The following is a 56,321-nucleotide window of genomic DNA, read 5'->3' as shown; positions in this document are numbered from 1 at the left end:
CCCGCCCCCGCCCAGCCCGCGCAGCCGTACCACCCGCCGCAGGCATACGCCCCGCCGCCCGGCGGCGGGGCCGGGCAGGGCGGCTCCGCGGTGCCCGGGCAGAGCGGCCAGGCCGCCCAGTCGGGGCAGCAGCAGGCCGCCACGGCCGTCCGCCGCCCCCGTACGGCCGCGGGGGCCCGTCCGGCGCCGCGGACCCGTAAGGCGCGGCTGCGGGTCGCCAGGGTCGATCCGTGGTCGGTCATGAAGGTCAGCTTCCTGCTCGCGATCGCGCTGGGGATCTGCACCGTGATCGCGGTGGCGGTGCTGTGGATGGTCATGGACGCCATGGGCGTCTTCGGCGCGGTCGGCGGCACCATCAGCGATGCGACGGAGTCGCAGGAGGGCAGCGGGTTCGACCTGGAGTCCTTCCTGTCGCTTCCGCGTGTCCTCGGGTTCACCGGGATCATCGCAGTGATCAACGTGGTGTTGGCCACCGCGTTGGCCACGCTCGGGGCCTTCATCTACAACTTGTCGGCGGGCTTCGTGGGTGGCGTCGAGCTGACCTTGGCCGAGGACGAGTAGCGGCCCGCCGTTACCGATTTTGGGACGGGGCAGGTCGTGCGCTAATCTTTCGGTGCAGCGCGGGGCTATAGCTCAGACGGTTAGAGCGCTTCCCTGATAAGGAAGAGGCCACAGGTTCAAGTCCTGTTAGCCCCACCGTCGCGATCAGCCTGGATGGAGATCTTCTTCATCCAGGCTGATGTCGTATGGGGGGCCGGGAGTTGATCCCCGGTTCCTGCCCGGTTTCACACCGGCCAATGCCGGTCATAGGTCACCGATCGGTATCGGTCGGTGTGTATCATCGGGCGCCAGAGGTCCCCTACGTCAAGAAAGAGACGAGGTAGCGCGGTGAAGAAGCTGCTCCTGGTCGCACTGGCCGCCATCGGCGGGCTCCTCGTGTACCGCCAGATCCAGGCGGATCGCGCCGAGCAGGATCTGTGGACGGAGGCGACCGACTCCGTGCCCGCAGGTTCGGGTGTGTGAGCTCCCAGCTCCTAAGACAGTCCCAGTACGGGGCCCCGACCGCTGGAGCGGTCGGGGCCCCGTCGGCTTTACTGGCGCCGTGCGGAGAAGGGGCAGGGGCGCCGGGGGATGGGATGACGGGGGGGCCTTCGTGTTTCACTCTCGCAAACGAATGGCTTGCACAGGCAAAGTTGAACGGGCCGACCGGCCGGTACGACGAGGAGTGACGCGCGATGAAGGACCGCCGCAAGGTCAGGGCCGGTCTCGCCGCGGTGGCGGCACTGTGCGCGGTGGCCGCGGCGCCGGGGACGTCCCTCGCCGACGGGGCCGCCGGGGCCCGGGCGTACGACACCCGCGGCACCCGGATATCCGGCGCCGACACTGACTCGGGCGCCCCGTCCCTGGCGGCCGGCCGCACCTATGTCGACAGCCTCGGGCCGGGCGAGAGGCGGTACTACGGCGTGACGCTCGACACGAAGTCGGCCGCCTATGTCTCGGCCGTCGCGGCGCCCAGACCGGGGGCGGACGTGACCTCGTACCGCGATGGCGTGAAGGTGACGCTGGAGAGCCCTGACGGGGGCATCTGCGGCACCGCCGCCCCGAAGATCGAGACGACCGGCGTCGCCTATCCCCTCGCCGACTACGCCTCCCGCCAGATCGACTCCGGCCCGGCCTCCTGCCATCAGGCCGGGCGCTATGTGGTGACGGTGGAGCGCCAGGACGGGTCACCGGACCCGGAGCGCTGGCCTGTGGAGCTCCGGGCGATGGTGGAGCCACCGGTGAAGGGCGGGGCCACGGGAGCGGCTCCGGAGGGGAGTTGGAGCACCCCGTCACCCAAGCCGCCGGACGGCACTCCCTGGCCGAAGCACGGCGGACGCGGCTTCACCGACGCGCCCACCCTGGGGAGCGGGGTGTGGAAGGACGAGATCACGCCGGGGGAGACGCGCTTCTACCGGGTGCCCGTCGACTGGGGGCAGCGCCTCACCGCCGCCGCCGAACTGTCCGCCGACGGCAAGGACCAGAGCACCCGTCCGCTCGGCCGCGCCCTGGCGATGCACGCGTACAACCCGGCGCGCGGGCTCGCCAAGCGGGGCATCCCCGCCGCGCAGGACGGCGAATCGCCCCGCACCCAGGTGTCCACCGCGCCGGTGGCCTACGGAAACCGGTATGCCAACACCGGCTCCACGGTCCGCGCGATGAGCTTCAGCGGCGGGTACTTCCTGGCGGTCACCCTCAACCCGCCGCAGGTGGCGCCGCATCTGAACGGCCCGGTGCCGGTCGTGCTGCGGGTACGGGTCATGGGCGACGCGCGCGGCGGGCCCAGCTACGACAAGGACCCGGTCGAGGCGGGGTTCGGCCTCACGGCGGCCGACCGGAAGGTCGCCAAGCGCCATCCGGACGCCGCGGACGACGACCGGATGGCGAGTCCCGGCTCCGGCGCGGGCGACTCGAAGACGACCGCGCTGCGGGTGGTGGGGTACGCGGGGATCGGTGCGGGGACGGCCCTGGTGCTGGGGCTCGGCGTGTGGACGCTCACCGCCCGGCGCCGGGCGGCGGCGCAGCGGTACGGGGCGCCGCCTGGGTGGTAGTTGGGGGCGGCGTTGCTTTTGCCGGGGGCGCGTCAGGGGGGCGCGTCAGGGGGCGCCGTGAGGGTGTGTGACGTCGGCGGGGGCGCGGTCGTGGCGCATGGGCGACGTCGGCGGGGGCGCGGTCGTGGCGCATGGGCGACGTCGGCGGGGGCGCCGTCGTGGCGCATGGGCGACGTCGGCTTGCGGCTCTGCCCGTGCTCAACTCGCGGCCCGCTCGTGCTCGGCTCGCGGCTCTGTCCCCTGCTCAGTTCGCGGGCCCGGGCGTGCTCAGCCCGCGGCCACCAGCGCCCATGCGCCGACGGCGAAACACACCGCCGCGACGATCAGGATCGAGAGCGCCGCTTTCCGGGACGGTCCGGGGCGCCGCCGCGTCGTCGACGGAACCCGCGGCCGCTCGGCGGTGTATGGACGAGTAGAAGGGAAATCACGCGGGAGCGGCGTTGGTGTCGGGGTCGGAGTCGGCGTGGGTGTCGGCGTTGGCGTCGGTGTCGGCGAGGGAGCCGCGGTCGGAGCGGAAGCGGGGGTGGGCGTATGCGGGTGCGCGTGGTGCACCGGCTGTACGGGGTGTGGTGGCTGCTGTGCGTGGTGCGGATGGTGCACGGGCGGCTGTGCCGGTGGCAGCGGGGCCGCCGTCGAGGGGGTCGGCGGGGTCAGTGGGTGGGGCATCGACTGGGGCGTCGACGGCCGCTGGACCGGCGGGGGCGGAGTCGCGGGCCGGGCGGTCGGCGGCGGGGGCGTCGGTGTCGGAGGTCCCGCGGGCTGGGGCGGTGGGGTCTGGCTCAGGGGCGTCTGGGCGTGCGGGGGTTCGGCGTGCGGGACGCCGGAGGACGGAGACCCGGGAGCCCCGGGAGACCCGGGAGCCCCGGTGTGCGGGGCCTGGCCGGGCGGGGGCTCGGCGTGCGGCGTCCCTGGCCGGCCGGTCCGGGGGAGCGGCGGCGGGAGGGTGAAGCTGCCGGTGTCGGACATGGACGGCTGTGGGGTGGTCGGCTGCGGAGGGTACGTCTCGGCGGCGGGGCCCGCGGGGCCCGAGTCGGCGGCGGGGGCGGCGTCGGCGGTGGGCTGGGGCCGGGAGGGCGCCGCGCCGTTCGCGCCGTTCTCTCGGGTCGGGTCCGTCTTCGCGTGGCGGCGGCGCGGCCGGGTCGGTCCGTTGTGGTCGAACCCGGCGGGCAGCGGCCCGAGATGGTCGAAGACCTCGATGGCGTCGTCGTCCAGGTCGGCCTCGGGCAGCAGGTCGACGGCCGTCGCCAGTGCCTTCCGCGCTCCCGTGGCGGTGCGGAAGCGGTCCTCGGGGTCCGGCTGAAGCAGACCCGCGATCACCTGCCACAGCGGTTCCGGCACCCCCGTGGGCGCGTTCGGCACTCCCTGCTCGAAGAGCTTGACGAGCGCCTCCGCGTCGGGCTTGTGCCCGTTGAGCAGATAGAGCGTCACCAGCCCCACGGCGAAGAGGTCCGCCGGGAAGTCCGGGTCGTCGCCCATCATCTGCTCGGGCGCGAAGTAACCGGGCGTGCCCATCACGTAGTTGGCCTCGGTGAGGCGCGGTTCGCCCTTGGTCAGCGCGATGCCGAAGTCGGACAGCCGGACATGCGGCCGCCCGGTCCCGGTGGATTCCAGCAGGATGTTCGCGGGTTTGATGTCCCGGTGCACCACGCCCTCGGCGTGCACCGCGGCCAGGCCGGAGAGCAGTTGGTCGAGCAGGGTGCACACATAGCGGGGCGGCAGCGGGCCGTAGTCCCCGATGAGATGGGCGAACGAGCCGCCGCCCACCAGATCCATGGTGAACAGCACCTTGTCGTCGTCGGCCGCCCAGCTCGCCGGTGCCAGCACATGGGGGTGATCGATCCGCAGGGCCTGTTCCCGGACGAAGCGCAGCAGCGTATGGGCATCACGTTGCTGGAGCACCTTCGCTGCCACGTACCGTCTGCGGCGGTGGTCCCAGACGCGCCATACGGCGCCCACGCCCCCACGCCCGATCGGGTCCACCAGTTCGTACCGGCCCGCGAAGATCTCACCCATCGCGCCGTGCCCGCCCCGTCATCGACTCGTCAGCAGTTCAGCCCGTCAGCTCTGGTGCGCCTCGTAGTGGGCGACCGCATCGGCGGTCCGCCCGGCGCCGTACACACGGAGAAACTCTGCCAGCTCGGGGTGGGTCGGGGCGAGGGAGTCGGCGGCATCGATGATGTCCCCCGCGGCCGCCACGGACCGCAGCAGCGACTGGATCTCGCGCACCACTCGCCGAACGGTCGGCGCGCCCGAGCTCGTCGCCGTGGACTGGGTGGAGTTGAGGACCGAGCCGCCCGCGGACTTCTTGATCTCCTCCATGCGCTCGGCGGCCTCGGCGGCGCTGACCCTCCCGTCCGCCGCCTGGCTGGACAGCTCCTGAAGAGCCTGCACCCGCTGGACCACGGCAGGGTTGCCGATCTTGGCGCGCTGGCCGCTCATGAGCTGGGAGAGCATGGGCGCGGACAGCCCGAGGACGGCGGCGAGACGGGCTTGGTTCAGACCGAGATCATCGATGAGACGGCGAAAGAGCGCCCCCAGCGGTTCCCCGTACCAACTGCGCTGAAGCTCCCGTGCGCGCGCGGTGGCATCCTGCTGTGTTGCGTCCATCTCGCTCTCCCCTTCGCTTCGCTGCCGCGAATCTTGCGTGGCATCCTACGGAGAGCGCTACGCACGAGCGATACCCGGTCGGGAATGGTGGCCGGTAGCAGGTATCCTGATCGGCGACGGGGCCTTAGCTCAGTTGGTAGAGCGCCGTCTTTGCATGGCGGATGTCAGGAGTTCGACTCTCCTAGGCTCCACCTTCGTCACCAGCCAGGACATCGTGATCGGTGTCCTGGCTGGTTTGTTTCGCCCCCGATATCGGTGTTGCCACTCCTGTCATTGCCCGGCGCAACACCCGAGGGATGCTCCAGGGTGTTTTCCACAACTCGGGCAGATCGCCCGGGAGTCGTCTGATCGGCGCGGGCCGCCGTACAGGGGGACACGATGGGTGAGCTGCATCCGCTGGGCGAGAACCTGCCCGAGGAGTGCCGGGCATTCGCTGTGGAGCTGAGGAAGCTGTTCCTGGGGCTGGGGATCTCGGTGCGCAGATACGCCGTGCGCAGACACCGGGATCCGAGCACCATCTCGCGGTTTCTGAGCGGCACCCGCATCCCGCCGTGGGAGTTCGTCTTCGATCTGTTCACCGATCTCGCGGCGCGGCGGGGCGTCGCCCCCACCCCCGCCGCCATCGAGCTGGTGCGGGAGCTGCACCGGGCCGCGGTCCGCACCAGCCGCTCCCCCGGGCACGCCATGGAGATCCTTCAGATCCAGTTGGCCGACGCGGACCGGGACGCGCGGGTTTCCATGGCGCACCAGGACGTGCTGGGCGAGGCGCTGCTGGACCGCAAGCACCGCATCGCCGATCTCGAGGTGCGGCTTAACCAGGCCGAGGCTGCATGGGCCACCGAGCGCGCCCGGGCGGACGCGCTGGAGCGGGAGATCCCGGACCGGAAGGAGCTGATCAAGGAGCGGGATCTGCTCCGCCAGGAGGTGGGGCGGCTCACCGAGGAGCTGGAAGACGTACGGCTGCGGGGCCGGCTGGCGGAGGACCGCTGCCTGGTCCTGGAGCGGCAACTGGCCATGGTGGAGTCCCAGCCCCCGGCCGCGGTGCCGCAGCCGGAGGACGAGCCCGCGGCCCCGCAGGGACCGGCGGCGCCCAGGCGGGGCACCGGGCCGCGGCCGAAGATCCTCGTGGTGGACGACCAGCAGAACAATCTGCTGGCCATGGAGGCCGTGCTGGCCACGCTCGACCAGGAGCTGGTGACCGCGACCTCCGGGCAGGAGGCCCTCAAGGCGCTGCTCGACCATGACGACTTCGCGGTGATCCTGCTGGATGTGCAGATGCCCGAGATGGACGGCTATGAGACGGCGGCCCACATCAAGCGGCGTTCCCGTAACCGCGACATCCCGATCATCTTCCTCACCGCGATGGGCGCAGACCCCGAGAACGCCTCGCGGGGCTATGCGGCCGGTGCGGTGGACTACATGGCCAAGCCGTTCGACCCCTGGGCGCTGCGGGCCAAGGTCTCGGTCTTCACCGAGATCTTCCTGGAGCGCCGCCAGCGCCGTTCCCAGGGGGAGGAACCGACGGGCTGATGCCGGAGCCCGCTGATGCCGGAGCCGCACGGGCCGGACGGGGCCGGACGGGGCCGGACCGGCGGCCGGGCCGGGACGGGGCCGGAGACGGGGCGAGGGGCGGGAGATCGGGTGATCTCCCGCCCCTCGCGGAGGGCCGCGCCGGACGCCGTGTGCGGCGACGTTCAACGCTCGTCGTTCGGCGCTTGTCGTTCGGCGCTTGTCGTTCAGCGCTCGTCGTTCAGCGCTCGTCGTCCCTGCGGGCCTCGGCCTGCTTGGCCTGCACCTCGGGGTCGAGGGCGCTCTGGTCGCTGCCGTCCACCGCCGAAAGCCGCTCACGGTCGCCCACCTCGGTCGCCGCCGGGGGCTCGACCAGCCAGTCGGGGTTGGCCTGCTTGTCCCACCACTTCCACGCGGCGAAGACGCCCGCGCCGACCAGTCCGATGAAGGCCGCACGCTTGGCGACACGGGCGGCCCGGGCCCGGCGGCGGTGCTTCCTGGCCAGCTTCTCGATCTCCGCGGCCGTCACATGGGTGCGCAGCGCCGCGATGGCCGCGGCCGTACGGACGGCGGCCTCCTCGCGCGCCGGTCCGGCGGCGGCGCGCACCCCGGCCATCGCCTGCTCCATCCGCGGACCGGTGTAGTCGGCGGCGTGGCGGGCTGCCTTACGGGTGCGCTTGGCGGCCCGGGTGGCGGCCTGGTCCACCTTCGGCGGCAGGGTGCCGCGGGCCTGGTTGAGCCTGGGCTCGATATGGGCGTGGTACTGGGCACCGGCCGTGCACCGGGCCTGGTGCGCCGCGGTCGACACCTTCGGTGCCAGCCGTACGCGGGCCTCGTGCGCGTAGCGCGATGCGGTGTCCTTGGCCGTGCCGGCGTAGGGCGCCACCGCCTCCGCGGCGTGCAGGACGCTGCCCTTGGCTGTGCCGGTCGCGGCTCGCACGCTGTCAATGCGGGTCACGGGATCCTCCTCCTCGGTGGCGTGGTCAAGCTCCCGGGTTCAGAGTCGTGCGTTTTCGGCGCGCGCTCTATTTGCCCAGTTTCGTGTTTCCATCCCAAGAAAGATCATGCCTGTTTGTGGAGATCATGCCCGTTCGCAGCGCAGCGAGCATGCGTGACCGGGCATCTGGGTCATAGGGAGGATTCTCGTTGAAACCACGCGGATCGGCGCGCCCGGAGCCGCCTCCGCGGCTACTCGTCGGCCTTGCGTCCGTGCGAGGATCAGGAGACGGAAGTGAAAACGATGGAAGGTTGATCGTGGCCGAGCAGCTTTACGCCACCCTGAAGACGAACAATGGCGACATCGTGGTCCGGCTGCTGCCGAACCACGCCCCCAAGACGGTCAAGAACTTTGTCGAACTGGCCGAAGGCACTCGCGAGTGGACCCACCCGGCCACTGGCAAGAAGGCCAAGGAGAAGCTCTACGACGGCACCGTTTTCCACCGGGTGATCAGTGGCTTCATGATCCAGGGCGGGGACCCGCTGGGCAACGGGACCGGCGGTCCCGGCTATGAGTTCGGTGACGAGTTCCACCCGGACCTGGCCTTCAACAAGCCGTACCTGCTGGCCATGGCCAACGCCGGCCCGGGCACCAACGGCTCGCAGTTCTTCGTCACGGTCTCCCCGACCGCGTGGCTGACCGGTAAGCACACCATCTTCGGCGAGGTCGCCGACGAGGCCAGCAAGAAGGTCGTCGACGCGATCGCGGGCACCGCGACCAACCCGCGCACCGACCGTCCGCTCCAGGACGTCGTCATCGAGTCGGTCGTCGTGGAGACCCGCGAGGGCTGAGCCCGTACGGGGAACTTTCATGCCCCGCTTGTCCGTGTGAACAAGTGTCCGTGTGAACAAGCGGGGCGGGGGAACGCCCGATCAGAAGTGGACAAGGGGCGAGGGGACATCATGGAGGACCAGGCGGTCTGTTGCTATCGGCACCCCCAGCGGGAGACCGGCATTAGCTGCACCCGCTGTGAGCGCCCGATCTGCCCCGAGTGCATGATCAGTGCCTCTGTGGGGTTCCACTGCCCTGAGTGCGTGAGCGGGCGGATGTCCGCCGGGGCCGGAGCCTCGGCCGCCGGTCCCCCGCCGCGTGCCGTCCAGCCGCGCACCATGGCCGGCGGCACGATCACCTCGGACCCCCGGCTGATCACCAAGATCCTGGTCGCCATCAACATCGCGGTGTGGCTCGCGGCGCTGTCCGTGGGCGACCGGCTGGTGAACGATCTCGATCTGGTCGGGCGGGCCTATGACCCCGGCGCGGCGCAGATCGTCGGAGTCGCCGAGGGCCAGTGGTGGCGGCTGGTCACCTCGATCTTCCTCCACCAGCAGCTCATCCACATCGCCTTCAACATGCTCTCGCTGTGGTGGATCGGCGGGCCGCTGGAGGCCGCGCTCGGCCGCGCCCGGTTCATCGTGCTCTACATGCTGTCGGGGCTGGGCGGCAGTGCGCTGTCGTATCTCCTCGCCGCGCAGAACCAGCCGTCGCTGGGCGCCTCCGGCGCGATCTTCGGTCTGCTCGGCGCCACCGCCGTGCTGATGCGCCGGCTGAACTACGACATGCGGCCGGTCATCGCGCTGCTGGCGCTGAATCTGCTCTTCACCTTCACCTGGTCCGGAATCGCCTGGCAGGCCCATGTCGGGGGCCTGGTCGCGGGCACGGTGGTGGCGTACGGGATGGTGCACGCGCCCCGTGAGAAGCGGGCGCTGGTGCAGCGCGGGACCTGCGCCCTGGTGCTGCTCGCGATCATCGCGATGGTGTGGATCCGGACGCTCCAGCTCACTGGCTGAGCGGGGCGGTCGGCCGGCACTCGGCGGGCCGCCGCGGACGTCCTCCCGTAGGGCCGTGGACGGTTGCCGGCGATCTCCGGCGCGTTGGGCCGAGCCGGGCTCGGTCAGTTGTCCACAGCAAGTGGTGGATCATACGCAACCTGTGGAGAACCTGCGTACGACCCCCGACTGACCTGCGTTTTCGCAGGAAGGCGGGGGTGTGAACGATCGAACGGACGCCCGTCGCCGGTCACACCGGCGTCAACACGGCAGAGGTTATCCACAGATCTTCTGAGTTTTCCCCGGCTGTGGATAACTCTGTGGACAACCTGGGGACCGGCGTGCGGACAGCCGGGTCACTTCCACTGGGTGGAAACGACGAACCCCGCGGCGATGAAGCCGAAGCCGACCACGATGTTCCAGTTGCCGAGCGATTCGACCGGCATATCGCCCGTGGTCACGTAGAAGATGACGATCCACGCGAGGCCGATCAGGAACATGGCCAGCATCAGCGGTGCCACCCACCGGCGGCCGCTGTTCAAGTTGATGCTGGCTGCCTGCTTCGCCGGCGGCGGCGTGAAGTCGTCCTTCTTGCGGATCCGTGACTTCGGCACGAGGAACTCTCCTGTCGATGCGCTGCGTGACCGCGCGGGGATGTGTACGGACGGCGCCGGGGCGGGACAGCGACGGGGACCACGTCCCTCCCCCACACGTCCGTTAGCGTAGTCCTTCCGCGGCGTCGTAAGGAGTAAGGGTACGTTGAGCAATTCCGCTGACTCCCCCACCCCGGCGTCCCGCCGCCCCCGGTTCCGGCCCGTGCGACTGCTGACCGGCGCCGTTTTCGCGCTGGCCGGAGTGATCTTCTGGACCAGTTTCAACACAGCCCAGGGCACCAACATCCGCAGCGATGAATCGATGCTGCGGCTCTCCGATCTCATCCAGGAACGCAGCCGTAAGAACGGCACCCTGGGCGACAGCACCGGCAAAATACGCTCCGAGGTCGACGCCCTCGCCCGGCGGGACAACGGCAGCACCCAGGCCGAGCGCCGCAAGCTGGCCGAGCTGGAGAAGACCGCCGGCACCAGGAAGCTCTCCGGAGCCGGCCTCACGGTCACCCTCACCGACGCCCCGCCGAACGCCACCCCGCAGATCCCCGGCGTCCCGGATCCCCAGCCCAACGATCTCGTCATCCACCAGCAGGACCTTCAGGCCGTGGTCAACGCGCTGTGGCAGGGCGGCGCCAAGGGGATCAAGGTCATGGATCAGCGGCTGATCTCCACCAGCGCGGTGCGCTGCGTCGGCAACACCCTGATCCTTCAGGGCCAGGTCTACTCACCGCCCTACAAGGTCACCGCCGTGGGTGACCGGGGCAAGTTGAACGCCGCCCTCACCGCCTCGCCGGCGATCCAGAACTACCGCAGCTATGTGGACGCGTACGGCCTCGGCTGGAAAGTCGACCAGCACGACAAGGTGACTCTTCCCGGCTACTCCGGCACAGTGGATCTGCACCAGGCACAGCCCATCGGATAGCAGCGGCGGACACCGGTACGCGGCACGGGTCAGGGACACGGGCCGGCGCCACGGGGTCAGCGGGGCGGACAGTGGGGGCCGATGAGAACGCGGCTGATCGTCAGGACGCTCAGTGAGATCTGCGTCACCGTCGGAGCCCTGATCATCCTTTTGGTGGTCTACGTCCTGTACTGGACCTCGGTACGGGCCGACCGCGCCATGGACGGCGAGATCGACCATCTCCAGGACCGATGGGCCACCGGCACGGTCACCGCCGGGGCCGAGCCCTCGTCCGAGCCCCGCCGCTACGCCTCCGGCGACTCTTTCGCGATCATGTACATCCCGCGCTTCGGCGCCGACTGGGCCAAGCCCGTCCTCGAGGGCACCGCGACCGGCACCCTGAAGAAGGGGCTCGGCCACTACTCCCGCACCGCCCGCCTCGGCGCTCTCGGCAACTTCGCCGTCGCCGGGCACCGCCGCACCTACGGCGACCCCTTCAAGGACTTCCCCGCGCTGCGCCCCGGTGACGCGGTGGTGCTGACCGACGGCACCACCTGGTTCACCTACCGCGTCGACCGGCGGCCCTACCGCACCCTGCCGACCGACACCGGGGTGATCGATCCGGTGCCGCGCGCGTCCGGTTTCCGGCGCCCCGGGCGCTATCTCACGCTGACGACCTGTGAGCCGGAGTGGGGCCACAGCCACCGCCTGATCACCTGGGCGCACCTCGACGCGACCCAATCGGTTGCCCAAGGCAAGCCCAAGGCTTTGTAGAGCTGACCCTCCTGCCCCACCCCTCGCCCCTTACTCTGGTGCTGCACTCCGGTGCTGCAATCGACTTCGTCATCGGTGAGTAGGGATGGCATGTACGGCTGGATCTGGCGGCATCTGCCGGGTAACGCATGGATGCGGGCGCTGATTTCGCTCGTGCTGGTGCTGGCGATCGTCTTCGTGCTCTTCCAGTACGTCTTCCCCTGGGCGGAGCCCCTGCTGCCGTTCAATGACGTGACGGTCGACGAGGGAATGGCGGGTCCGCGATGAGCGCGCGCATCCTGGTCGTCGACAACTACGACAGCTTCGTCTTCAACCTCGTCCAGTACCTCTACCAGCTCGGCGCCGAGTGCGAGGTGGTGCGCAACGACGAGGTCTCCCTGGCCCACGCCCAGGACGGCTTCGACGGAGTCCTGCTGTCGCCCGGGCCCGGCACCCCGGAGGAGGCGGGGGTCTGCGTCGACATGGTGCGGCACTGCGCGAGCACCGGCGTACCGGTGTTCGGCGTCTGCCTGGGGATGCAGTCCATGGCCGTCGCCTACGGCGGCGTCGTCGGGCGGGCCCCGGAGCTGCTGCACGGCAAGACCTCGCTGGTGATCCATGAGGGCGCCGGCGTCTTCAGCGGACTGCCCACGCCCTTCACCGCCACCCGCTACCACTCGCTGGCCGTGGAACGGGGGACGGTGCCCCCGGAGTTGGAGATCACGGCCTGGACGGAGAGCGGCATCGCCATGGGGCTGCGCCACCGCGAACTGCGGGTCGAGGGCGTCCAGTTCCACCCCGAGTCGGTCCTCACCGAATGGGGCCATCTGATGCTCGCCAACTGGCTGGTGGAGTGCGGGGACACGGATGCCGTGGGGCGGTCCGCGGGGCTCGCCCCGGTGGTCGGGGCGGTCGGCGGTAAGGCCGGCGAGTGACCGGACCGCGCCCTGAGCGCGAGGGCGCCGGCCACGGCGCCCGGGAGCCCGCCCCGTACCCGCCGTACGGGTCTCACGAGCAGCACGCCGTCCATGACGCCCATGGCGCGCATGGGGGCCATGACGCCCATGGCGGGCATACGGGCCCGGACGCGTTCGCGGCGGCCGTGGAGGGCCTTCGGGACCCTCTGGCCGACCCTCTGGCCGACCCGCTGCCGGACTCCGCCCCGGCCGGGCCCACGGGGCGGGCCATGGGCACCGCGTCGCTCTCGGTACCGCCGCCCACCGGTCGCCGACGGCGCGCCCGCCCGGCCCCCGCCGGGCCGGAGGAGGCCGCTGAGCCGGCCGGGCCGCCCACGGGGCGCCGACGCGCCCGCGCGGCCCCCGCGGGGCCCTCGGCGTCCTCGGGGCCCTCAGGGCCCGCACACGCCGCTCAGACGCCCGTACGCGCCCCGGGGACGCCCTCACGTTCCGCCGAGCCGTCCGCACGCGCCCCGGACGCCGCGGAGACGGCCGTCCTGCCCCCGGTGACACCCCGGCGCGACGACGAGACGGCCGTCCTGCCCCCGGTGACGGCCCGGCGCGACGACGAGACGGTCGCCCTGCCCCCGGTGACGGCCCGGCGCGACGACGAGACGGTCGCCCTGCGCGCCGTCGAGGCGGGCCCCGCCGACCGGACCATGGCGCTGCGCAAGGTCGAACCGGACCGGGACAGCGGCGCCGAACCCCCGCCCGGCGGCCGGGCCGCCCGCCGTAAGGCCGCCCAGGGGGCCGGAAAGCGCGCCGGACGGCATGGCTCGCGCGCCCGGCGCGGCACGGCCGAGGCGGGCGCCACAGGGCCCACGGAGGGCGCGGGGAGCGCCGCGGGCGCCGCGCCCCGCACCCGTATGGAGGCCAAGCGTGCCGCGCGGGCCCGTAAGGACAGCCCCGGGGTGGTGGCGAGCCGGGTGGTGGGGGAGCTGTTCATCACGCTCGGCGTGGTGATGCTGCTCTTCGTCACCTATCAGCTCTGGTGGACGAACATCCGTGCCCATCAGCAGGCCAACGGCGCCGCGAACAACCTTCAGAAGAAGTGGGACGAGAACGGCGGCGACGACCGGGACCCGGGCACCTTCTCCCCCGGGCAGGGGTTCGCGATCATCTACATCCCCAAGCTGGACGTGAAGGCCCCGATCGCGGAGGGCATCGACAAGCACAAGGTCCTCGACCGCGGCATGGTCGGCCACTACGGCAAGAGCCCGCTGAAGACCGCCATGCCATGGGACAAGAAGGGCAACTTCGCGCTCGCCGGGCATCGCAACACCCACGGCGAGCCGTTCCGCTACATCAACCGCCTCAAGCCCGGCGACGAGATCGTCGTCGAGACGCAGAGCCGGTACTACACCTATGCGATGAAAAGCATCCTGCCGCAGACGTCGCCGTCCAACACGGGCGTCATCAAGCCGGTGCCGCCCGGCTCCGGCTTCACCGAACCGGGCCGGTACATCACGCTGACCACCTGCACCCCCGAATTCACCAGCACCTACCGGATGATCCTCTGGGGCAAGATGGTCGAGGAGCGGCCGCGTAGCAAGGGAAAGCCGGACGCGCTGGTCGAATGAGCGGGAACAGCCGGGAAACCAGAAAAAGGGGTACGACGCGGTGGCACGCACCGACCACGACGAGCGGCAGGACCGGCACCCCGGCCCGCCCGCAACGCCCAGCCGTCGTACCGGCCGTGGGCGGGTAGCCGCGGCCATAGCGGTCTTCGGCGAGCTGCTGATCACCGCGGGGCTGATTCTCGCCCTGTTCGTCGTCTACTCGCTGTGGTGGACCAACGTCCTGGCCGACCGCGAGGCGAAGAAGCAGGGCGACCGGGTGCGCAAGCACTGGTCGCAGCAGGGGCCGGGCAGGCTGGACACCAAGAGCGGCATCGGCTTCCTGCACGTACCGTCCATGCACAACGGCGAGGTGCTGGTCAAGAAGGGCACCAGCACCGAGACCCTCAACGACGGTGTGGCCGGTTACTACACCCAGCCGGTCAAGTCCGCGATGCCATGGGACAAGAAGGGCAACTTCAGCCTGGCCGCGCACCGGGACGGGCACGGTGCGAAGTTCCACAACATCGACAAGGTCCACGACGGCGACGCGGTGGTCTTCGAGACCCGCGACACCTGGTATGTCTACAAGGTCTACGCGACGCTGCCGGAGACCTCGAAGTACAACGTGGAGGTGCTGAACGCGGTCCCGAAGGAGTCGGGCCGCAAGCGGCCGGGCCGCTACATCACCCTCTCGACCTGCACCCCCGTCTACACCTCCCGCCACCGCTACATCGTCTGGGGCGAACTGGAGCGCACCGAGAAGGTCGACGCGGACCGCACGCCCCCCAAGGAACTGCGTTGACCCCCTCGGGACGGCCTCCTGCTCCCTCGGACGGTCCCTGAGCACGACGAAGCCCCTGAGCACGAAAGAAGCCCCCGGCACCCTTCTTAGGAGACGCTGACTCTGTCGGGGATCTTGAGGATCCCCGGCGGGGCAGTGTGATCAACGGGCATGCTCGGCTCTGTTCAAGAACCAATGCAGTTGTCGAGGTGCCCGTTGTCGCTCCGCCCCCGTTCCGGTGAGCAGTCCCTTCTCTGACCGTGCAGATGGCGCGGGCGAGCAATCCGGGCGGTACGACGGCGATGTGGGTGAGAGACCACCTGGGCGGGCTGTGGCGTGACGAGGACTTCGCCGACTGGTACCCGCGTGATGGCCGCCCGGGTCTCTCGCCCGCCCAGCTGGCCACCGTCTGCGTGCTTCAGTTCCTCCTCGGTCTGTCGGACCGGCAGGCAGCCGAAGCGGTTCGCTGCCGCATCGATTTCAAGTACGCGCTGGCCATGGAACTGGACGACCCCGGCTTCCACCACAGCGTGCTGGCCGACTTCCGTGAGCGTCTCACCGAGGACGGCCGAGCCGACCGTCTCCTCGACCTCGCGCTCGCGCGCCTGAAGGAGGCCGGTCTCGTCCGTGAGCGCACCACCCAGCGCACGGACTCCACCCATGTCCTGGCCGCGGTGCGCGACCTGACCCGGCTGGAACTGGTCACCGAGGCGGTCCGCGCCGCGCTGGAAGAACTGGCCGGCACAGCTCCGCACCTGCTGGCCGGCCTGGTCGACGAGGAGTGGGGGCGCCGCTACGGCCGTCCGGTCCGTCTGGGCAAGAACCCCACCCGCCCCAAGTCCAGGATCCTCGCCACCGGAGGCGATGCCGTCCGGCTGATCGAGCACCTCGGGCAGCACGGGCCGGAACGCTTGTCCGGGCCCCGCGTCCAGGCCCTGCGGCAGATCATGGTGCAGAACTACTGCCGCGACGGGGCCGGCCGCCTGCGCTGGCGCACCGCCGAGGACGGCGGCCTGCCGCCCTCGGCCGTCGCGGTCGTCTCGCCCTACGATCCGACGGCCCGCTACGCGCGCCGCGGCGACACCCGCTGGAAAGGCTTCGTCGCGCATCTCACCGAGACCTGTGACCCGGACGGTGTCAACGTGATCACGGATGTGGCCACCACCGACGCCACCGGCTACGACGCGAAGGCTCTGCCCGGCATCCACACCCGGCTGGGGCGCCGCGGGCTGCTGCCCGCCGAGCACCTGGTCGACGGCGGTTACACCTCCCTGGTCCATCTGGAACAGGCAGCCCGCGAACACCAGATCACGGTCACCGGACCACTGCCGGTCAACACCACCCGCCAGCACCGCAGGAACAACGGGTTCGGCCGCGACGACTTCCACATCGACTTCGACCGCCGGCAGGTCACCTGCCCACAGGGCGAGACCAGCGCGGGATGGCACGGCCCCTACCCGGCTTCCTCACCCACCGCGGCACCTCTGATCATCGCGCGGTTCACCAAGGGCCAGTGCCGTCCCTGCCCGGTCCGCACCCGCTGCACGACCACCGCCGACAGCGCCCGGAGCGTGGGCTTTCCCCCGCGAGAACTCCGTGACCTGCAACTCCGCGTCCGTGCCGAGCAGCAGACATCCGAATGGCAGGCCCGCTATGCGGTCCGCTCCGGAGTGGAAGGCACCGTCAACGAGCTCGCCCACGGACACGGCATGCGCCACTGCCGCTACCGGGGACAGCACAAAGCCCACCTACAGCACGTGTTCACGGCCATCGCCGCAAACATCGAGCGCCTCAGCCGACGGCCGCCGACCGGAGAAGCACCTCCGTCCCGGCCGCCGACCGCCTTCCAGAACTACCTGGACCAGCACGGAATCACCCGGCCGAGGTCTTGGCGGTCCGCCAAAGACTGAACAGACCGCCAAGATCCCCGACAGAGTCAGCGTCCCCTTCTCAGGGTGCCGGGGGCCTCTTTCGTGTCACCGTGCTGCTAGAAGCCGTTCTGGCCGCCGAAGATGCCTCCGCCGCCCCCGCCTCCGTTGCCGTTCCCTCCGTCGCCCTGCCCGGCGACCGTGACGAGGTTCACGGACTGGCCCTTGGGCACCTGGGTGCCCGCACCGGGCTGGCTGGCGATCACGGTGGCGTTGTCGTCCTGCGGACCGGCGATGTTGCCCACGTTCAGGCCCAGGTCCTGGAGCGCCTTCTTGGCGTCCTTGAGCTTCTGGCCGCCCAGGTTGGGCACCGGCACGTTCTCCGCGGCGGCGGCCTTGGCGACGGTCAGCGTGACCGTCGAACCGGGCAGGACCTCCTGGCCGCCCTTGGGCGTCTGGTCGGTGACCGTACCGGCCTCGACGTCGCCGTTTTCGACCTCCTGCGTCTGGACCTTGAGGCCCTTCTGCTGGAGGGCGTCCGTGGCGTCCGCGACCTTCTGCGTGGTCACGTCCGGGACGGTGACCTTCTGCTGCGCCTCGGCGACGGTCAGGGTGATCGTGGCGCCCTTCGCGACCTTCTTGCCGCCCTTCGGGTCCTGGTCGATCACCTTGCCGGCGGTCTGGTCCGACTGCTGGGTCTTCTGCTCGACCGTGAAACCCTTGGCCTCGAGCTGGTCCTTGGCCGACGCGTACTGCACGTTCAGGACGTCGGGCACCTCGACCCTCGCCGCGGGCTTGGGGCCCTTGGACATGGTCAGCTCGACCACGCCGTACCGCTTGATCTCGCCGCCGCCCTCGGGATTCTGCTCGCAGACGGTGTCCTTGTCCGCGTTCTCGCAGAACTTGGAGCCGACGTTCTTGATCTTGAAGTCGCCGTTCTCCCCTTGGCTCTTGGCGTCGGCGATCGTCTTGCCGACGAGGCTGGGGACCGGGACCATGTCGTCGTTCTTACCGCCGCCGAACAGCGACTTCCCGATGAAGATCGCGCCGACCAGCACCAGTATCCCCGCGACGATCAGCAGGATCGTCGAGAGGTTGCTCTTCTTGCCGGAGCCCCCGCGCCCCCGGCCACGGTCCGGCCGCTCGTCGTAGCCGAAGCCCCCGTCGTCCTCGCGCATCGGCGGGAGCATCGAGGTCTGCGCCCCGGCACCGGAGTTCTGCGGCCGCAGCATCGCGGTGGGCTGGTCCTCGGAGCCGTAGCCGACCGCGCCCAGCGCTGCGGTGGCGGCCACCGGCTGGCCCTCCAGGGCCGCCTCGATGTCGGCACGCATCTCGTCGGCCGACTGGTAGCGGTAGTCGGGGTCCTTGACCAGCGCCCGCAGGACGATGGCGTCCATCTCCGGGGTGATCTCGGGGTCGTAGGTGCTCGGCGGCTGCGGGTCCTCCCGCACATGCTGATACGCGACGGCCACCGGGGAGTCGCCCACGAACGGCGGCCTTACGGTCAGCAGCTCGTAGAGCAGACACCCGGTGGAGTAGAGGTCGCTGCGGGCGTCGACGGTCTCGCCCTTGGCCTGCTCGGGGGAGAGGTACTGGGCGGTGCCGATGACGGCGGCCGTCTGCGTCATGGTCATACCGGCGTCGCCCATGGCGCGGGCGATGCCGAAGTCCATCACCTTGACCTGGCCGTCCCGCGTGAGCATGACGTTGGCCGGTTTGATGTCCCGGTGGACGATGTTGTTGCGGTGCGAGTACTCGAGTGCCTGGAGGATTCCGGTGGTCATCTCCAGTGAGCGCTCGGGGAGCAGCTTTCTGCCCGAGTGGAGAAGCTCACGCAGCGTGGAACCGTCGACGTACTCCATCACGATGTACGGGATCGAGACGCCGTCGACGTAGTCCTCGCCGGTGTCGTAGACCGCGACGATCGCGGGATGGTTGAGCGAGGCGGCCGACTGGGCCTCTCGGCGGAACCGGGCCTGGAAGGACGGGTCACGGGCGAGGTCCGCCCGGAGCGTCTTCACAGCGACAGTACGGCCGAGGCGGGTGTCGTGCGCGAGGTAGACCTCCGCCATGCCACCGCGGCCGAGCACTGAGCCCAGCTCATACCGGCCGCCGAGGCGACGCGGCTCTTCCATAGCTACTCCAGCCCTCTTCCGTGGTTCCCGGCCGCGCCTATGGGGGCCGGCGAAGTGCTGCTCGGGCATACCGTACCCGGCACGTCTTACGGGACCCGGCCTCAGTCGCTATCTGATACCGGACCGGTACGGCGACGTGCGGGATTGGTATCCGGACGTGACCGGGGTCACTTGTCGCGCTCGGTTTCCAGTACGGCCTGCATCACGCTCTTGGCGATCGGCGCGGCCAGCTTGCCACCGGCGATGTCGCCACGGAGGGTGTCGGACCCTTCGATGACCACCGCGACCGCCACCGGCGAGCCGTCATTCCCCTTGGCGTAGGAGATGAACCACGCATAGGGGTTCTTGCTGTTGGCGACGCCGTGCTGCGCGGTACCGGTCTTGCCGCCGACCGTGACGCCCGGGATCCGGGCGCTGGTGCCGGTGCCCTCCTTGACCACGGTCTCCATCATGCTCTGGAGCTTCTGGGCGTTCTCCGAGCTGAGCGGCTGGCTCATCTGCTCCGGGTCGGTCTGCTCGACGGTGTTGAGGTTGGGCGCGCGCAGCGAGTCGACCATGTACGGCTTCATCAGCTTGCCGTCGTTGGCGACCGCGGCGGCGACCATGGCCATCTGGAGCGGGGTGGCCCGGTTGTCGAACTGGCCGATGGCCGACATCGCGTTGCCGGGCTGGTCCATCTTCTCGGGGTAGACGCTGGCGTTGGTGCGGACCGGCGTCAGGACCTCCTTGTTGAAGCCGAACTTCTCGGCCTCCTCCAGCATCTTGTCCTTGCCGAGGTCGTCACCGAGCTTGCCGAAGACCGTGTTGCAGGAGTAGCGGAGCGCCTGCCGCAGCGAGGCGTCCTTGCAGGGGATGTTCCCCTCGTTGGGCAGCGGCTGGGTGGACAGCGGGAGCTTCCAGGGGTCCGGGGAATCGGTCGGCCCGTCGATGTCCGTGTACTTGCCGTTCTCCAGCGCCGCCGCCGCGGTGACGACCTTGAAGGTCGAGCCGGGCGGGTAGGTCTGCCGCAGCGCCCGGTTGAGCATCGGATCGTCCTTGTCGACGTCCGGCTTGAGCGCGTTGTACGCGTCAGCGTCCTTCTTGGAGGCGCCCGCGATCTTCGAGGGGTCGTAGCTCGGGGTGGAGGCGAGGGCGAGGATCTTGCCGGTGCGCGGGTCGAGCGCGGCGACGGCGCCCTTCTTGTTGCCGAGGCCCTCGAAGGCGGCCTTCTGGGCCTTGCCGTTCAGGGTGGTGATGACGTCGCCGCCCTTCTGCTTCTTGCCGGTGATCATGTCGATCGTCCGGTTGAAGAAGAGGCGGTCGTCGTTGCCCGTAAGGATCTGGTCTTCGAGCTTCTCGATCTGGTTGGCGTCGAACGCCTGCGAGGCGAACCCCGTGACCGGTGCCCACATGGGACCGTTCTTGTAGGTGCGCTTGTACTTGAAGTCGGTGCCGTTGGTCTCGACGGATCCGGTGATCGGCTGGCCGTCGACGATGATGTTGCCGCGCGGCTGGCCGTAACGGGCGATCAGGACCCGGCGGTTCTTGTCGTGGTTCTTGAGCTCGTCGGCCTGGACGTACTGGATCCAGTTGTCCCGCAGCAGCAGGGCGAAGACGAGAAGTCCGCAGAAGATCGCGATTCGGCGCAGCGGCTTGTTCACGGTCGGACCACCTGGGTCATCTCGGCGTCTGTGGTGGGAGCGGGCGCCGGCGCCGGACGGCGCGCGGTGTCGCTGATCTTGATCAGAATGGCGACGAGTGCCCAGTTGGCGATGACGGACGAACCACCCTGTGCGATGAACGGCATGGTCATACCGGTCAGCGGGATGAGGCCCATCACACCGCCCGCCACGACGAAGACCTGAATGGCGAAGGCCGCGGACAGGCCGATGGCCAGCAGCTTGCCGAACGGGTCGCGGGCGGCGAGGGCGGTGCGCACACCGCGCTCCACGATCAGGCCGTAGAGCAGCAGGATCGCCATGGTGCCCGCGAGCCCGAGCTCCTCGCCGATCGTGGCCAGGATGAAGTCGGAGTTGGCGGCGAAGCCGATGAGGTCGGAGTTGCCCTGGCCGAGGCCGGTGCCGAAGACCCCGCCGGAGCCGAAGGCCATCATCGCCTGGGCGATCTGGTCACTGCCCCCGGTCTTGAACGCCGCGAAGGGGTCGAGCCAGGCGTCCACCCGCTGCTGGACGTGCGGTTCGAAGGTGGCGACGCCGACCGCGCCGACCGCGGACATCAGCAGACCGAAGACGATCCAACTGGTGCGCTCGGTGGCGACGTACAGCATCACGACGAAGAGGCCGAAGAACAGCAGCGAGGTGCCGAGGTCGGTCTCGAAGACGAGGATGAGGATGCTTATGGCCCAGACCACCAGGATGGGGCCGAGGTCACGGCCGCGGGGCAGGTACAGCCCCATGAAGCGGCGGCTGGCGAGCGCGAGTGCGTCCCGCTTGACCATCAGATAGCCGGAGAAGAACACGGCGATGATGATCTTGGCGAACTCGCCGGGCTGGATGGAGAAGCTGCCGAGGGTGATCCAGATGCGCGCGCCGAACCGGGGCGGGAAGAACACCGGCAGGATCAGCAGGATCAGCGCCACCACCATGGAGATGTAGGTGTAGCGCTGGAGCAGGCGGTGATCCTTGAGCAGGATCAGCACGCCGACGAAGAGGGCCACACCCAGCGCCGAGTAGATGAGCTGGTTGGGCGCCGAGGGCGCGAAGACCTGGCCGATGCTCTCCGCCCGCTGGGCCAGCCGCTTGGACTGGTCCAGCCGCCAGATGAGCACCAGGCCCAGCCCATTGAGGAGGGTGGCGATCGGCAGCAGCAGCGGATCCGCGTACGGCGCGAACTTCCGGACCACCAGATGGCCGACGGCGGCCAGCAGACCGAGTCCGATGCCGTAGCTGAGCATGCCGGAGGGCATCTCGTCGCTGAGCGCCAGGCCCGCGTTGGCGTAGGCGAAGACCGGAATGATCACCGCGAAGACGAGCATGGCCAGCTCGGTGTTCCGCCTGCTCGGCGGCCCGGCCGTACTGATCGTCGTCGTGTTGGTCGTACTACTGCTCATGGGTGGACGGCCCCTTACGGCTTCACTGCTGGGTGCTGCTGCACTGCGGGACCAACTTCTTCTCCTCCTCCGAGAGGGTGGGGCCGGGCTTCGGAGTGGGAGACGTCGTCGGCGTGGGCTTGGTGGTGGCCTTCGCGGCGTGCGTCCCGAGCTGGCTCTCGGTGTTGTCCCCGGAACGGGCGCTGCTCTGGGACGGGCCGGCGCTGTTGGAGGGGCTGCCCCCGGAGCCGCCGTTCTTGCCCTTGTTGCCGCCGGTGAGGTCCTTCTGGCTGTCCTCGGCCTTCTCCTGGGCCTCGGCCTTCTTGCAGGCGCCGGCGAGGGTGGCGAGGTCCTTGGTCTTGTCCTGGGCCTGGCCCAGCCCGCTGACCGTGATGGTGTCCTCCACGCGGCCGCGCTGGTCGGCCGGGAGGTACTTGAGTTCGATCTCGCGGTGGTCCTCATGGACCTTGTTGAGCTTGATCCAGGCGAGGTCCTGGCTGATGCCCTGGTAGATCGCGACATGGTCGCCGTTGGAGCCCACGTAGTACTGCGTCTGGGTCCAGCGATAGCCGCCGTAGAGCCCGCCGCCGATCACGGCCAGGCCCAGCACGATGAAGAGCGACCGCTTGGCCCAGGTCTTGGCGCCGCTCTTCTTGGTGAAGTCGCCGTCGGCGTAGTCGTCGTAACTGCCCTGCGGCAGACCGCCCATGGCCGGGTCGCCGCTGCCGGGCGGTCCGAAGCCGCCGTGCGGGTCCCCCTGCTGGGGGACGGACCTGCCGAGCTCGGCCGCGCGGCCCGCGGGGGTGTGCGCGGCGCCGCCGTCCCCGAGCGGGACCTGGTTCTCGGCGACCGCGCCCACGATCACGGGGGTGTCGTTGAGCTGGGCGGCCAGGGTGTCGCCGCCGTCGACGTCGAGGACGTCGGCGACGATGCAGGTGATGTTGTCGGGGCCGCCGCCGCGCAGGGCGAGCTGGATCAGCTCCTGCACGGTCTCGTGCGGGCCCTGGTAGTTGCCGAGGGTCTCCTCGAGGGTCTGATGGCTCACGACGCCGGACAGGCCGTCGGAGCAGATCAGATAGCGGTCCCCGGCCCGGACCTCGCGGATGGACAGATCGGGCTCGACATGGTCGCCGCTGCCCAGCGCGCGCATCAGCAGGGAGCGCTGCGGGTGGGTGCCCGCCTCCTCCTCGGTGATCCGGCCCTCGTCGACCAGGCGCTGCACCCAGGTGTGGTCCTGGGTGATCTGGGTGAGCACGCCGTCGCGCAGCAGATACGCGCGCGAGTCGCCGACGTGCACCAGGCCGAGCCGCTGGCCGGTCCACAGCAGGGCGGTGAGCGTGGTGCCCATGCCCTCGAGCTGGGGGTCCTCCTCGACCATGACGCGCAACTGGTCATTGGCCCGCTGCACGGCGCTGCCGAGGGACGTCAGGATGTCCGAGCCCGGGACGTCGTCGTCGAGCTGGACGAGGGTGGAGATCACCTCGGAGCTGGCGACCTCGCCGGCGGCCTGGCCACCCATGCCGTCCGCGATGGCGAGCAGCCGGGGACCGGCATAGCCGGAGTCCTCGTTGCCCTCCCGGATCATGCCCTTGTGCGATCCGGCCGCGAAACGCAGTGACAGACTCATGCGCACCTCGCCTGTCGGCTCCGGGTACAGCCCCTTGCCAACCACGCTGCCCACCCTCCGGTCGTCATGGTCCTACTACTTCCGCAGCTCGATGACGGTCTTGCCGATGCGAATCGGCGCACCCAGCGCGATCGGCGTCGGTGTGGTGAGCCGGGTCCGGTCGAGATACGTGCCGTTGGTGGACCCGAGATCCTCGACGATCCACTGGCCGTCACGGTCCGGGTAGATCCTGGCATGCCGGCTGGAGGCGTAGTCGTCGTCCAGCACGATTGTTGAATCGTGCGCACGGCCGAGGGTGATGGTCTGCCCCTGGAGGGCGACCGTGGTGCCGGTGAGCGTGCCCTCGGAGACCACCAGCTTGGTGGGGGCACCGCGGCGGCCGCGGCCACCGGACTGCTGGCGCTGCGGCGGCGGCGCGCTCTGCCGCTGTTGCTGCTGCTGCGGCCGGTCGGGGGCGCCGCGCCGCGCGGAACCGCGCTGGGTCACGCGGGTCCCGAACAGATCGCTGCGGATGACCTGGACGGCCACGATGACGAACAGCCACAGTACGGCGAGGAAACCCAACCGCATGACCGTGAGGGTCAGCTCTGACATTGCCCCCGCTTCACCCTTCGGCTTGCCGGTAAACGATGGTGGTGCTGCCCACGACGATCCGCGAGCCGTCGCGGAGCGTAGCGCGCGTGGTGTGCTGTCCGTCCACCACGATGCCGTTGGTCGACCCGAGATCCTGGACGGTCGGTGGGGTTCCGACCCGGATCTCGCAGTGTCTGCGGGAGACACCGGGATCGTCGATCCGCACGTCAGCGTCGGTGGAGCGGCCCAGGACGAGCGTGGGCCGGGAGATCTGGTGGCGGCTGCCGTTGATCTCGATCCAGCGTCGGGTCTGGCCCTGCTGCTGGGCTCCGGCCCCGGCCCCGCTGGTGCGGGGCGCCGGACGGGCGCCGGGGGGCGTGGACGGCATCGGCGGGGCACCGGCGGGCTGGGCGGGGTAGCCGTAACCGCCGGGGCGCTGCTGCGGGGCTCCGGCGCCGGGGCGGCCCGCCGCCTGCTGCGGGTCCTGGGACTCGCTGGACGCCAGCGTCCGGCTGCGCACCCGGTACAGGCCGGTGTCGAGATCGTCGGCCTTCTGGAGATGCACCTTGATGGCGCCCATGAAGGTGTAACGCTGCTGCTTGGCGTAGTCGCGGACCATACCGGCCAGCTCGTCGCCGAGCTGGCCGGAATACGGGCTGAGCCGCTCGTAGTCGGGCGTGCTCAGCTCGACGATGAAGTCATTGGGGACAACCGTCCGGTCGCGGTTCCAGATCGTGGCGTTGTTGTCGCACTCCCGCTGGAGGGCGCCGGCGATCTCGACAGGCTGGACCTCGGACTTGAACACCTTGGCGAAGGTGCCGTTCACGAGGCCCTCGAGACGCTGCTCGAAGCGTTTCAGTACTCCCACGGGGCACCTCCTTCCGTCACTCGTGCTCTGTGCCGTCCTGGTACTGCTTACTGATCGTATCCACGCGTCGGGAAATCGGGTGGTTCCCCTTCCTTGCCCTGTGGAGCAGTGTCACCTCTCACAGGGATCGTAGAGGTGCCCTGACGACAGTGTCCCGCAACCGTGACGCTCCACGGACGGGTGGGGGCGGGGGCGCCGGTAACGGGTGTGATTGCACCCCGGAGGGCGTGCTAATGTTCTGGATGTCGAAAGGCGCTCCACACGAACCGGACAGGTCGAGAAGATCAGCCCGGGGAGCGGGACGAGTGGCCGGACGGCAGCACCCATGCGCGGGTGGCGGAATAGGCAGACGCGCTGGATTCAGGTTCCAGTGCCCGAAAGGGCGTGGGGGTTCAACTCCCCCCTCGCGCACCAGTCGGAGCGGGCCTCTCAGAAGTGACGAAAGTCGCTTTTGGGAGGCCCGCTTCGCGTTGTGGCAGGGGTCTTGCGGAGGTCTTGCCGGGGCCCGGCCATCCCAGGGGTATGGCTAGGGGCCTCCCCGGGGAGGGGAGGCCCCTGTGGCCTGATGCCCGGGTGGGACGGGATCGGGCGGATCAGGCTGGGTTATGCGTGCGGTCAGGCTGATCGGTCGGTCAGCCTCATCAGTCGGTCAGCCTCATCAGTCGGTCGGGCTGATCAGTCGGTCGGGCTGAGCTGATCAGGCGGCGAGGCGGGTGGCGAGCTCCTTGGCCTTGGCCGCGGCCTCCTCGTGGGCCTTCGCCTTGGAGGCGTCCGAGGCGTCGACCAGCTCGGCCATGGCCGGATTGCTGCGGGCCATGGTGAGTTCGGGCACAACGAAGGTGACATCGAGGCCGAGCCCGTCGCCCAGCGCCTTCCCCAGGTAGTTCGTGACGAACTCGAAGCTCTCCCGGGGGGTGCCGGGGCCGTAACCGCCGCCACGGCTGGCGACGACGACGGTCGGGGTGCCCGAGGTGGTGGTCTGCTCGGCGCCCGCGGTGCGGCCCATGATGATCACGTGGTCCAGCCACGCCTTGAGGGTGGAGGGGATCGTGAAGTTGTACATCGGGGCGGCGATCAGGACCGTGTCCGCCTGCTCGAGCTCACTGGCAAGGGTCTCCCGCAGGGCGAACGCCTCGTGCTGCTCGGGCGAGCGCTGATCGGGTGCGGTGAAACCGGCCGCGGCGGCGAGGCCGTCCAGGTGCGGCAGCGGCTCGGCTGCCAGGTCGCGATAGATCACCGTGCCGTTCGGGTGCTGGGCTTCCCATTCCTTGCGGAAGGTGGCCGTGACCGAGCGGGAAGCGGAGGCTTCACCAGGGGAGACGGACGTGTCGATGTGCAGAAGAGTCGGCATGGATGCCTCCAGTGAAGAGGGCTCGGCAAGGAACCCGTAATACCTACGTACCTACAGATGGCACAGTAGCTTACTTTTCTATAGTCCCGAACCGGAACGCAGTAGTCTGTATTCCATGGCGAAGGATCGTGGGGAGCACGACGAGCGGGCCTGCAAGCAGGTCGACGGCGAGATGACGCGGTTCTTCGAGCTGTTCGGCAAGCGCTGGACGGGGCTCATCGTGGCCGTGCTGACGGAGCAGGCGGCGTACTTCGCCGAGCTTCGGCGAGCCATCCCGGGGATCAGTGAGCGGATGCTGTCGGACCGGCTCACCGAGCTCTCCGCGGCGGGTCTGGTGGTGCGGGAGGTCGACGCCGGGCCGCCGCTGCGGGTGGCCTATCGGCTGACCGACGCGGGGAAGGCGCTGGAGCCCGCGCTGAAGGAGCTGTCGCGGTGGGCGGAGAGCCATCTGCCCTCGGGTGGCGACGCCTGCCCGGAGCAGTTCCGGGGCTGAGCCCGGGGCCGGGGCCGGTTCCGTGACCGAGCCTGGGGCCGGTTCCGTGACGGAGCCTGGGGCCGGTTCCGTGACGGAGCCTGGGGCCGGGTCGGGGCCGGGCCGCGTTGAGTCACGTCTGATCAGGGGTTTCACCATGATCGCCGAGGTTTTCCACAGGCTCTGACGGGGTGGGTCGACAGGGGGTACGGTCTGCTCAGTCGATGTCGTGTGCGAGGAAGGCGGGGGCGCGATGACGGACGACCGGAGCGGTCAGGACGGCGGAAGCGGCGAGGGCGGCCGGAGCGGAGAGAGCGGGCAGAACGGCGAGCGGGGGCCGGGCGGCGAGGGCGCCGCGGGCGGGGCGGCCCGGCGGCTGCCGCCGGTTCCGGGCTTCGCCGTCTGGAGCGGTGACGGACCATCTCCCCGGCAGCGGGGCAAGGCGCTGCGCAAGCGGGTGCCGCGCTCGGTGCACGCCGAGCCGCCGAGGGCCGAGGGGCGGCCGGATCCGGTGGCGGCGGTCGAGCGGTCGAACGCCGGGCGGCTGCCGGAGCTCACCCCGATCCGGGTGGGGCGGATGGCCGCGGGCCCCTTCTCCTTTCTGCGCGGTGCCGCCGGGCTGATGGCGCATGACCTCACGAGCACGCCGGTGACCGGTATCGGGGCACAGCTCTGTGGCGATGCCCACGCCGCCAACTTCGGGATCTACGGAGATGCGCGCGGCGGCCTGATCATCGATCTCAATGACTTCGACGAGACCGTCCACGGCCCATGGGAGTGGGATGTGAAGCGGCTCGCGGTCTCGCTGGTGCTGGCCGGCCGGGAGGCGGGTGCCGACGAGGACACCTGCCGGGCGGCGGCACGGGACGCCGTGGGCGCCTACCGGCGCACGGTGCGGCTGCTGGCCAAGCTCCCGGCGGCGGACGCGTGGAACGCGATTGCGGACGAGGAGCTGGTCTCCCACACGGACGCCAAGGACCTGGTCGGCACGTTGGAGCGGATCTCCGAGAAGGCCCGGCGGAACACCAGCGCGCGGTACGCGGCCCGGTCCACCGAGCCCGTGCCGGGCGAGGAGGGCTCCTCCGGCCGGCCGGAGGCCCGGCGCTTCGTGGACGCGCCGCCGGTGCTGCGGAGGGTGCCGGACGAGGAGGCGGCGGCGGTGGCCTCCTCGCTCGCCGAGTATCTGGGCACGCTGCCGGAGGACCGGCTGCCGCTGCTCTCGCGGTACGAGGTGCACGATGTGGCGTTCCGGGTGGTCGGCACGGGCAGTGTGGGCACCCGCTCCTATGTGGTGCTGCTGCTCGACCACCGGGGCGAGCCGATGGTGCTCCAGGTGAAGGAGGCGCGCCCCTCCGCACTGCTGCCGTATGCGGCGAAGGCCGGTTTCGAGGTGCCGGACGTCACACATGAGGGGCGGCGGGTGGTGCTCGGCCAGAAGCGGATGCAGGTGGTCAGCGACATCCTGCTGGGGTGGACGACGGTGCGGGGGCGGCATTACCAGGTGCGGCAGTTCCGCAACCGCAAGGGAAGCGTGGACCCGGCGGCACTGGCTGCTGACCAGATGGACGACTACGGGCGGATGACCGGCGCGCTGCTGGCGCGGGCCCATGCCCACAGCGCGGACCCTCGGCTGCTGGCCGGTTACTGCGGCAAGGGCGAGGAGCTGGACGAAGCGGTGGCCACCTTCGCGGTGGCGTACGCGGATCGCACGGAAGCGGATCACTCCGCGCTGGTCGTGGCGGTGCGCAAGGGCCGGATAGCGGCCGAGATGGGGGTGTGAGGCGCGGGGCGGGGGTGCGAGCTCGGTCGTCGATCACCGCCGGACGTAGTCTGAGCGGGTGACGAATCCGGAAGCGCAGCAGCAGGCACGGCAGTCGGTGTCGGACGCGGAGCCCCAGGCGGAGTCGCACGACCGGTCCGGGGCGACACGATCCGGGGAGACATGGCCCGGGGAGACGCGGTCCGAGGAATCCCGTTCCGAGGAATCCCGTTCCGCGGATGCCGGGCCCGGGGACGCGGGGTCGTCCGGGGACGCCGGTTCCGGAGATGCCGCGGACGCCGGGGACGCCCGGGCTCAGGAGGAGGCTCAGGCCGCCGAGCGTCTGGAACGGGCGGTGCGCGCGGCCGAGCAGGCGCTGATCGAGTTCGAGATCGCGGTGGAGACCTTCCGGGTGGAGGTGGAGAACTTCTCCCGGTTGCACCACCAGCGGCTCGGGCCGATGTACTCGCGCCTCGACGAGCTGGACGCGCTGATCGCCGAGGCGGTCGCGGCGCGCACCGGCGATCCGGAGGACATCCGCAAAGCCCATGAGGCGCGGGGGCTGGTGCAGCCGATGCCGGGCGTGGAGGAGCTGTTCCACGGCTGGATCGACTCCGATGGGCTCTCGGCGGAGGCGGCCGCGATGCTCACCGAGCGGCCCGTACAGCCGCCGCCGCGGGTGCGGCCGAGCGAGGAGGCCCGCCGGATCTACCGGGAGCTGGCCCGTAAGGCCCATCCGGATCTGGCCGAGGAGGAGGCCGAGCGGGAGCGGCGCGGTGCCTTCATCGTGCGGGTCAACGCGGCGTACGCGGCCGGGGACGAGGAGGCGCTTCGGGCACTGGCCGAGGAGTGGGAGGCCGGTCCGCCGCCGCCGGAGCGGCGGGCGAGCCGCAGCGAGGAGCTGTACGCCCGGCTGGAGTGGCTGGCCGAGCGCAAGGAGATGCTGGCCGCGGTCGCCGAGGAGCTTGAGTCGAGCGCGATCGGCGCGATGATCAAGATGGCGCCGGAGGACCCCGACCGGCTGCTGGACGAGATCGCCGAGCAACTGCTGGCCCAGGCCGCGGAGAAGGAGACCCGGCTCGCGGAGCTGGTGCGGTAGTAGGTTTGCCGCAGCTTCCGATGTCAGGTGAGAGGTGTGTCTGATGCATTTTGCCCAGCTTCCCCAGATGGCGGCGGCGGCGGTACCGGCCGATGGCCTTCTGCTGGATGTCCGGGAGGACGACGAGTGGACGGCCGGGCATGTCGAGGGCGCGCTGCACATTCCGATGGGACAGGTCGTGGCGCGCTTCGATGAGCTGACCGCGGCGGTCGGCGAGGGGCGGCGGGTGCATGTGATGTGCCGGGTCGGCGGCCGCTCCGCGCAGGTGACGCAGTATCTGGTCGCGCAGGGTCTGGACGCGGTGAATGTGGACGGCGGGATGCTCGCCTGGGACGCGGCGGGCCGGCCGATGGTGAGCGGCCCCGACGGCAAGGCCGAAGGGGCCTTTGTGCTCTAGGGGTTTCCCTATGATCGACCGGACTCGCCGGTCAGCCGAGGGGGTGGGCGGCGAGGAGTTCGCCCAGCGCCTCCTCATGGGCGGCGGCGGATCCCAGTGAGAGCTCCAGTTGCTTGCCCCATGCGTGGTAGCGGTGCAGGGGGTAGTCGGTGACCGCGCCGAAGCCGCCGTGCAGATGCTGTGCGGTCTGCACGACGCGGCGCACGCCCTCGGCGGCCCAGATCTTGGCCACGGCGACATCCCCCGCGATGGGCAGCGCCCCGCCCGCCGTCGGCCGCTCCTCGTCCAGGGACAGCCGCCAGGCCGCCTGCCAGAGGGTGGCCTCCATGGCCCGCAGATCGATATAGCGGTCGGCGGTCTGCACGGCGACCGCCTGGAAGCTGGCGAGCGGGAAGCCGAACTGCTCGCGCTCGCTCACATAGGAGCTGGTGAGGTCCAGCACCGCCGAGCCGAGGCCCAGCGCGAGCGCACAGGTGCCGGTGGTGAGCAGATCGCGCAGCCATTCCCAGGCGCCGTCCTCGGCCAGCACCTCGCGGTCGGCCAGCCGCACTCCGTCCAGCCGGATCTCGGCCTGCCGCTCACCGCTGGTGGAGATCTGCTCATCGAGGGCGACGCCCTCATGGTCGCGGGGGACCAGGGCGAGGATCGTCCGGCCCTCCCCGGTGTGGGCCGGGATCAGCACATGATCGGCGCCATGGGCCCAGGGGACCGCGGTCTGGACGCCGTCCAGCACCCAGCCGTCCCCGTTCCGCCGGGCCTGGACGGCGAGTTCGGCCGGGCCATGGCCGGTGCGGCCGCTGGAGGCCGTGGTGAGGACCAGCTCACCGCCGGCGGCCCGGGGCAGCACGGCGGTGCGCAGTTCGGCCCCGCCGTAGCGCTGCACGGCCAGCGCCGCGGCGCTGGACTCCAGCAGCGGCACCCGGGCCAGCACCCGGCCGCATTCCCGCAGCACCAGGCAGAGGGCAAGCGGGTCGAGGCCCGAGCCCCCGTACTGGGGGTCGAGGCTCAGGCCCAGCAGATCGCTCTCGGCGAGCTTCCGCCACAGCGCGCGGTCGAAGTCCTCGGCGACGGCGCCGGCGGTCAGCGCGGGGCTGGGCACGCTGTCCGGTGTGACGGAGGAGAAGACGGCCTTCGCCGCTTCGACGGCCGCCTGCTGCTCCTCGGTGAAGGTGAAGTCCACTGTCCGTACCTCCCGCGCCGCGGCTTTATCTGACGGCCCGTCAAGATAGAACAGGTTCTATAAGAAGGGAACGCCGCTGCCGCGCCCGAGGGTGTCAGCGGTCGAAGTCCAGCTCCACCCGCTCGCCCACCGGATGGGACTGACAGGCCAGCACATAGCCCGCCTCCACCTCGTCCGGCTCCAGCGCGAAGTTACGGTCCATCCGCACCTCGCCGGAGACCAGGAAGGCCCGGCAGGTCCCGCAGACCCCGCCCTTGCACGCATACGGCGCATCGGCCCGGTTGCGCAGCACGGTCTCCAGCAGCGGCTCCCCGGCCTGGACCGGCCAGGTGCCCGAGCGGCCGTCCAGGGTCGCCGTGACCGAGCTCTGCGACGCCGCCCGCGCCGGATCCGGTATGGGGGAGACGTCCTCGGCGGGGGCCGCCTCCACATGGAAGATCTCCTGATGGACCCGGCCGCGGGAGACCCCGAGACCGCGCAGCGCCCGCTCGGCGCCGCGCACCAGACCATAGGGCCCGCACAGGAACCAGCCGTCCACCGAGGTGACCGGCAGCAGCGCCGGCAGCAGCGCGGTCAGCCGCTCCTCGTCGAGCCGCCCGGACACCAGCCCGGCCTGCTGCTCCTCCCGGGAGAGCGCGCACACCAACTGGAACCGGTCGGGCCAGCGGTCCTTGAGGTCGGCGACCTCCTCCAGGAACATCGTCGAGGCCGCGGTGCGGTCGCTGCGGATCAGACAGAACCGCGCCTCGGGCTGCCGGCTGAGCAGCGTGGCCGCGATGGACAGCACGGGGGTGATTCCGCTGCCGCCGACGACCGCCGCGAAATGGCCGGGACGGGGCTCCAGGACGAACCGGCCCGCCGGGGCCATCACCTCCATGACCTCGCCGACCGCCAGCTCCTTGAGGGCATAGGCGGAGAACTCACCGCCCTCGACCAGCCGCACCCCGATCCGCAGGAACTCCGGGCCCTCCGCGCCCGGGGCCGGGGTGCACAGCGAATACGTCCGGCGGATCTCCGCGCCGTCCGCGAACCGGCGCACCGCGATGTGCTGCCCCGCCGTGAAGCGGAACGTCTCCCGCAGCGCGGGCGGCACCAGGAGGGTGACCATCACCGCGTCATCGGTGAGCCGGTCGACCGCCGCCACCCGCAGCGGGTGGAACGCGCCGTGGCGGGGCGTGGCCCGCTGCACCGCCTCCGCGGCCATCACAACTCCTTGAAGTGGTCGAACGGTTCACCGCAGGCCGTGCAGCGGCGCAGCGCCTTGCACGCGGTGGAGGAGAAGCGGCTCAGCAGCTCGGTCTCGGTCGAGCCGCAGTGCGGGCAGCGCACCGCCAGGGCCACCGGGACCGGGCCGCCCGCCGCCGCACGGCGCGGCGCGGGCGGCGCTATGCCGGACTCGGCCAGCTTGCGGCGGCCCTCGGCGCTGATCGCGTCCGTCGTCCAGGGCGGGGAGAGGACCGTGCGCACGGCGACCTCGGGGACGCCGTGGTCATGGAGCACCCGCTCGATATCGGTGGCCATCGACTCCAGCGCCGGGCAGCCGGTGTAGGTGGGTGTCAGCTCGACCTCGACCCGGCCCGGCCCCAGCAGCCGCAGTCCGCGCATCACGCCCAGCTCGGCCAGGGACACCATCGGCAGCTCGGGGTCCGGTACGGATCCGGCCAGCCGCAGCAGCTCCTCCTCGACCGGGGTGATACCGGACGCGGGGGGCGTGGGTGCCGCGGGAGGTGTGGGTGCCGCGGAGGGCGTGGGCGTCACCATGTCGCCCCCGGGTGGCTGCGGTGCAGATGCTGCATCTCGGCGAGCATCCGGCCGAACGGCTCGGTGTGCAGCCCCTGGCGCCCCGCTCCGGCCGCCCAGCCGCCGCGCCGCGGCCCCTCGGGCACCGTCAGGGTGGCACGCTCCAGGACCGAGCTGATCCGGGTCAGCCAGGCGTCGTGCAGCGTGTGCCACTCCACCTCGCACCCCTCGACCGGCTCGAAGAGCTCACCGGTGAACCGCCAGAGCGCGTCCAGCCCCCGCCGCATCCGCTCATGGCTCTCCTCCGTGCCGTCGCCGAGCCGCAGGGTCCACTGCTCGGCGTGGTCGCGGTGGTAGGCCACCTCCTTGACGGCCTTGGCGGCGAGCGGGGCGAAGGGGCCGGTGCCGCGCGCCAGCCGCTCGTACAACAGCTCCTGGTAGGTGGAGAAGTAGAGCTGGCGGGCGATGGTCTGGGCGAAGTCACCGCCTGGCTGCTCGACCAACTGGACGTTCCGGAACGCCCGCTCCTCGCGCAGATACGCCAGCTCGTCCTCGTCGCCGGCGAGGGAGAGCAGCACCCGGGCCTGGCCGAGCAGGTCGAGGGCGATATTGGCGAGCGCGACCTCCTCTTCCAGCACGGGGGCGTGCCCGGCCCACTCCCCCAGCCGGTGGGAGAGCACCAGCGCGTCGTCGCCCAGGGCGAGGGCCGCGGTCATAGATGCCGCACCCCCTCCGGGATCGCGTAGAACGTGGGGTGGCGGTAGGGCTTGTCGGCGGACGGCTCGAAGAACGGATCCCGCTCGTCCGGTGAGGAGGCGGTGATCTCGGCGGACGGCACCACCCAGATCGAGACGCCCTCCGAGCGCCGGGTGTACAGATCCCGTGCGTTCCGCAGAGCCATCTCCGCGTCGGGGGCGTGGAGGGATCCGGCGTGGGTGTGCGACAGTCCGCGCCTGCTGCGGACGAACACCTCCCACAGCGGCCACTCGGTGCTCGGGCTGCCGCTCATGCCTGTGCCTTCCCATGCTTGGCCGCATGCGCCGCGGCCGCCTCGCGCACCCAGGCGCCTTCCTCATGGGCCCGGCGCCGCTGGGTGATCCGCTGGGCGTTGCACGGGCCGTTTCCCCGCAGGATCTCGCGGAACTCGTCCCAGTCGATCGGCCCGAAGTCGTAATGCCCCCGCTCCTCGCTCCACCGCAGCTCGGGGTCGGGAAGGGTGAGGCCGAGGGATTCGGCCTGGGGGACGCAGATGTCGACGAAGCGCTGGCGCAGCTCGTCGTTGGAGTGGCGCTTGATCTTCCAGGCCATCGACTGGGCGGAGTGGGCCGAGGCGTTGTCCGGCGGACCGAACATCATCAGCGACGGCCACCACCAGCGGTCCACCGCGTCCTGCGCCATGGCGTGCTGGGCCTCGGTGCCCTGGCTCAGGGCCAGCAGCAGCTCATACCCCTGGCGCTGGTGGAAGGACTCCTCCTTGCAGATGCGGACCATCGCCCGCGCGTAGGGCCCGTAGGAGCAGCGGCACAGGGGGACCTGGTTGGTGATCGCGGCGCCGTCCACCAGCCAGCCGATGGCTCCGACGTCGGCCCAGGTCAGCGTGGGGTAGTTGAAGATCGAGGAGTACTTCTGGCGGCCGCTGTGGAGCTTGTCCAGCAGCTCCTCCCGGCTCGTGCCCAGGGTCTCCGCCGCACTGTAGAGATACAGGCCGTGGCCCGCCTCGTCCTGGACCTTGGCCATCAGGATCGCCTTGCGCCGCAGCGAGGGGGCGCGGGTGATCCAGTTGGCCTCCGGCTGCATGCCGATGATCTCCGAGTGGGCGTGCTGGGCCATCTGCCGCACCAGCGTGGCCCGGTAGTCATCGGGCATCCAGTCACGCGGCTCGATGCGCTCGTCCGCGGCCAGGGCGGCGTCGAACACCGCCTCGTACGCCCCGGCGTCCGCCGCCATCGTCGTCATGGGAAGCCCCTCCGCCCATCCGTCTCCGCCGACCAGCCAGCCGACCGACCGATCGTTCGGTTCAATGGTGTGCTGAGGAACGTAGGGTGTCAACCCTGTGGATAACGCGGAGGACGCTGTGCCGAGTGGTTCCGCATGGGTACGGTGCCGGGGGCGTGGGGGCCACGGGGGCGCGCGTGCCGACCGGCGTGCGCGAGGACCTGGACCATCGGGAGCGGGGCGGGTATGGCGGCGCGGGGTACGGCCGGGACGGAGCCGGAACCAACAGAACCGGAACCGAAACCGGCGGAGCCGGAGCCAGCGGAGCCGGAACCGGCGGAACCAGGGCCGACAGAGCCGGAGCCGACCGAGCCCGAGCAGCCGGAGCCGGACGGCGACGCGGCGGAACCGCTCACCGCGCTCTCCCTGCCCGGACAGCTCATCATCGCGGTGGGCATTGCCGTCGCCGCCGTCGCCGCCGCGATCCATCTCTCGACGGCCTTTCTGGCCGTCTCACCGCCCAACACCCTCACCAAGCGGCACGGCGCGGCGATAGACGACTACATCTATCCGGAGTTCGAACGGGTCTGGAAGCTCTTCGCCCCCAACCCGCTCCAGCAGAACATCGCCGTCCAGGCCCGCGCCGAGATCCGCACCCGCGAGGGCGGCACCGCGACCACCGGCTGGCGCGACCTCTCGGCCCAGGACGGGGCGGCCATCCGGCACAACCCGCTGCCCAGCCACACCCAGCAGAACGAGCTGCGCCGCGCCTGGGAGTTCTACGTCGGCTCGCATGACGCGCAGGAGCGGCCGCAGGGCATGCGCGGCGGCCTCTCCGAGCAGTACATCCGCCGGATCGTGATGCTCCGCTTCGGTCGCGAGGAGGACGGCGGCATCGTGGAGCGAATACAGGTGCGCTCCGCGACCACTCCGGTGGCCCCGCCGTCCTGGAGCGACGAGAAGATCGACACCAAGACGGTGTACCGGACGCTGCCGTGGTGGTCGGTGACCACCCATGACATCCCGGAGGCGAAGAGCCGGTGACCCCCTCCGCCCGCCTCCAGACCGCCGTGGCGGATGGCTACGCCCGCCTCACCGGAGCCGCGCTCGGCCCCCGGCAGAGCGCCGTCGTGCGCATCGGCTTCTCCTTCACCTGGCTTCTCTTCCTGGTGCGCGAATGGCCTCACCGCCGGGAGCTGTACGGGCCGGACGGCCCGTGGAACTGGGACATGGCCGCGCGGCTGATCGATGGCAACCGCGCCTTCAGCGCGCTCATGTGGTCCGAGTCCGGGGTGTGGTTCGAGGCCGTCTACGCCCTCGCCCTCGTCTCCAGCGCGCTGCTGCTGGTGGGCTGGCGCACCCGCACCATGTCCGTGCTGTTCATGGTCGGGGTGCTGTCGCTCCAGAACCGCTCCATCTTCGTGGGGGACGGCGGCGACAATCTCATCCATCTGATGTCGATGTACCTGGTGCTCACCCGGTGCGGCCAGATGTGGTCGCTGGACGCGCGCCGGGCGGCCCGGCAGGCGGACCGCGAGGAGCCGCCGCGCGACACCACCGGAATCGTGCTGTGGGCCCTCACCGGGACCGCCCTGCTGTGGGTGCAGCTCCTCACCGACGCCCGGCTCTCCCTGATCTCCGACGGCCCGCTGCCCGGGCTGGGCTGGTCCACCGTCCTGTGGGGGCTGTGGTTCGTCCAGGCCGGCTGGTGGCTCGTCAAGCGTTACGCACCGGGGGAGCCGCGCACCGTTCTGGACGCGCTCGCCAATGTGGCGCACAACGGCGCCCTGCTGGTGATCATGGCCGAGGTGTGTCTGCTGTACGCCACGGCCGGCTGGTACAAGATCCAGGGCTCGCGCTGGCAGGACGGCACCGCCCTCTACTACCCGCTGCATCTGGACTACTTCTCGCCCTGGCCGGGGCTGACCGACCTCATGGCGTCCAGCGGCACCCTGGTGATGGTGCTGACCTACGGCACGGTCATCGTCCAGGTGGCCTTCCCCTTCACCCTGCTCAACCGGCGGGCCAAGAACGTGATGCTCGTCCTGCTGATGCTGGAGCACCTCGGCATCGCCGTGATGCTGGGGCTGCCCTTCTTCTCGCTCGCCGTGATCGCGGCGGACTCGGTCTTCCTGCCGACGAACTTCCTGCGCTGGGCCGCGGCGCGGCTGGGCCGGGCCCGGGACCGGCTGACGGCACGCGCGGTGTGGCTGCCGGGGCAGCGGGTGCGGGAGAGCGACCGGGAAACCGCGGCCGACACCCTCGTACGCTGAGGGAATGATCGATGACGAGGCCGCGCAGGCCGTACGGCACTGGCGCGCGACGGCCCCCGAGACCGTCCTGCTCGACGGCTTCCACGCGCTGAAGCACGCGCTGCGGTTCGGCGCGGAGGTGCGCGCCGCGGTCACCAGCGACAAGGCGGCCGCCCTGGAACTCGCCGCGGACCTGGCCGACGATCTCACCGAGACGATCGCGGATCTCCTGGTGGAGGTGGAGGCCGGGACCCTGCGCGAGCTGGTGCCCAGGGTGAACCCCACCCGGGTCGCCGCGCTGGCGGTCCGGCGCGGCCGGCAGGGCAATCTGGACGAGCTGTCCAAGCGGCCCAGGACTGCCCCGGTGGTCGTCCTGGACAACCCCCGCAACCTGGGGAACGTCGGAGCCGTGGTCCGGCTCGCCGCGGGCTTCGGGGCCACCGGCGTGGTCACCACCGGCGATATCGATCCCTGGCATCCGAACGCCGTGCGGGCCGGCGCCGGGCTTCACTTCGCCACCGCGGTCGAGCGACTGCCGGGCGACGCCCTCCCGGAGGGGCCGCTGTATGTGCTGGACGCGGAGGGGGAGGACATCCGGTCCGTGACCATCCCCGATGACACGCTGCTCGCCTTCGGCTCCGAGCGCCACGGGATCTCGCCGGAGCTGCGGAAGCGGGCCACCAGGCTGGTGGCCCTCCCCATGCGGCCGCAGGTCTCCAGCTACAACCTGGCCACCAGCGTGGCCATGGCCCTCTTCCACTGGGGCGGCCCCGACCGCCCGGCATGAGCGCGGGCCCGACCCGCCCGAGACGGTGTCGTGGCGGGGCGACGCGGTGACCGGCCCCGCGCCGCCCCGCCCACTGGGCCCTGTTACTCCGCCGGGCGGCGGACCTCGATCATCCGGAAGCGGCCGGCCACGAACGCCCCGTCGCACAGCGTGGCGTTGGCCGACGGGTTGCCGCCCGAGCCGTGGAAGTCCGAGAAGGCCGCGGTCTGGTTCACATACACCCCGCCGGTCAGATTGAGCGACAACTGGGCGCACTCCTCAAGGCACGCCTCCTCGATCAGCCGCTCCGCCTCCGGTGAGGAGGTGTACGCGCCGACCGTCATCGCGCCCTTGTCCCGGGTGGTCCGGCGCAGCAGCGCGACCGCGTCCTCCGTGGAGTCGACGGCGACGGCGAAGGAGACCGGGCCGAAGCACTCGGACAGATAGGGTGCGTCCGCGTCGGCCCCCTCCCAGAACTTCCGGGCGCCGTCCGCCTTGACCATCAGCGGCGTACGGACCGTGGCGCCGGGGAAGTCGGGGTGGGTCACCGTACGCGAGGCCAGGGCGACCGCGCCCAGGCCGGGCGCGGCCTCCAGCCGCTCCTGGACCCGCGGGCCCACGATCGCGCCCAGCAGCGCGCTCGCCCGGGCGTCGTCGCCCAGCAGCCCGTCCACCGCCGCCGCCAGGTCGGCCACCACCTCGTCGTAGGTCTTGGGGCCGGCGTCGGTGGTGATACCGCCGCGGGGGATCAGCAGATTCTGCGGGGTGGTGCACATCTGGCCGCTGTAGAGGGACAGGGAGAACGCCAGGTTGGCCAGCATGCCCTGGTAGTCGTCGGTGGAGTCGATCACCACCGTGTTGACCCCCGCCTTCTCGGTGAAGACCTGGGCCTGGCGGGCATGGGTCTCCAGCCAGTCGCCGAAGGCGGTCGAGCCCGTGTAGTCGATCACGCGGATCTCGGGGCGGACGGCGAGGACCTTGGCGATCCCCTCGTCGGGCCGCTCGGCGGCCAGCGCCACCAGATCGGGGCTGAACCCCGCCTCCGTCAGCACCTCCCGCGCCACCTGGACGGTCAGCGCCAGCGGCAGCACGGCCTGGGGGTGCGGCTTGACCAGCACCGGATTGCCGGTGGCGAGCGAGGCGAAAAGGCCCGGATAGCCGTTCCACGTCGGGAAGGTGTTGCAGCCGATCAGCAGCGCGATACCGCGCGGGACGGCCGTGAACGTCTTGCGCAGCCGCAGCGGGTCGCGCTTGCCCTGCGGCTTGGACCAGTCCGCGGCGCCGGGGGTGCGGGTCTGCTCGGCGAACGCGTACGCCACCGCTTCCAGACCGCGGTCCTGGGCGTGGGGGCCGCCGGCCTGGAAGGCCATCATGTACGCCTGTCCGCTGGTGTGCATGACCGCCTGGGCGAACTCATGCGACCGGGCACCGATCCGGGCCAGGATCTCCAGACACACCATGGCCCGCGTCTCCGGGCCGGCCTCCCGCCAGGCGGGCATCCCCGCCCGCATCGCCGGGAGGAGCACATCGAGGTCCGGATGCGGATACTCCATGCCCATCTCGACACCGAACGGCGAGACTTCGGAGCCCGTCCAGCCGTCGGTGCCCGGCTGGTCCAGCTCGATGCGCCGGCCGCGCAGCGCCTCGAACGCGGCCTGGCCCTCGGCGACGCTCAGGCTCGGGCGCCCGCTCTGGCCCTCGCCGCCGTAAGCCTTCGGGTGCTCGGGGTGCGGGGACCAATAGGCGCGGGTACGAATCGCCTCCAGGGCCTGGTCGAGGGTGGGGCGGTGCTCTTGCGTCAACTGCGCGGTGGTGAGTGCGGCGGTCACGACTGACCAACTCCTCGTCGAGCTGGGGCTGGGCTGGAATGGGCGACAGAGTTAGAGTAACCGAACGATCGGTCGGGACAAGAGGGCCTGACGAACCTGTGGATAACTTCGTCGAAAAGGATCTGCGGCATGACTGCGATCGACCGTGGGATCGACCGCGCCGGCGTCGTCGCCGTCATCGGCACCGGCACGATGGGCCAGGGGATCGCCCAGGTGGCGCTGGCCGCGGGCCATCCCGTGCGGCTCTACGACGCGGCGCCCGGCCGTGCCTCCCAGGCCGCCGACGCCATCGCGGCCCGGCTCGGCCGGCTCGTCGCCAAGGAACGCCTCACGGCCGCCGACCGTGACGCGGCCCTCGGTCGCCTCGTCCCCGTCGCCGACCTCGCTGACCTGGCCGATGCGGAGCTGGTGGCCGAGGCGATCCTCGAGGAACTCGGCGCCAAGCAGCAGCTTTTCACCGCGCTGGAGTCGGTGGTCTCCGACGGCTGTCTGCTCGCCACCAATACCTCCTCCCTCTCCGTCACGGCCGTTGCCGGCGTCCTGCGCCGCCCCGGTCGCCTCGTCGGTCTGCACTTCTTCAATCCGGCCCCGCTGATGCCGCTGGTGGAGGTGGTGCGCGGCGCCGCCACGGACGAGGCCGCCGCCGACCGTGCCCACGCCACCGTCGCGGCCTGGGGAAAGACCCCGGTGCGCTGCGCCGACACCCCCGGATTCATCGTCAACCGGATCGCCCGCCCCTTCTACGCCGAGGCGTTCCGGGTGTACGAGGAGCGCGCCGCCGACCCCGCCACCCTGGACGCCGTGCTGCGCGAGTCCGGCGGCTTCCGGATGGGCCCCTTCGAGCTCACCGACCTGATCGGCCAGGATGTGAACGAGGCCGTCACCCGATCCGTGTGGGAAGCCTTGTTCCACGATCCGAAATTCACCCCCTCCCTCGCCCAGCGGCAGCTCGTGGCCGCCGGACGGCTCGGGCGCAAGACGGGCCACGGCTGGTTCGACCACTCCGAGGGCGCCGGGCGGCCCGCCCCGCACACCGCCGAGCCGTGCGAGCCGCCCGCGAAGGTCGCCCTCCACGGCGACCTGGGACCGGCGCAAGGGCTGGTCGGCCTCATAGAGGAGGCGGGCATCCCGGTGACCCGTGAGCCCGTCGGGGGACATCTCGCCCTGCCCGACGGCACCCGCCTGTCCCTGACCGACGGCACGACCGCCACCGACGACCCCTTCGCCGCGTCCGTCCGCTTCGACCTGGCGCTGGACTACCGCACCGCCACCCGTATCGCCCTCGCACCGTCCCCGGCCGCCGCCGAGGAGTCCCTGCGGTCCGCGATCGGCCTGTTCCAGGCGCTCGGTAAGGCGGTCAGCGTGGTCCAGGACGTCCCCGGCATGGTCGTGGCCCGCACGGTCGCGATGCTCGTGGACTTCGCCGAGGACGCCGTCGCCCGCGGGGTGGCGAGCCCCGAGGACGTGGACACCGCCATGCTGACAGGGGTCAACTACCCGCGCGGACCGCTGGCCTGGGGGCACGCGCTCGGTGCCCGCTGGGTGCTCGACACCCTGCGCAATCTCCACCGAGCCTGTCCGACGGGCCGCTACGCCCCCTCCCAGGCGCTGATCCGGCGTGCCGCCGCCGATGAGAGGCTGCTCTAATCATGACCATGGCCAAGCGCGACACCTACACGCCCGAATCGCTGCTCGCGGTCGCCGTGGAGGTGTTCAACGAGCGTGGCTACGACGGCACCTCCATGGAGCACCTCTCCCGAGCCGCCGGGATCTCCAAGTCCTCCATCTACCACCATGTGAAGGGCAAGGAGGAGCTGCTCAGGCTCGCCATAAGCCGTGCGCTGGACGGGCTGTTCGGCATCCTCCAGGAGCCCGCCGCACGCGACGGGCGGGCGATCGAACGGCTGGAGCATGTGACCCGGCGCACCAGCGAGGTGCTGATGGAGGAGCTGCCCTACGTCACCCTGCTGCTGCGGGTCCGGGGCAACACGGACACCGAGCGGTGGGCCATGGAGCGGCGCCGGGAGTTCGACCACCAGGTCGCGGAGCTGCTCAAGCGGGCGGCGGCCGACGGCGACCTGCGGTCCGATGTGGACGCCCGGCTGGCGACCCGGCTGCTCTTCGGCATGATCAACTCCATTGTGGAGTGGTACCGGCCGAGTCGCGGCGGGGCCGCGACCTCCCAGGAAGTGGCCGAGGCCGTGGTCCGTACGGCCTTCGCGGGCCTGCGCACGGAGCGCTGAGCGCTCCGCTGGAAGTGCGCTGAGGCGTCGTCGGCCGTCCGCGGCGCCGTCGTGGCCGGTCGCGCCCGCCACAACCCCCCGGTGGCCGGTCGCGCCCGCCACAGCTCCCGCTACAGCTCCCGCTACAGCTCCGAGTCCAGGTCCGTCTCCTCGAAGACCAGCAGCGTCCGGGTGCTCAGCACCTCCGGTATGGCCTGGATCCGGGTGAGGACCAGCTCGCGCAGCGAGCGGTTGTCCTCGGTGTGGACCAGCAGCAGCACATCGAAGTCCCCGCTGACCAGGGCGATGTGGGCGGCCCCCGGAAGCTGGCGGAGCTGCTCGCGCACGGTGCGCCAGGAGTTCTGGACGATCTTCAGCGTGATGTACGCGGACGCGCCCTGCCCGGCCCGCTCCTGGTCCACCCGGGCGCTGAAGCCGCGGATCACCCCGTCGTCGATCAGGCGGTTGATCCGGGCGTAGGCGTTGGCGCGCGACACGTGCACCTGCTCGGCCACGGAGCGTATGGAGGCGCGGCCATCCGTTCGGAGCAGACGCAGGATGTCGTGGTCGATGGCGTCCAGGGGCCGTGCCGGGGGTTTGCCGTCCGGATTGGCCATCTGTTCGCCCCGCATATCGTCCCGCCTCCCCTTCATGGACGTCCTGTCTTCATCACAGGCGCTGAAGAACCGTTTGTCCACAGGCTTGGGTCGCCTGTAGCCAAAATGCGTCAACGACCGAACAATCGGTAGGGGGAGGGCGATGCCGCATGGCACGCCCCGCCCTCCCGCCGTACGCCACGCCCAGGAGGTCGCGACATGACGGTCCTTGAGCAGCCCGGTGCCTACCGGCCCACTCCCCCGCCCGGCTGGCAGCCCCGCGTCGAGGCCGCGCCGCTGCTGCCCGACGCGGAGCCGTACCGCCTGCTGGGCACCGCCGCCGCCGCCGACATCTCCCCCGATCTGCTGACCCGGCTCCACCGCGAGCTGGTGCGCGGCCGCCGGTACAACACCCAGGCCACCGCCCTCACCCGGCAGGGCCGGCTGGCCGTCTATCCCTCCTCCACCGGGCAGGAAGCCTGCCAGGTCGCGGCCGGGCTGGTGCTGGAGGACCGCGACTGGCTCTTTCCCAGCTATCGCGACACCCTGGCCGCCGTGGTCCGCGGGCTCGACCCCGTCGACGCCCTGACCCTGCTGCGCGGCGACTGGCACTCCGGCTACGACCCCCACGCACACCGTGTGGCCCCGCTGTGCACCCCGCTGGCCACCCAGCTTCCGCATGCCGTCGGCCTCGCCCACGCCGCCCGCCTCAAGGGCGACGATGTGGTGGCCCTCGCCCTGGTCGGCGACGGCGGCACCAGCGAGGGCGACTTCCACGAGGCCCTCAACTTCGCGGCCGTCTGGCACGCCCCGGTGGTCTTCCTCGTCCAGAACAACGGCTTCGCCATCTCCGTCCCGCTCGCCAAGCAGACCGCCGCGCCCTCCCTGGCCCACAAGGCGGTCGGATACGGGATGCCCGGCCGCCTCGTCGACGGCAATGACGTGGCCGCCGTCCACGAGGTGCTGGCGGAGGCGGTGCGCCGGGCCCGCGGCGGAGGCGGCCCCACCCTGGTCGAGGCGGTCACCTACCGCATCGAGGCCCACACCAACGCCGACGACGCCACCCGCTACCGCCCCGACTCCGAGGTCGAGGCATGGCAGGCACACGACCCGATAGCGCTCCTGGAGGACGCCATGCGGGACCGCCGTCTGCTGGACGACGAGGGGGCCAGGGCCGCGCGGGAGTCCGCGGAGCGGCTCGCCGCCGATCTGCGGACGCGCATGCACCAGGACGCGGTCCTCGACCCCATGGAGCTCTTCGAGCACGTCTACGCCGACCGGACCAGCCAGCTCCGCGAGCAGGCGGCCCAGCTCCGCGCGGAGCTCGACGCCGAGGCCGGCGACTCCGGGAAGGGGGAGTGATGACCACCGCCATCGGGGCCGACACCGCCCGTAAGCCCGCCACCATGGCCCAGGCGCTCGGCCGCGCGCTGCGCGACGCCATGGCCGCCGACCCGTCCGTCCATGTCCTCGGCGAGGACGTGGGCACCCTGGGCGGCGTCTTCCGGATCACCGACGGGCTCGCCAAGGAGTTCGGCGAGGACCGCTGTACGGATACGCCGCTCGCCGAGGCGGGCATCCTCGGCACCGCCGTGGGCATGGCCATGTACGGGCTGCGGCCGGTGGTCGAGATGCAGTTCGACGCCTTCGCCTACCCGTCCTTCGAGCAGCTCATCAGCCATGTCTCCCGGATGCGCAACCGCACCCGCGGGGCGATGCCGATGCCGATCACCGTGCGGGTGCCCTACGGGGGCGGCATCGGCGGCGTCGAGCACCACAGCGACTCCTCCGAGATCTACTACATGGCCACCCCCGGCCTCCATGTCGTCGCCCCCGCGACCGTCGCCGACGCCTACGGGCTGCTGCGTGCCGCCATCGCCTCCGACGACCCCGTGATCTTCCTCGAGCCCAAGCGGCTGTACTGGTCCAAGGCCGACTGGTCGGCCGACGCCCCCGAGCAGGTGCCGCCGATCGGGCGCGCGGTGGTGCGCAGGCCCGCCACCGGCGGCCGCCGCAGCGCCACCTTGATCTCCTACGGCCCCTCCGTGCCGGTGTGCCTCGAAGCCGCCGAGGCGGCCCGGGCCGAGGGCTGGGATCTGGAAGTCGTCGATCTGCGCTCGCTGGTCCCCTTCGACGACGACACGGTGTGCGCCTCCGTGCGCCGCACCGGCCGCGCGGTCGTCGTCCACGAGGCCACAGGCTTCGGCGGGCCCGGCGGGGAGATCGCCGCCCGGGTCACCGAGCGCTGCTTCCACCATCTGGAGGCGCCCGTGCTGCGGGTCGCCGGATTCGACATCCCCTACCCGCCGCCCATGCTCGAGCGGCACCATCTGCCCGGGGTGGACCGGGTGCTGGACGCCGTCGCCCGGCTCCAGTGGGAGTCGCAGTGGACCGAGGGGAGCGCCGTCTGATGGCTGTCGTACGGGAGTTCACCCTGCCCGATCTGGGCGAGGGGCTGACCGGCGCCGAGATCGTGCGCTGGCTGGTCCAGGTCGGTGAGGTGGTCGCGGTCGACCAGCCGGTGGTCGAGGTCGAGACCGCCAAGGCGATGGTGGATGTGCCGTGCCCCTACGGCGGCGTGGTGACCGCCCGGTACGGCGAGGAGGGCGCGGAGGTGCCGGTCGGCGCGGCGCTGATCACTGTCGCCGTGCCGGAGGGCTCGGACGACGGATCCGCTCCGCCGGTCACCGAGAGCGCGGCCGACGGCGGATCGGGCAATGTGCTGGTGGGCTACGGCACGTCCGGTCCCGCCGCGCGGCGCCGTCGCGTCCAGCTCTCCGCCGGGCCGCCGCGCGAGACGGTGGCGGTGGCCCCCGCCGGGCCCCTGCCGGTGATCTCGCCCCTGGTACGGCGGCTGGCCCGGGAGCACGACGTCGATCTGCGGCAGCTCAAGGGCTCGGGCCCGGAGGGGCTGATTCTGCGGGCGGATGTGGAGCGAGCGGTGGCGGCTCCCGCCCCCACCCCCGCGCCCGCCCCCGCACCCGCCGTCGCCCCGGAAAGGGAGCGGGTGCCGCTGCGGGGGGTACGGGGCGCCGTGGCCGACAAGCTCGCCCGCAGCCGGCGCGAGATCCCCGACGCCACCTGCTGGGTGGACGCCGACGCGACCGAACTGCTCGCGGCCCGCGCTGCGATGAACGCCGCGGGCGGGCCCAAGGTCTCCGTGCTCGCCCTCCTGGCCCGCATCTGCACGGCCGCCCTGGCGCGCTTCCCCGAGCTCAACGCCACGGTGGACATGGAAGGCCGGGAGATCATCCGGCTCCCCGAGGTCCATCTCGGCTTCGCGGCGCAGACCGAGCGGGGCCTGGTGGTCCCCGTGGTGCGCGACGCACAGACGCGGACCATAGAGGGGCTGTCCGAGGAGATCGCCCGGCTGACCGAGGCCGCGCGGACCGGGACACTCGCCCCCGCGCAGCTCACCGGCGGCACCTTCACCCTGAACAACTACGGGGTCTTCGGGGTCGACGGCTCCACGCCGATCATCAACCACCCCGAGGCGGCGATGCTCGGGGTCGGCCGGATCGCCCCGAAGCCCTGGGTGCACCAGGGCGAGTTGGCGGTGCGCCAGGTGGTGCAGCTTTCGTTCACCTTCGACCACCGGGTGTGCGACGGAGGCACCGCCGGCGGATTCCTGCGGTATGTGGCCGACTGCGTGGAGCAGCCCCTGGTGTTGTTGCGACGGCTGTAGCGGCTGCCCGGCGGCGCCATACTCATGGGGTGACTCCAGGTGCGTATGACGCGGTGATCCTGGCCGGGGGCGCCGCTCGGCGGCTCGGTGGGGTGGACAAGCCCGCACTGCGGGTGGGCGGGCGCCCCCTGCTCGACCGGGTGCTGGACGCCTGCCGCGGCGCCGGGCGGACCGTAGTCGTCGGCCCGCGCAGGCCCACGGCGCGGCCCGTGCGGTGGGCCCGGGAGGAGCCCCCCGGCGGCGGCCCGGTCGCGGCCGTCGACGCGGGCGTCCGCCAGACCACCGCTCCGGTCGTCCTCGTCCTCTCCGCCGATCTGCCCTTCCTCACCCCCGAGACCGTGGAGACCCTCCTCAACGGCGTCGAGGGCACCGAAGGCGCCCAGCTCATCGACTCCGACGGCCGCGAGCAGCCCCTTGTCGCCGCCTACCGCGCCGAGCCGCTGCGCCGCGAGATCGCCCTCCTCGCCACCGAACACGGCGGTCTCGGCGGGCTGCCCCTGCGCCTCCTCGTCTCCGAGCTGGCCCTGGCCCGCCTCCAGCACCCCACGGCGTCGTTCGACTGCGACACCTGGGAGGACATCACCACGGCTCGAGCGCGCATCAGGGAGCATGGACGCGTGTTGGACGAATGGATTACCGCAGTCAAGGCCGAGCTCGGGATCGACCTGGATGTCGACACCGCGGCGCTACTCGATCTGGCCCGTGACGCCGCACATGGCGTCGCCCGGCCCGCCGCCCCGCTGACCACCTTCCTCGTCGGCTATGCCGCGGCCCAGAAGGGCGGCGGCCCGGAGGCACTGGCCGCCGCGACCGAGAAGGCCGCGGCGCTGGCCGCGCGTTGGGCCGAGGAGCAGTGACACCACGCAACCCCCGGGACGGGGACCCGCTCGACCGAGAGGTCGACGAGGCGCTGGCGCTGGCCAACGAATCCCCACCGCAGGGTCCGGAGCAGCCACTCGACAGGGCGGACGAGGACTGGGCGGACGCGGCCCTCAACCTGGCCAACGGCCGCCCGGACCCGCCCGCCCCGGAACGAGGCCGCGACACCGGCGCCGACCCGACCGGGACGGACTGGGCCGAGACCGCCCTCGACCTGGCCCAGGAGCGGCCGGCGAAACGGCGGGAGTGCCGCGATGAGGCGGATGAGACGGGAGGGGACGGGGGCGGAGCGGCGGGGGATCTGGAAGCCGACGTATACGTGTGGCGCGAATTTCTGGGTAACTCGACGTCAGGGGGGACTGGCGGCAAGAACACGCGGTCCAGGGCCCCCGCCCCGCAGCCCCCGGCCCCGGCCCCGTACTCGAAACGCACCCCAGCCGCACCCACCTCCCACCCGCACCCCCTTATGGACAAACCGCACCACAGCCCCACCTCCTGGCCCGACGCCCGCGCCATCGCCGCCCGCGCCGCCGTCAAGGAGGCCGCCCACGCCGCCCCGGTGATGCGACCGCTGTCCGAGGCGCTCGGGCAGGTCCTGGCCGCGCCGCTCGCCGCGCTCACCGACCTGCCGCCCTTCGACACCTCCGCCATGGACGGCTGGGCGCTCGCGGGCCCCGGCCCCTGGCGGCTGCCGACCGATGACCAGGACCACGGCATCCTCGCCGGACACGGTGCGGCGGCCGCCCTGCCCGACGGCCACGCCGTCCGCATCGCCACCGGCGCCCGCGTCCCGCCCGGCGCCACCGCCGTGCTGCGCAGCGAGTACGGCACCGACGCGGGCGACGGCTGGCTCCACGCGTCCGCCGCCCACCCCGTCGTCCTCGGCCAGGACATCCGCACCCGCGGCCAGGAGTGCCGCAGCGGCGATCAACTGCTCCCCGCCGGGACCCTGGTCACCCCGGCCGTACTGGGCCTGGCCGCCGCGGCCGGGTACGACGAGCTGCCGACGGTGCGCAGGCCGCGCGTCGAGGTGCTGGTCCTCGGCGATGAGCTGCTCACCGAGGGGCTGCCGCAGGATGGCCGGATCCGGGACGCGCTGGGGCCGATGGTCGGGCCATGGCTGCGGGCGCTCGGTGCCGAGGTCACGGGCACCCGGCGGCTGACCGACGAGGCGGACGCGGTGTGCGCGGCGGTGGCCGAGTCGTCCGCCGATGTCGTCGTGACGACCGGGGGCACGGCCGCGGGGCCCGTGGACCATGTCCACCCCACGCTGCGCCGCCTGGGCGCGGAACTGCTGGTGGACGGGGTGGCGGTGCGCCCCGGCCACCCGATGCTGCTCGCCCGGCTGGCACCCGAGAACCCCGAAGACTCCAAGAAATCCGAGAACCCCGAGAAATCCGAGACTCCCGGACCCCAAACCCGCCCCGCCCGGCATCTGGTGGGACTGCCGGGCAATCCGCTCGCGGCGGTGTCCGGTCTGCTGACCCTCGCGGAGCCGCTGCTGCGGACGCTGACGGGCCGCCCGGCCCCCGCCCCCGGCCCGGCCCCACTGGCCGAGGCCGTACAGGGGCATCCGCGGGACACCCGGCTGGTCCCCGTGACCTTCCGGCAGGACGCGGCGGTGCCGCTGCGCTTCACCGGCCCGGCGATGCTGCGCGGCATCGCGGTGGCCGACGGCCTCGCCGTGATCCCGCCCGGCGGGGCGAAGCGGGGCACCGAGGTCGAGGTGCTGGATCTCCCGTGGTCGGCGATCGCGACAGAGCAACTGAGCTACGCGGACCAATCGCGTCACGCGGACCAATCGCGTCACGCGGACCAATCGCGTCACGCGGACCAATCGCGTCACGCGAACCAAACGCGCCACGCGAACCAAACGCGCCACGCGGACCAATCGCGCCCCACAGGCCGAGCCCCCCGCCCACCCCGAGCGAGCCACCGTAAAGACAACGCAGCGCGCCATGGAGACGGTGAGGACATATCCCCCGAGGAGGGCCCGGCGTGAAGCTGCCCAGCCATGACGCGGCCGCCCGCACCCCCGGGGACGGCGGCCACCGCGTCCATCTGCCCCGCTTCCACGCGGGCCCGCTGCGCCAGGTCGCCAGCCGGCTGCTGCTGGCGCTGCTGGTGCTGGTGCTGACAGTGGTCATCGTGTACGTCGACCGCTCCGGCTACCACGACAACTCCGACGAAAGCGTCGACTTCCTCGACGCCGTCTACTACTCGACCGTCACGCTGTCGACGACCGGATACGGCGACATCGTGCCGTACAGCGACAGTGCGCGGCTCAGTAACATCCTGCTGGTCACGCCGTTGCGCGTGCTGTTTCTGATCATCCTGGTCGGCACCACCCTGGAAGTCCTGGCCGAACGAACCCGCGAGCAGTACCGCCTGAACCGCTGGAGGTCAGCGTTGCGTGATCACACCGTCGTCGTCGGCTTCGGCACCAAGGGGCGGTCCGCGGTGGAAACCCTCTGCGCGACGGGACTGGCCAAGAACCGGGTGGTCGTGGTCGACCCCAACCACAAGGTGATCGAGGCGGCGAACGCGGACGGGTTCGCGGGGGTGGTGGGCGACGCGACCCGCAGCGATGTGCTGTTGCGCGCGGAGGCGCAGCGCGCCCGCCAGTTCGTGATCGCCACCCAGCGCGATGACACCGCGGTCCTGGTCACGCTGACGGCCCGGCAGCTCAACCGGGGCGCCAACATCGTGGCGGCGGTGCGCGAGGAGGAGAACGCGCCGCTGCTGCGCCAGTCCGGAGCCGACGCCGTGATCACCAGCGCCAGCGCGGCCGGCCGGCTGCTGGGCATGAGCGTGCAGAGCCCCACGGCCGGGGCGGTGATCGAGGATCTGATCCAGCAGGGCTCGGGCCTGGACCTGGTGGAGCGCACGGTGGTGAAGGCGGAGGTGGGCAAGTCGGTGCGGGACACCGACGACCTGGTGGTGTCGGTGCTGCGCGGCCATCGTCTGCTCGCGTACGACGACCCGGACGCCAGCCCGCTTCAGGCGGCCGACCGGCTGATCACGATCGTTCGCGCGCCGATGGTCCAGGAGTAGCCTCGCGGCCATGCATGCGATCACGATTCCCGAACCCGGTGGCCCCGAAGCCCTGGTATGGGCCGAGGTCCCCGATCCCGTACCCGGTGAGGGCGAGGTCCTGGTCGACGTGGCCGCCGCCGGTGTCAACCGCGCGGATGTGCTCCAGCGCCAGGGCGTCTATCCGCCACCCCCCGGAGCCGCGCCCTACGCCGGGCTGGAGTGCTCGGGCCGGATCTCGGCGCTGGGCCCCGGCGTCACCGGCTGGGCCGTGGGCGACGAGGTGTGCGCACTGCTCGCGGGCGGTGGATATGCCGAGAAGGTGGTGGTTCCCTCGGGGCAGCTTCTGTCCCTCCCCGAGGGCGTGGACCTGGTCTCGGCCGCCGCGCTGCCCGAAGTGACCGCGACCGTATGGTCCAACGTCTTCATGATCTCCCATCTCCGGCCGGGCGAGACGCTGTTGGCCCACGGCGGATCGAGCGGTATCGGCACCATGGCGATCCAGCTCGCCAAGGCGATCGGGGCGCGGGTCGCGGTGACCGCGGGCGGCCCGGAGAAGCTGGCGGCCTGCCGGGAGCTGGGCGCCGACATCCTGATCGACTACCGCGAGCAGGACTTCGTCGAGGAGGTCCGCCGGGCCACCGATGGGACCGGGGCGGACGTCATCCTGGACATCGTGGGCGCGAAGTACCTCGCCCGGAATGTGGAGACGCTCGCCACCAACGGCCGACTGGCGATCATCGGGCTCCAGGGCGGGGCGAAGGCCGAGCTGAACCTGGCCGCTCTGCTCTCCAAGAGCGCCGCCGTGACGGCCACCGGGCTGCGGGGCCGCTCGCTGGCGCAGAAGGCGGCGATCATCGCGGCGGTGCAGGAGCACGTCTGGCCGCTGATCGCGGGTGGCCGGGTCCGCCCGATCGTCTACCGCACCATCCCGATGCGGGATGCCCCGGAGGCCCACCGGCTGCTGGAGTCCAGCGAGCATGTGGGGAAGATCCTGCTGACGGCCTGAGCGGCGCGAGCAGGCCCGGAGCGGCCCGGCACCGGCCCGGCACCGGCCCGGCACAGACCCGGCACCGGCCCGACCCCGGCCGTACGGACGGCAGCGCCGCAGCCACCGCGGCGTCGCGGTCCGTACGGCGGCGCCCAGGATGCCCGGTACATACCCTCATGTGACGCTGATCCCGTTACGCAACGGTTCGGCACGGGAGGGTGACCACCGTGAACCCTGCGACACTCCGCGCACTCCCGGCGGCGGCCCTGCTGGCGGGCACCGCCCTGACCGCCACCCAGGCGGCCCAGGCGGCCCAGGCCGCATCCGCCACCTCAGCCGCCTCCACCACCCCCGCCGCCCACACCGAAGCCGACGCCGCCGAAGACGACGCCGAGGACGACGCCGCCGAAGACGACGCCGACGACGGCGGCGGGCTGGCGGGGACCCGGGCGGGCGAGGGCCGTACGCACCCCGGCCGCACCCGGCCCCCCGCCCCCTCCCCGTCGGACGAGGACCCCTCGGCCGGGACAAGGGACGGGGACGGAGACGGGAACGAGAGCGGGAACGAAAGCGGGAACGAGAGCGACGAGGGGGCCGGGCGGTTCTCGCTGGTGCCCGAGTGGACGCAGTCCTCCCTCCCCATGCCGCAGCGCCCGGACAGCCACCAGGCGCGCGAACCGCTCCCCTCCGGGCAGCCTTACGGTGCTCAGCGGACCGCCGCCGAGCCCAGCGAGCGGGCGATGCGGGTGCTGCCGCTGGGCACCGGTCTCGCGCTCACCGGTCTCGGCCTCGGCCTGGCGTTCTTCGGTCTCCGGCTGCGCCGCCGCTGACATCGGCACCGAATCCTCGACCCTCGCCCGCCGGACCGGATGCCGGTGCGGAACAATAGGGGTATGAACCAGCCGATGAACGAACGAGCGCAGGAGAGCCCGCACGTCCTGGTCGTCGGTCCGGACGGGATGGCACTCGGCGGCGTCGGCCCCGCTTCTGGCGAGGGCAGTGGGGACGACGAGTCGCGCGAGATTCCCGTGACCGACATGGTCGAGCAGCCGGCGAAGGTCATGCGGATCGGCAGCATGATCAAGCAGCTTCTGGAGGAGGTCCGCGCCGCACCCCTCGACGAGGCCAGCCGGGTCCGGCTCAAGGAGATCCACTCCAGCTCGGTGAAGGAGCTGGAGGACGGGCTCGCACCCGAGCTGATCGGGGAGCTGGAGCGGCTGTCGCTGCCCTTCACGGACGAGGCGGTGCCGACCGAGGCCGAACTGCGCATCGCCCAGGCCCAGTTGGTCGGCTGGCTGGAGGGGCTGTTCCACGGCATCCAGACCACCCTGTTCGCGCAGCAGATGGCGGCGCGCGCCCAGCTCGAGCAGATGCGCCGGGCGCTGCCGCCCGGGCTCGGCGGGGGCGAGGAGGACGAGGACGCGCCCAAGCCGGGCGGCGCCCGCTCGGGCCCGTATCTCTGAGCCACGCACCGTACGACGGAACGACCGTACGACGAAACGACGCCGCGGGCCGCACCGGAAGGTGCGGCCCGCGGCGTCGTATGAGGAGGCTGGCGGGTGCGCCGGGCGCGTGGCCGTGGCTGCTACCCCGGGTTACCCGTGGAGACGGTCAGCTCGATGGTGTCCGTCTTGGGGTTGTACGGCTCGTAGTTCCGGTACGTGTAATTGAGGACGGTGCCCTTGCCCCACAGATTCTCGTCCTGGGGCACCACGCGGTACTTCCAGCCCGCGGCCCGGATGCACTTCTTCACCGAGTCGATGTAGAGGTTCTGGAAGTCGGGCACCGAGTAGGTGCCCTTCTCGTTCGAGTTCTCGTAGGCGTCGGTGCACCTCGACGCTTCGATCGTCTTGGTCTTGTCGCCCATGCGGAAGCCCTCGGCGCTTTCGGAGGCCGACGGCTTCGACGGCTTGCCGCCGCCCCCGCCCCCCTTGCTCTCGTCCTTGGAGCCGCCGTCACCGCTGAACGCGATGGCCAGGACCACGGCGATGACCGCCACCGCCGCGACGACGGCGGAGCCTATGATCACGCGCTTGTTGCTGTTGCCGCCGCCCCCGGACGGCGCCGAGGGCGAGATGCTGTACGGCGGCGGGGTGCTGGGGCCCTGGTACGAGGGCGCCGGGGTCTGGTAGCCGTGCTGCCCCATCGGCGGAGAGGCCGGGGCCGAGGTGGAGGGGCCGAAGGTGCCGTACTGCCCGACGGAGGGCTGCGGCTGATACGGCGTCTGGACGCTGCCGGGGCCGGGGGCGGGCGTCTGCTGGTCGATCGGCGGGAAGACGGCCGAGCCGACGCCGACGCCGCTGCGGGCCGGCGGACCGCCGCTGATGATGATCGGGGAGGCGCCGGTCTGCCCGGTGCGGGTGACCCGGGCGCATTCGTCGCGCATGGCCTCGGCGGTCGGGAAGCGCTCGTTCGGGTTCTTCTTCAGGGCGCGGGCGACCAGCGCGTCCACCGCGGGGGGAATGGACTGGTTGATCGTGGAGGGCGCGACCGGCTCCTCCTGGACGTGCGCGTACGCGATGGCCAGCGGCGAGTCCGCGTCGAAGGGCAGCCGGCCGGTCAGCAGCTCGAAGAGCATGATGCCGACCGAGTACAGGTCGCTGCGGGCGTCGACGCCGCGGCCCAGCGCCTGCTCGGGGGAGAGGTACTGCGGGGTGCCGACGACCATGCCGGTCTGGGTCATGGAGGTGACCCCGGACTGCATGGCGCGGGCGATGCCGAAGTCCATGACTTTGACCACATTACGCTTGGTCATCATCACGTTACCGGGCTTGATGTCGCGGTGAACCAGCCCCATCTCATGGCTGATTTCCAGTGCCGCCAGCACATCGCCGGTGATCTTCAGCGCCTTTTCGGTCGGCATCGCACCGTATTGCCGGACATCGGTGTCCAGAACCGCGCGCAGCGGCTGGCCCTCGACGTATTCCATGACGATGTACGGCATCAGCGAGCCGTCGACCGAGTCCTCGCCGGTGTCGAAGACCGAGACGATATTGGTGTGCGTGAGTTTCGCTACAGCCTGGGCCTCGCGGCGGAACCGCTCGCGGAAGGACTGCTCGCGCCCCAGTTCGGTGTGCAGCGTCTTGATCGCGACCTGGCGGTCCAGTACGGAGTCATAGGCCAGGTGAACGGAGGCCATTCCGCCCTCGCCCAGCAGGTCACGCAGTTGATAGCGGCCGTTCGCCAGAGAGTGGCCGTGATACCTGCCCGATGCGCCGTACTGGCTCATTTCGTGCTTCCCCCTTGGCGCACTCACTACTCTGACGCGCACGTTTCGACGCATTGATCTTGATGTTCTGGATATCGTGGCCAAGTCTGCCCGAGGCCACGGACACGTCAAGCCGCGTGCCCGTTCCGTGACCGGATGAGCAAGAACCCGTCACGCGATTTGCATCGCTTTGGCGTCAACAGGTTTGATGGCCGGTCCATCACCAACCGATGTACGGCGCGAAGGCTGTAGCGTGCCCTAGCAGGAACCGTACCGCCCGTGGGCGGGGCGATCTCGACCAGACCCCCACCGAGAACGAGACGGCGAGGACCGATGGCACAGACCCAGAGCGCCCAGGGGCCCTCCGAACCTGACGCCAGCGGGTCCGGAATGCCGGATTCGCCCGAAGCGTGGGGCAACGGAGGGCTTGTCGGCGATGGTCGATATCGGCTTACCGGTCGTCTCGGCCGCGGCGGTATGGCGGAAGTCTTCGCCGCCGAGGACCTCCGGCTCGGCCGGACGGTCGCGGTCAAGCTGCTCCGCGCCGATCTGGCCGAGGACCCGGTGTCCAAGGCCCGCTTCACCCGCGAGGCCCAGTCCGTCGCGGGGCTGAACCACCACGCCGTGGTGGCGGTCTACGACTCCGGCGAGGACACCGTCGGCCAGAACACCGTGCCGTACATCGTCATGGAGCTGGTCGAGGGCCGGACCATTCGCGATCTGCTGCTCAACGCCGAGGCCCCGCCGCCGGATCAGGCACTGATCATCGTCTCCGGGGTGCTGGAGGCGCTCGCCTACAGCCATCAGCACGGCATCGTGCACCGTGACATCAAGCCCGCCAACGTGATCATCACCCACAGCGGCGCGGTCAAGGTGATGGACTTCGGCATCGCCCGCGCCCTGCACGGCGCGCAGTCCACCATGACCCAGACCGGCATGGTCATGGGCACACCCCAGTACCTCTCGCCGGAGCAGGCCCTCGGCAAGGCCGTGGACCACCGCTCCGACCTGTACGCCACCGGATGTCTGCTCTACGAGCTGCTGGCGCTGCGCCCGCCGTTCACCGGGGAGACCCCGCTGTCGGTGGTCTACCAGCACGTCCAGGACACCCCGGTGCCGCCCTCGGAGACCTCCGGCACCGTGCCGCCGGAGCTGGACGGCCTGGTGATGCGCTCCCTCGCCAAGGACCCGGACGACCGGTTCCAGAGCGCCGAGGAAATGCGCGGCATGGTCCAGTACGCGCTCCAGATGCTCCACGAGGCGGGCGGCCACACCGGTGTCTGGAGCACCGGCCCGGTCACCCAGCACCTGGGCGCCGCCACCCCCGCCATGGGCATGCCGGGCGTGCCCGGGGCCACCACCGCGCTGCCCCACCCCGGCCACGGCGAGACCTCCCAGCAGCCGATCGTCACCGGCCCCGGGGGCGGTGACGGCGGCTACCACGGCGGTTCCGGCCGCCGTAAGGGCCGCGGCAAGGTGTGGCTGATCGCGGTGCTCGCGATGGTCGCGGTCGCGGTGGGGGTCGCCTTCGCCGTGCAGCACGGCAAGAAGGACGGCGGGGGTGAGCCGAGCAAGCCCAAGACGTCGGTCACCCAGGACAAGACCACCAAGCCGAGCGACAAGCCGACCGACGACACCAGCGACGACTCGGCCCCGACCGACGACTCCACCGCCGGGAACACGGGCGACGACTACACCCCGTCCGACAACCCGAAGCCCTCGTACTCCGAAGACCACCCCACGGACCAGCCGACGGACTCGCAGACGGACCCGGGCACCAACGTGCCCACCGACGATCCG

The 56,321-nt window shown here is 71.3% G+C and carries 52 protein-coding genes and 3 tRNA genes (2 of these 55 cut by a window edge); 35 read left to right on the top strand and 20 right to left on the bottom strand.

Annotated elements, in window-relative coordinates:
- The 4 genes from ACK1X7_RS26080 to ACK1X7_RS26065 all read left to right on the top strand — a co-directional run.
- Positions 1 to 561, top strand: the 3' portion of a protein-coding gene (locus ACK1X7_RS26080) for a DUF3566 domain-containing protein (protein WP_385138137.1). It extends 219 nt beyond the left edge of the window; only the last 561 of its 780 coding nucleotides appear in the window; its start codon lies beyond the left edge, outside the window; the stop codon is at positions 559 to 561.
- Positions 562 to 622: 61 nt separating this feature from the next.
- A tRNA-Ile gene (locus tag ACK1X7_RS26075) sits at positions 623 to 696 on the top strand.
- Between the two features lie 192 nt (positions 697 to 888).
- Positions 889 to 1,023, top strand: a complete 135-nt coding sequence (locus ACK1X7_RS26070) for a DLW-39 family protein (protein WP_003958712.1) — start codon at positions 889 to 891, stop codon at positions 1,021 to 1,023.
- A 212-nt stretch (positions 1,024 to 1,235) separates the two neighbouring features.
- Complete coding sequence (locus tag ACK1X7_RS26065; protein WP_385138135.1) at positions 1,236 to 2,591, top strand: hypothetical protein; 1,356 nt, start codon at positions 1,236 to 1,238, stop codon at positions 2,589 to 2,591.
- A gap of 267 nt (positions 2,592 to 2,858) precedes the next feature.
- Here the strand turns inward: ACK1X7_RS26065 and ACK1X7_RS26060 are convergent, their stop codons facing one another.
- Together ACK1X7_RS26060 and ACK1X7_RS26055 are read right to left on the bottom strand one after the other, a co-directional pair.
- Complete coding sequence (locus ACK1X7_RS26060) at positions 2,859 to 4,604, bottom strand: serine/threonine-protein kinase (RefSeq protein WP_413115708.1); 1,746 nt, start codon at positions 4,602 to 4,604, stop codon at positions 2,859 to 2,861.
- A gap of 45 nt (positions 4,605 to 4,649) precedes the next feature.
- The gene (locus ACK1X7_RS26055; RefSeq protein ID WP_216346412.1) at positions 4,650 to 5,198 is read right to left on the bottom strand and encodes a helix-turn-helix domain-containing protein; all 549 of its coding nucleotides are present in this window, start codon (positions 5,196 to 5,198) and stop codon (positions 4,650 to 4,652) included.
- A gap of 118 nt (positions 5,199 to 5,316) precedes the next feature.
- Between ACK1X7_RS26055 and ACK1X7_RS26050 the strand changes: the two genes are divergently transcribed.
- Positions 5,317 to 5,389: transfer RNA gene (locus ACK1X7_RS26050), tRNA-Ala, on the top strand.
- A 187-nt stretch (positions 5,390 to 5,576) separates the two neighbouring features.
- Entirely contained in the window at positions 5,577 to 6,728 is a 1,152-nt protein-coding gene (locus ACK1X7_RS26045) for a response regulator (protein WP_385138131.1), read from the top strand.
- A 220-nt stretch (positions 6,729 to 6,948) separates the two neighbouring features.
- Here ACK1X7_RS26045 and ACK1X7_RS26040 read toward each other — a convergent pair whose 3' ends face one another.
- Positions 6,949 to 7,665 (bottom strand): DUF5324 family protein, encoded by a 717-nt coding sequence (locus ACK1X7_RS26040; protein ID WP_385138129.1) that lies wholly within the window; start codon positions 7,663 to 7,665, stop codon positions 6,949 to 6,951.
- Positions 7,666 to 7,961: 296 nt separating this feature from the next.
- On the opposite strand from ACK1X7_RS26040, the gene ACK1X7_RS26035 reads away from it, so the two are divergent.
- Positions 7,962 to 8,495, top strand: coding sequence for a peptidylprolyl isomerase (locus ACK1X7_RS26035; RefSeq protein WP_059143818.1), 534 nt, complete (start codon positions 7,962 to 7,964; stop codon positions 8,493 to 8,495).
- 111 nt (positions 8,496 to 8,606) lie between these two features.
- Positions 8,607 to 9,491 (top strand): rhomboid family intramembrane serine protease, encoded by an 885-nt coding sequence (locus ACK1X7_RS26030; protein ID WP_385138127.1) that lies wholly within the window; start codon positions 8,607 to 8,609, stop codon positions 9,489 to 9,491.
- 335 nt (positions 9,492 to 9,826) lie between these two features.
- On the opposite strand, the gene crgA is transcribed toward ACK1X7_RS26030, so the two are convergent.
- Entirely contained in the window at positions 9,827 to 10,084 is a 258-nt protein-coding gene (crgA, locus tag ACK1X7_RS26025; protein ID WP_030827826.1) for a cell division protein CrgA, read from the bottom strand.
- Between the two features lie 145 nt (positions 10,085 to 10,229).
- Between crgA and ACK1X7_RS26020 the strand changes: the two genes are divergently transcribed.
- The 7 genes from ACK1X7_RS26020 to ACK1X7_RS25990 all read left to right on the top strand — a co-directional run bounded on the left by ACK1X7_RS26020 (position 10,230) and on the right by ACK1X7_RS25990 (position 16,938).
- Entirely contained in the window at positions 10,230 to 11,000 is a 771-nt protein-coding gene (locus ACK1X7_RS26020; protein ID WP_385138125.1) for a DUF881 domain-containing protein, read from the top strand.
- A gap of 81 nt (positions 11,001 to 11,081) precedes the next feature.
- The gene (locus ACK1X7_RS26015; protein ID WP_216346407.1) at positions 11,082 to 11,753 is read left to right on the top strand and encodes a class E sortase; all 672 of its coding nucleotides are present in this window, start codon (positions 11,082 to 11,084) and stop codon (positions 11,751 to 11,753) included.
- 90 nt (positions 11,754 to 11,843) lie between these two features.
- A complete protein-coding gene (locus ACK1X7_RS26010) occupies positions 11,844 to 12,020 on the top strand; it encodes a hypothetical protein (RefSeq protein WP_086710638.1) in 177 nt (58 codons plus the stop codon).
- On the top strand, positions 12,017 to 12,667 hold the full coding sequence (locus ACK1X7_RS26005; RefSeq protein WP_385138123.1) for an aminodeoxychorismate/anthranilate synthase component II: 651 nt from the start codon (positions 12,017 to 12,019) through the stop codon (positions 12,665 to 12,667). Before ACK1X7_RS26010 ends, ACK1X7_RS26005 begins: the two co-directional genes overlap by 4 nt.
- On the top strand, positions 12,664 to 14,268 hold the full coding sequence (locus ACK1X7_RS26000) for a class E sortase (protein WP_413115707.1): 1,605 nt from the start codon (positions 12,664 to 12,666) through the stop codon (positions 14,266 to 14,268). Before ACK1X7_RS26005 ends, ACK1X7_RS26000 begins: the two co-directional genes overlap by 4 nt.
- Positions 14,269 to 14,308: 40 nt before the next feature.
- On the top strand, positions 14,309 to 15,049 hold the full coding sequence (locus ACK1X7_RS25995) for a class E sortase (protein WP_216346476.1): 741 nt from the start codon (positions 14,309 to 14,311) through the stop codon (positions 15,047 to 15,049).
- Positions 15,050 to 15,336: 287 nt separating this feature from the next.
- Positions 15,337 to 16,938, top strand: a complete 1,602-nt coding sequence (locus ACK1X7_RS25990; protein ID WP_413114605.1) for an IS1182 family transposase — start codon at positions 15,337 to 15,339, stop codon at positions 16,936 to 16,938.
- Positions 16,939 to 17,015: 77 nt separating this feature from the next.
- Here the strand turns inward: ACK1X7_RS25990 and pknB are convergent, their stop codons facing one another.
- From pknB to ACK1X7_RS25960, 6 genes are all read right to left on the bottom strand, one after another.
- Positions 17,016 to 19,031 carry a Stk1 family PASTA domain-containing Ser/Thr kinase gene (gene pknB, locus ACK1X7_RS25985; RefSeq protein WP_385138119.1) on the bottom strand — a complete coding sequence of 672 codons (2,016 nt, stop codon included), beginning with the start codon at positions 19,029 to 19,031 and terminating at the stop codon, positions 17,016 to 17,018.
- A 167-nt stretch (positions 19,032 to 19,198) separates the two neighbouring features.
- On the bottom strand, positions 19,199 to 20,671 hold the full coding sequence (locus ACK1X7_RS25980; protein ID WP_385138117.1) for a peptidoglycan D,D-transpeptidase FtsI family protein: 1,473 nt from the start codon (positions 20,669 to 20,671) through the stop codon (positions 19,199 to 19,201).
- The gene (locus ACK1X7_RS25975; protein WP_385138115.1) at positions 20,668 to 22,080 is read right to left on the bottom strand and encodes an FtsW/RodA/SpoVE family cell cycle protein; all 1,413 of its coding nucleotides are present in this window, start codon (positions 22,078 to 22,080) and stop codon (positions 20,668 to 20,670) included. The genes ACK1X7_RS25980 and ACK1X7_RS25975 overlap by 4 nt, the downstream gene beginning before the upstream one ends.
- Positions 22,081 to 22,102: 22 nt before the next feature.
- The gene (locus tag ACK1X7_RS25970) at positions 22,103 to 23,686 is read right to left on the bottom strand and encodes a PP2C family protein-serine/threonine phosphatase (protein ID WP_385138113.1); all 1,584 of its coding nucleotides are present in this window, start codon (positions 23,684 to 23,686) and stop codon (positions 22,103 to 22,105) included.
- Between the two features lie 75 nt (positions 23,687 to 23,761).
- Positions 23,762 to 24,280, bottom strand: a complete 519-nt coding sequence (locus tag ACK1X7_RS25965) for an FHA domain-containing protein FhaB/FipA (RefSeq protein WP_014053590.1) — start codon at positions 24,278 to 24,280, stop codon at positions 23,762 to 23,764.
- A gap of 10 nt (positions 24,281 to 24,290) precedes the next feature.
- On the bottom strand, positions 24,291 to 25,127 hold the full coding sequence (locus tag ACK1X7_RS25960; protein ID WP_385138111.1) for an FhaA domain-containing protein: 837 nt from the start codon (positions 25,125 to 25,127) through the stop codon (positions 24,291 to 24,293).
- Positions 25,128 to 25,454: 327 nt separating this feature from the next.
- Here ACK1X7_RS25960 and ACK1X7_RS25955 point away from each other — a divergent pair.
- Positions 25,455 to 25,541 (top strand) — tRNA-Leu (locus ACK1X7_RS25955).
- Positions 25,542 to 25,824: 283 nt separating this feature from the next.
- Here ACK1X7_RS25955 and ACK1X7_RS25950 read toward each other — a convergent pair.
- On the bottom strand, positions 25,825 to 26,478 hold the full coding sequence (locus ACK1X7_RS25950) for an FMN-dependent NADH-azoreductase (RefSeq protein ID WP_385138110.1): 654 nt from the start codon (positions 26,476 to 26,478) through the stop codon (positions 25,825 to 25,827).
- Between the two features lie 115 nt (positions 26,479 to 26,593).
- Between ACK1X7_RS25950 and ACK1X7_RS25945 the strand changes: the two genes are divergently transcribed.
- From ACK1X7_RS25945 to ACK1X7_RS25930, 4 genes are all read left to right on the top strand, one after another.
- The gene (locus tag ACK1X7_RS25945) at positions 26,594 to 26,971 is read left to right on the top strand and encodes a winged helix-turn-helix transcriptional regulator (protein WP_385138108.1); all 378 of its coding nucleotides are present in this window, start codon (positions 26,594 to 26,596) and stop codon (positions 26,969 to 26,971) included.
- 232 nt (positions 26,972 to 27,203) lie between these two features.
- Positions 27,204 to 28,730, top strand: a complete 1,527-nt coding sequence (locus ACK1X7_RS25940) for a DUF2252 domain-containing protein (protein ID WP_385138107.1) — start codon at positions 27,204 to 27,206, stop codon at positions 28,728 to 28,730.
- A gap of 97 nt (positions 28,731 to 28,827) precedes the next feature.
- Positions 28,828 to 29,808 carry a hypothetical protein gene (locus tag ACK1X7_RS25935; protein ID WP_385138166.1) on the top strand — a complete coding sequence of 327 codons (981 nt, stop codon included), beginning with the start codon at positions 28,828 to 28,830 and terminating at the stop codon, positions 29,806 to 29,808.
- A 43-nt stretch (positions 29,809 to 29,851) separates the two neighbouring features.
- Positions 29,852 to 30,205 (top strand): rhodanese-like domain-containing protein, encoded by a 354-nt coding sequence (locus tag ACK1X7_RS25930; protein WP_413115706.1) that lies wholly within the window; start codon positions 29,852 to 29,854, stop codon positions 30,203 to 30,205.
- A 31-nt stretch (positions 30,206 to 30,236) separates the two neighbouring features.
- On the opposite strand, the gene ACK1X7_RS25925 is transcribed toward ACK1X7_RS25930, so the two are convergent.
- The 6 genes from ACK1X7_RS25925 to paaA form a co-directional block, all read right to left on the bottom strand.
- Complete coding sequence (locus tag ACK1X7_RS25925; RefSeq protein WP_385138103.1) at positions 30,237 to 31,385, bottom strand: acyl-CoA dehydrogenase family protein; 1,149 nt, start codon at positions 31,383 to 31,385, stop codon at positions 30,237 to 30,239.
- A 94-nt stretch (positions 31,386 to 31,479) separates the two neighbouring features.
- The gene (locus ACK1X7_RS25920; protein WP_390793701.1) at positions 31,480 to 32,589 is read right to left on the bottom strand and encodes a 2Fe-2S iron-sulfur cluster-binding protein; all 1,110 of its coding nucleotides are present in this window, start codon (positions 32,587 to 32,589) and stop codon (positions 31,480 to 31,482) included.
- The gene (paaD, locus tag ACK1X7_RS25915; protein ID WP_361506665.1) at positions 32,589 to 33,146 is read right to left on the bottom strand and encodes a 1,2-phenylacetyl-CoA epoxidase subunit PaaD; all 558 of its coding nucleotides are present in this window, start codon (positions 33,144 to 33,146) and stop codon (positions 32,589 to 32,591) included. Before paaD ends, ACK1X7_RS25920 begins: the two co-directional genes overlap by 1 nt.
- Positions 33,140 to 33,841: a 1,2-phenylacetyl-CoA epoxidase subunit PaaC gene (gene paaC / locus ACK1X7_RS25910; RefSeq protein WP_385138099.1), complete on the bottom strand. Its 702-nt coding sequence runs from the start codon at positions 33,839 to 33,841 to the stop codon at positions 33,140 to 33,142. The genes paaD and paaC overlap by 7 nt, the downstream gene beginning before the upstream one ends.
- Entirely contained in the window at positions 33,838 to 34,134 is a 297-nt protein-coding gene (gene paaB, locus ACK1X7_RS25905; protein ID WP_344316284.1) for a 1,2-phenylacetyl-CoA epoxidase subunit PaaB, read from the bottom strand. The genes paaC and paaB overlap by 4 nt, the downstream gene beginning before the upstream one ends.
- Positions 34,131 to 35,081 (bottom strand): 1,2-phenylacetyl-CoA epoxidase subunit PaaA, encoded by a 951-nt coding sequence (gene paaA / locus ACK1X7_RS25900; protein WP_413115705.1) that lies wholly within the window; start codon positions 35,079 to 35,081, stop codon positions 34,131 to 34,133. The genes paaB and paaA overlap by 4 nt, the downstream gene beginning before the upstream one ends.
- Positions 35,082 to 35,306: 225 nt before the next feature.
- Here paaA and ACK1X7_RS25895 point away from each other — a divergent pair, with 225 nt between their 5' ends.
- Genes ACK1X7_RS25895 through ACK1X7_RS25885 form a run of 3 tightly spaced genes read left to right on the top strand, consistent with a single transcriptional unit; the run spans position 35,307 to position 38,099 of the window.
- Positions 35,307 to 36,104, top strand: coding sequence for a DUF5819 family protein (locus ACK1X7_RS25895; protein ID WP_385138095.1), 798 nt, complete (start codon positions 35,307 to 35,309; stop codon positions 36,102 to 36,104).
- On the top strand, positions 36,101 to 37,333 hold the full coding sequence (locus ACK1X7_RS25890; protein ID WP_413115704.1) for an HTTM domain-containing protein: 1,233 nt from the start codon (positions 36,101 to 36,103) through the stop codon (positions 37,331 to 37,333). The genes ACK1X7_RS25895 and ACK1X7_RS25890 overlap by 4 nt, the downstream gene beginning before the upstream one ends.
- Before the next feature lie 4 nt (positions 37,334 to 37,337).
- A complete protein-coding gene (locus tag ACK1X7_RS25885) occupies positions 37,338 to 38,099 on the top strand; it encodes a TrmH family RNA methyltransferase (protein ID WP_413115703.1) in 762 nt (253 codons plus the stop codon).
- Between the two features lie 83 nt (positions 38,100 to 38,182).
- Here the strand turns inward: ACK1X7_RS25885 and paaN are convergent, their stop codons facing one another.
- Entirely contained in the window at positions 38,183 to 39,907 is a 1,725-nt protein-coding gene (gene paaN / locus ACK1X7_RS25880) for a phenylacetic acid degradation protein PaaN (RefSeq protein ID WP_385138091.1), read from the bottom strand.
- A 129-nt stretch (positions 39,908 to 40,036) separates the two neighbouring features.
- Between paaN and ACK1X7_RS25875 the strand changes: the two genes are divergently transcribed.
- Positions 40,037 to 41,554 (top strand): 3-hydroxyacyl-CoA dehydrogenase, encoded by a 1,518-nt coding sequence (locus ACK1X7_RS25875; RefSeq protein WP_385138089.1) that lies wholly within the window; start codon positions 40,037 to 40,039, stop codon positions 41,552 to 41,554.
- Between the two features lie 2 nt (positions 41,555 to 41,556).
- Complete coding sequence (locus ACK1X7_RS25870) at positions 41,557 to 42,150, top strand: TetR/AcrR family transcriptional regulator (protein ID WP_216345497.1); 594 nt, start codon at positions 41,557 to 41,559, stop codon at positions 42,148 to 42,150.
- A gap of 122 nt (positions 42,151 to 42,272) precedes the next feature.
- Here the strand turns inward: ACK1X7_RS25870 and ACK1X7_RS25865 are convergent, their stop codons facing one another.
- Positions 42,273 to 42,761: an Lrp/AsnC family transcriptional regulator gene (locus tag ACK1X7_RS25865; protein WP_216345498.1), complete on the bottom strand. Its 489-nt coding sequence runs from the start codon at positions 42,759 to 42,761 to the stop codon at positions 42,273 to 42,275.
- Between the two features lie 183 nt (positions 42,762 to 42,944).
- On the opposite strand from ACK1X7_RS25865, the gene pdhA reads away from it, so the two are divergent.
- The 9 genes from pdhA (at position 42,945) to ACK1X7_RS25820 (ending at position 52,776) form a co-directional block, all read left to right on the top strand.
- A complete protein-coding gene (pdhA, locus tag ACK1X7_RS25860) occupies positions 42,945 to 44,087 on the top strand; it encodes a pyruvate dehydrogenase (acetyl-transferring) E1 component subunit alpha (RefSeq protein WP_385138087.1) in 1,143 nt (380 codons plus the stop codon).
- Entirely contained in the window at positions 44,087 to 45,136 is a 1,050-nt protein-coding gene (locus tag ACK1X7_RS25855; RefSeq protein WP_385138085.1) for an alpha-ketoacid dehydrogenase subunit beta, read from the top strand. The genes pdhA and ACK1X7_RS25855 overlap by 1 nt, the downstream gene beginning before the upstream one ends.
- Positions 45,136 to 46,410 (top strand): dihydrolipoamide acetyltransferase family protein, encoded by a 1,275-nt coding sequence (locus ACK1X7_RS25850; RefSeq protein ID WP_413115702.1) that lies wholly within the window; start codon positions 45,136 to 45,138, stop codon positions 46,408 to 46,410. Before ACK1X7_RS25855 ends, ACK1X7_RS25850 begins: the two co-directional genes overlap by 1 nt.
- 29 nt (positions 46,411 to 46,439) lie before the next feature.
- On the top strand, positions 46,440 to 47,267 hold the full coding sequence (locus ACK1X7_RS25845) for an NTP transferase domain-containing protein (protein WP_382960550.1): 828 nt from the start codon (positions 46,440 to 46,442) through the stop codon (positions 47,265 to 47,267).
- On the top strand, positions 47,264 to 49,291 hold the full coding sequence (locus ACK1X7_RS25840; RefSeq protein ID WP_413115701.1) for a molybdopterin molybdotransferase MoeA: 2,028 nt from the start codon (positions 47,264 to 47,266) through the stop codon (positions 49,289 to 49,291). Before ACK1X7_RS25845 ends, ACK1X7_RS25840 begins: the two co-directional genes overlap by 4 nt.
- The gene (locus ACK1X7_RS25835; RefSeq protein ID WP_385138079.1) at positions 49,288 to 50,343 is read left to right on the top strand and encodes a potassium channel family protein; all 1,056 of its coding nucleotides are present in this window, start codon (positions 49,288 to 49,290) and stop codon (positions 50,341 to 50,343) included. The genes ACK1X7_RS25840 and ACK1X7_RS25835 overlap by 4 nt, the downstream gene beginning before the upstream one ends.
- 10 nt (positions 50,344 to 50,353) lie before the next feature.
- Entirely contained in the window at positions 50,354 to 51,331 is a 978-nt protein-coding gene (locus ACK1X7_RS25830) for an NAD(P)H-quinone oxidoreductase (RefSeq protein ID WP_413115700.1), read from the top strand.
- Between the two features lie 209 nt (positions 51,332 to 51,540).
- Positions 51,541 to 52,143 (top strand): hypothetical protein, encoded by a 603-nt coding sequence (locus ACK1X7_RS25825; RefSeq protein WP_385138075.1) that lies wholly within the window; start codon positions 51,541 to 51,543, stop codon positions 52,141 to 52,143.
- Between the two features lie 63 nt (positions 52,144 to 52,206).
- Positions 52,207 to 52,776, top strand: a complete 570-nt coding sequence (locus ACK1X7_RS25820) for a bacterial proteasome activator family protein (RefSeq protein ID WP_137966618.1) — start codon at positions 52,207 to 52,209, stop codon at positions 52,774 to 52,776.
- A 122-nt stretch (positions 52,777 to 52,898) separates the two neighbouring features.
- Here the strand turns inward: ACK1X7_RS25820 and ACK1X7_RS25815 are convergent, their stop codons facing one another.
- Positions 52,899 to 54,542 (bottom strand): protein kinase domain-containing protein, encoded by a 1,644-nt coding sequence (locus tag ACK1X7_RS25815; RefSeq protein ID WP_413115699.1) that lies wholly within the window; start codon positions 54,540 to 54,542, stop codon positions 52,899 to 52,901.
- Between the two features lie 312 nt (positions 54,543 to 54,854).
- On the opposite strand from ACK1X7_RS25815, the gene ACK1X7_RS25810 reads away from it, so the two are divergent.
- On the top strand, positions 54,855 to 56,321 hold the 5' portion of the coding sequence (locus tag ACK1X7_RS25810; protein WP_385142538.1) for a protein kinase domain-containing protein. It continues 111 nt past the right edge of the window; the window shows 1,467 of its 1,578 coding nt (coding positions 1–1,467); its start codon is at positions 54,855 to 54,857; its stop codon lies beyond the right edge, outside the window.

This window comes from Streptomyces sp. CY-1, from assembly GCF_047218265.1.
GTDB lineage: Bacteria > Actinomycetota > Actinomycetes > Streptomycetales > Streptomycetaceae > Streptomyces > Streptomyces niphimycinicus.
This window is presented reverse-complemented; position numbering and strand designations above follow the sequence as displayed.

Excerpts from the sequence above, each read along its gene's own strand:
- ACK1X7_RS26005 (WP_385138123.1), top strand. The coding sequence starts at position 12,017 with ATGAGCGCGCGCATCCTGGTCGTCGACAACTACGACAGCTTCGTCTTC.
- ACK1X7_RS25830 (WP_413115700.1), top strand. The coding sequence starts at position 50,354 with ATGCATGCGATCACGATTCCCGAACCCGGTGGCCCCGAAGCCCTGGTA.
- ACK1X7_RS25970 (WP_385138113.1), bottom strand. The coding sequence starts at position 23,686 with ATGAGTCTGTCACTGCGTTTCGCGGCCGGATCGCACAAGGGCATGATC.
- pdhA (WP_385138087.1), top strand. The coding sequence starts at position 42,945 with ATGACGGTCCTTGAGCAGCCCGGTGCCTACCGGCCCACTCCCCCGCCC.
- ACK1X7_RS25975 (WP_385138115.1), bottom strand. The coding sequence starts at position 22,080 with ATGAGCAGTAGTACGACCAACACGACGACGATCAGTACGGCCGGGCCG.
- ACK1X7_RS25965 (WP_014053590.1), bottom strand. The coding sequence starts at position 24,280 with ATGTCAGAGCTGACCCTCACGGTCATGCGGTTGGGTTTCCTCGCCGTA.
- ACK1X7_RS26060 (WP_413115708.1), bottom strand. The coding sequence starts at position 4,604 with ATGGGTGAGATCTTCGCGGGCCGGTACGAACTGGTGGACCCGATCGGG.
- paaC (WP_385138099.1), bottom strand. The coding sequence starts at position 33,841 with ATGACCGCGGCCCTCGCCCTGGGCGACGACGCGCTGGTGCTCTCCCAC.
- ACK1X7_RS26030 (WP_385138127.1), top strand. The coding sequence starts at position 8,607 with ATGGAGGACCAGGCGGTCTGTTGCTATCGGCACCCCCAGCGGGAGACC.
- ACK1X7_RS25895 (WP_385138095.1), top strand. The coding sequence starts at position 35,307 with ATGGCGGCGCGGGGTACGGCCGGGACGGAGCCGGAACCAACAGAACCG.
- paaD (WP_361506665.1), bottom strand. The coding sequence starts at position 33,146 with ATGGTGACGCCCACGCCCTCCGCGGCACCCACACCTCCCGCGGCACCC.
- ACK1X7_RS25885 (WP_413115703.1), top strand. The coding sequence starts at position 37,338 with ATGATCGATGACGAGGCCGCGCAGGCCGTACGGCACTGGCGCGCGACG.
- ACK1X7_RS25940 (WP_385138107.1), top strand. The coding sequence starts at position 27,204 with ATGACGGACGACCGGAGCGGTCAGGACGGCGGAAGCGGCGAGGGCGGC.
- paaB (WP_344316284.1), bottom strand. The coding sequence starts at position 34,134 with ATGAGCGGCAGCCCGAGCACCGAGTGGCCGCTGTGGGAGGTGTTCGTC.
- ACK1X7_RS25930 (WP_413115706.1), top strand. The coding sequence starts at position 29,852 with ATGCATTTTGCCCAGCTTCCCCAGATGGCGGCGGCGGCGGTACCGGCC.
- ACK1X7_RS26065 (WP_385138135.1), top strand. The coding sequence starts at position 1,236 with ATGAAGGACCGCCGCAAGGTCAGGGCCGGTCTCGCCGCGGTGGCGGCA.
- ACK1X7_RS25850 (WP_413115702.1), top strand. The coding sequence starts at position 45,136 with ATGGCTGTCGTACGGGAGTTCACCCTGCCCGATCTGGGCGAGGGGCTG.
- ACK1X7_RS25875 (WP_385138089.1), top strand. The coding sequence starts at position 40,037 with ATGACTGCGATCGACCGTGGGATCGACCGCGCCGGCGTCGTCGCCGTC.
- paaA (WP_413115705.1), bottom strand. The coding sequence starts at position 35,081 with ATGACGACGATGGCGGCGGACGCCGGGGCGTACGAGGCGGTGTTCGAC.
- pknB (WP_385138119.1), bottom strand. The coding sequence starts at position 19,031 with ATGGAAGAGCCGCGTCGCCTCGGCGGCCGGTATGAGCTGGGCTCAGTG.
- ACK1X7_RS25815 (WP_413115699.1), bottom strand. The coding sequence starts at position 54,542 with ATGAGCCAGTACGGCGCATCGGGCAGGTATCACGGCCACTCTCTGGCG.
- ACK1X7_RS26010 (WP_086710638.1), top strand. The coding sequence starts at position 11,844 with ATGTACGGCTGGATCTGGCGGCATCTGCCGGGTAACGCATGGATGCGG.
- ACK1X7_RS26045 (WP_385138131.1), top strand. The coding sequence starts at position 5,577 with ATGGGTGAGCTGCATCCGCTGGGCGAGAACCTGCCCGAGGAGTGCCGG.
- ACK1X7_RS25920 (WP_390793701.1), bottom strand. The coding sequence starts at position 32,589 with ATGGCCGCGGAGGCGGTGCAGCGGGCCACGCCCCGCCACGGCGCGTTC.
- ACK1X7_RS25855 (WP_385138085.1), top strand. The coding sequence starts at position 44,087 with ATGACCACCGCCATCGGGGCCGACACCGCCCGTAAGCCCGCCACCATG.
- ACK1X7_RS25870 (WP_216345497.1), top strand. The coding sequence starts at position 41,557 with ATGACCATGGCCAAGCGCGACACCTACACGCCCGAATCGCTGCTCGCG.
- ACK1X7_RS26015 (WP_216346407.1), top strand. The coding sequence starts at position 11,082 with ATGAGAACGCGGCTGATCGTCAGGACGCTCAGTGAGATCTGCGTCACC.
- ACK1X7_RS26055 (WP_216346412.1), bottom strand. The coding sequence starts at position 5,198 with ATGGACGCAACACAGCAGGATGCCACCGCGCGCGCACGGGAGCTTCAG.
- ACK1X7_RS25950 (WP_385138110.1), bottom strand. The coding sequence starts at position 26,478 with ATGCCGACTCTTCTGCACATCGACACGTCCGTCTCCCCTGGTGAAGCC.
- ACK1X7_RS25865 (WP_216345498.1), bottom strand. The coding sequence starts at position 42,761 with ATGCGGGGCGAACAGATGGCCAATCCGGACGGCAAACCCCCGGCACGG.
- ACK1X7_RS25820 (WP_137966618.1), top strand. The coding sequence starts at position 52,207 with ATGAACCAGCCGATGAACGAACGAGCGCAGGAGAGCCCGCACGTCCTG.
- ACK1X7_RS25945 (WP_385138108.1), top strand. The coding sequence starts at position 26,594 with ATGGCGAAGGATCGTGGGGAGCACGACGAGCGGGCCTGCAAGCAGGTC.